General features: G+C 65.1%; 47 protein-coding genes and 2 pseudogenes (2 of these 49 cut by a window edge). 18 read left to right on the forward strand and 31 right to left on the reverse strand.

From position 1 onward, the window contains the following. The 7 genes from PSEEN_RS23720 to PSEEN_RS26815 form a co-directional block, all read left to right on the forward strand. Positions 1–160: the final stretch of a putative nucleotidyltransferase substrate binding domain-containing protein gene (locus PSEEN_RS23720; RefSeq protein ID WP_011536117.1), read on the forward strand. Its footprint begins 1,778 nt before the window's first position; 160 of the gene's 1,938 nt are visible here — the last part of the coding sequence; its start codon lies beyond the left edge, outside the window; the stop codon is at positions 158–160. Continuing rightward, positions 157–867 (forward strand): 3'-5' exonuclease, encoded by a 711-nt coding sequence (locus PSEEN_RS23725; RefSeq protein WP_011536118.1) that lies wholly within the window; start codon positions 157–159, stop codon positions 865–867. Before PSEEN_RS23720 ends, PSEEN_RS23725 begins: the two co-directional genes overlap by 4 nt. A 220-nt stretch (positions 868–1,087) precedes the next feature. Continuing rightward, the gene (locus PSEEN_RS23730; protein WP_011536119.1) at positions 1,088–1,606 is read left to right on the forward strand and encodes an RNA polymerase sigma factor; all 519 of its coding nucleotides are present in this window, start codon (positions 1,088–1,090) and stop codon (positions 1,604–1,606) included. Continuing rightward, on the forward strand, positions 1,603–2,559 hold the full coding sequence (locus PSEEN_RS23735) for a FecR domain-containing protein (RefSeq protein ID WP_011536120.1): 957 nt from the start codon (positions 1,603–1,605) through the stop codon (positions 2,557–2,559). The genes PSEEN_RS23730 and PSEEN_RS23735 overlap by 4 nt, the downstream gene beginning before the upstream one ends. 198 nt (positions 2,560–2,757) lie before the next feature. Further along, positions 2,758–5,190 carry a TonB-dependent siderophore receptor gene (locus tag PSEEN_RS23740; RefSeq protein WP_011536121.1) on the forward strand — a complete coding sequence of 811 codons (2,433 nt, stop codon included), beginning with the start codon at positions 2,758–2,760 and terminating at the stop codon, positions 5,188–5,190. A gap of 130 nt (positions 5,191–5,320) precedes the next feature. Next, complete coding sequence (locus tag PSEEN_RS23745) at positions 5,321–6,433, forward strand: PepSY-associated TM helix domain-containing protein (RefSeq protein ID WP_011536122.1); 1,113 nt, start codon at positions 5,321–5,323, stop codon at positions 6,431–6,433. Then, complete coding sequence (locus PSEEN_RS26815) at positions 6,430–6,606, forward strand: hypothetical protein (protein WP_011536123.1); 177 nt, start codon at positions 6,430–6,432, stop codon at positions 6,604–6,606. The genes PSEEN_RS23745 and PSEEN_RS26815 overlap by 4 nt, the downstream gene beginning before the upstream one ends. A gap of 92 nt (positions 6,607–6,698) precedes the next feature. On the opposite strand, the gene PSEEN_RS23750 is transcribed toward PSEEN_RS26815, so the two are convergent. From PSEEN_RS23750 to glnE, 8 genes are all read right to left on the reverse strand, one after another. Next, positions 6,699–8,141, reverse strand: a complete 1,443-nt coding sequence (locus tag PSEEN_RS23750) for a lipopolysaccharide kinase InaA family protein (protein WP_011536124.1) — start codon at positions 8,139–8,141, stop codon at positions 6,699–6,701. Further along, the gene (locus PSEEN_RS23755; RefSeq protein ID WP_011536125.1) at positions 8,141–8,893 is read right to left on the reverse strand and encodes a lipopolysaccharide kinase InaA family protein; all 753 of its coding nucleotides are present in this window, start codon (positions 8,891–8,893) and stop codon (positions 8,141–8,143) included. Before PSEEN_RS23755 ends, PSEEN_RS23750 begins: the two co-directional genes overlap by 1 nt. Next, entirely contained in the window at positions 8,890–9,624 is a 735-nt protein-coding gene (locus tag PSEEN_RS23760; protein ID WP_011536126.1) for a lipopolysaccharide kinase InaA family protein, read from the reverse strand. The genes PSEEN_RS23755 and PSEEN_RS23760 overlap by 4 nt, the downstream gene beginning before the upstream one ends. Then, the gene (rfaP, locus tag PSEEN_RS23765; protein ID WP_011536127.1) at positions 9,624–10,430 is read right to left on the reverse strand and encodes a lipopolysaccharide core heptose(I) kinase RfaP; all 807 of its coding nucleotides are present in this window, start codon (positions 10,428–10,430) and stop codon (positions 9,624–9,626) included. The genes PSEEN_RS23760 and rfaP overlap by 1 nt, the downstream gene beginning before the upstream one ends. Then, on the reverse strand, positions 10,427–11,548 hold the full coding sequence (locus tag PSEEN_RS23770) for a glycosyltransferase family 4 protein (protein WP_011536128.1): 1,122 nt from the start codon (positions 11,546–11,548) through the stop codon (positions 10,427–10,429). The genes rfaP and PSEEN_RS23770 overlap by 4 nt, the downstream gene beginning before the upstream one ends. After that, positions 11,548–12,606 carry a lipopolysaccharide heptosyltransferase I gene (gene waaC / locus PSEEN_RS23775; protein ID WP_011536129.1) on the reverse strand — a complete coding sequence of 353 codons (1,059 nt, stop codon included), beginning with the start codon at positions 12,604–12,606 and terminating at the stop codon, positions 11,548–11,550. Before waaC ends, PSEEN_RS23770 begins: the two co-directional genes overlap by 1 nt. Beyond that, entirely contained in the window at positions 12,607–13,656 is a 1,050-nt protein-coding gene (gene waaF, locus PSEEN_RS23780) for a lipopolysaccharide heptosyltransferase II (protein ID WP_011536130.1), read from the reverse strand. Between the two features lie 225 nt (positions 13,657–13,881). Next, positions 13,882–16,815: a bifunctional [glutamate--ammonia ligase]-adenylyl-L-tyrosine phosphorylase/[glutamate--ammonia-ligase] adenylyltransferase gene (gene glnE / locus PSEEN_RS23785; RefSeq protein ID WP_011536131.1), complete on the reverse strand. Its 2,934-nt coding sequence runs from the start codon at positions 16,813–16,815 to the stop codon at positions 13,882–13,884. Positions 16,816–17,198: 383 nt separating this feature from the next. On the opposite strand from glnE, the gene aceE reads away from it, so the two are divergent. The 5 genes from aceE to PSEEN_RS23810 all read left to right on the forward strand — a co-directional run bounded on the left by aceE (position 17,199) and on the right by PSEEN_RS23810 (position 25,909). After that, on the forward strand, positions 17,199–19,844 hold the full coding sequence (gene aceE, locus PSEEN_RS23790) for a pyruvate dehydrogenase (acetyl-transferring), homodimeric type (RefSeq protein WP_011536132.1): 2,646 nt from the start codon (positions 17,199–17,201) through the stop codon (positions 19,842–19,844). Between the two features lie 13 nt (positions 19,845–19,857). After that, complete coding sequence (aceF, locus tag PSEEN_RS23795; protein ID WP_011536133.1) at positions 19,858–21,489, forward strand: dihydrolipoyllysine-residue acetyltransferase; 1,632 nt, start codon at positions 19,858–19,860, stop codon at positions 21,487–21,489. 308 nt (positions 21,490–21,797) lie between these two features. Next, positions 21,798–24,491: a putative bifunctional diguanylate cyclase/phosphodiesterase gene (locus PSEEN_RS23800; protein WP_011536134.1), complete on the forward strand. Its 2,694-nt coding sequence runs from the start codon at positions 21,798–21,800 to the stop codon at positions 24,489–24,491. A gap of 131 nt (positions 24,492–24,622) precedes the next feature. Next, positions 24,623–25,291 carry a peptide-methionine (S)-S-oxide reductase MsrA gene (msrA, locus tag PSEEN_RS23805; protein WP_011536135.1) on the forward strand — a complete coding sequence of 223 codons (669 nt, stop codon included), beginning with the start codon at positions 24,623–24,625 and terminating at the stop codon, positions 25,289–25,291. Between the two features lie 3 nt (positions 25,292–25,294). Next, complete coding sequence (locus tag PSEEN_RS23810; RefSeq protein WP_011536136.1) at positions 25,295–25,909, forward strand: glutathione S-transferase; 615 nt, start codon at positions 25,295–25,297, stop codon at positions 25,907–25,909. A gap of 160 nt (positions 25,910–26,069) precedes the next feature. On the opposite strand, the gene creD is transcribed toward PSEEN_RS23810, so the two are convergent. From creD to rloA2, 4 genes are all read right to left on the reverse strand, one after another. Beyond that, positions 26,070–27,398, reverse strand: coding sequence for a cell envelope integrity protein CreD (gene creD / locus PSEEN_RS23815; RefSeq protein ID WP_011536137.1), 1,329 nt, complete (start codon positions 27,396–27,398; stop codon positions 26,070–26,072). 215 nt (positions 27,399–27,613) lie between these two features. After that, entirely contained in the window at positions 27,614–29,047 is a 1,434-nt protein-coding gene (gene creC / locus PSEEN_RS23820; protein WP_011536138.1) for a two-component system sensor histidine kinase CreC, read from the reverse strand. Beyond that, a complete protein-coding gene (gene creB / locus PSEEN_RS23825; protein WP_011536139.1) occupies positions 29,047–29,727 on the reverse strand; it encodes a two-component system response regulator CreB in 681 nt (226 codons plus the stop codon). Before creB ends, creC begins: the two co-directional genes overlap by 1 nt. Positions 29,728–29,874: 147 nt before the next feature. Continuing rightward, positions 29,875–30,375: a retropepsin-like aspartic peptidase RloA2 gene (rloA2, locus tag PSEEN_RS23830; protein ID WP_011536140.1), complete on the reverse strand. Its 501-nt coding sequence runs from the start codon at positions 30,373–30,375 to the stop codon at positions 29,875–29,877. Between the two features lie 182 nt (positions 30,376–30,557). Here rloA2 and PSEEN_RS23835 point away from each other — a divergent pair, with 182 nt between their 5' ends. Next, positions 30,558–31,445, forward strand: coding sequence for an acyltransferase (locus PSEEN_RS23835; RefSeq protein ID WP_011536141.1), 888 nt, complete (start codon positions 30,558–30,560; stop codon positions 31,443–31,445). Between the two features lie 98 nt (positions 31,446–31,543). On the opposite strand, the gene PSEEN_RS23840 is transcribed toward PSEEN_RS23835, so the two are convergent. From PSEEN_RS23840 to PSEEN_RS23875, 8 genes are all read right to left on the reverse strand, one after another. Next, complete coding sequence (locus PSEEN_RS23840; protein WP_011536142.1) at positions 31,544–32,113, reverse strand: DUF2780 domain-containing protein; 570 nt, start codon at positions 32,111–32,113, stop codon at positions 31,544–31,546. Between the two features lie 156 nt (positions 32,114–32,269). Next, positions 32,270–33,469, reverse strand: a complete 1,200-nt coding sequence (fdhA, locus tag PSEEN_RS23845; protein ID WP_011536143.1) for a formaldehyde dehydrogenase, glutathione-independent — start codon at positions 33,467–33,469, stop codon at positions 32,270–32,272. 253 nt (positions 33,470–33,722) lie between these two features. After that, positions 33,723–34,580 (reverse strand): formyltetrahydrofolate deformylase, encoded by an 858-nt coding sequence (purU, locus tag PSEEN_RS23850; protein WP_011536144.1) that lies wholly within the window; start codon positions 34,578–34,580, stop codon positions 33,723–33,725. 12 nt (positions 34,581–34,592) lie between these two features. Next, entirely contained in the window at positions 34,593–35,225 is a 633-nt protein-coding gene (locus PSEEN_RS23855) for a sarcosine oxidase subunit gamma (protein WP_011536145.1), read from the reverse strand. 171 nt (positions 35,226–35,396) lie between these two features. Next, entirely contained in the window at positions 35,397–38,414 is a 3,018-nt protein-coding gene (locus PSEEN_RS23860; RefSeq protein WP_011536146.1) for a sarcosine oxidase subunit alpha, read from the reverse strand. After that, positions 38,411–38,746 (reverse strand): sarcosine oxidase subunit delta, encoded by a 336-nt coding sequence (locus PSEEN_RS23865; RefSeq protein ID WP_011536147.1) that lies wholly within the window; start codon positions 38,744–38,746, stop codon positions 38,411–38,413. The genes PSEEN_RS23860 and PSEEN_RS23865 overlap by 4 nt, the downstream gene beginning before the upstream one ends. A gap of 16 nt (positions 38,747–38,762) precedes the next feature. Beyond that, a complete protein-coding gene (locus PSEEN_RS23870) occupies positions 38,763–40,013 on the reverse strand; it encodes a sarcosine oxidase subunit beta family protein (RefSeq protein WP_011536148.1) in 1,251 nt (416 codons plus the stop codon). A gap of 15 nt (positions 40,014–40,028) precedes the next feature. Further along, entirely contained in the window at positions 40,029–41,282 is a 1,254-nt protein-coding gene (locus PSEEN_RS23875) for a serine hydroxymethyltransferase (protein ID WP_011536149.1), read from the reverse strand. Between the two features lie 317 nt (positions 41,283–41,599). Between PSEEN_RS23875 and PSEEN_RS23880 the strand changes: the two genes are divergently transcribed. Then, positions 41,600–42,640, forward strand: a complete 1,041-nt coding sequence (locus tag PSEEN_RS23880) for a threonine aldolase family protein (RefSeq protein ID WP_011536150.1) — start codon at positions 41,600–41,602, stop codon at positions 42,638–42,640. 58 nt (positions 42,641–42,698) lie between these two features. Here the strand turns inward: PSEEN_RS23880 and PSEEN_RS27455 are convergent, their stop codons facing one another. The 4 genes and pseudogenes from PSEEN_RS27455 to PSEEN_RS23895 form a co-directional block, all read right to left on the reverse strand. Beyond that, on the reverse strand, positions 42,699–43,436 hold the full coding sequence (locus PSEEN_RS27455) for a methyl-accepting chemotaxis protein (RefSeq protein WP_420806635.1): 738 nt from the start codon (positions 43,434–43,436) through the stop codon (positions 42,699–42,701). Positions 43,437–43,562: 126 nt separating this feature from the next. Beyond that, a pseudogene (locus PSEEN_RS27460) lies at positions 43,563–44,636 on the reverse strand (HAMP domain-containing protein); the annotation flags it as partial. Positions 44,637–44,820: 184 nt separating this feature from the next. Continuing rightward, positions 44,821–45,123, reverse strand: coding sequence for a cell division protein ZapA (locus tag PSEEN_RS23890; RefSeq protein ID WP_011536152.1), 303 nt, complete (start codon positions 45,121–45,123; stop codon positions 44,821–44,823). Further along, a complete protein-coding gene (locus PSEEN_RS23895) occupies positions 45,120–45,350 on the reverse strand; it encodes a hypothetical protein (protein ID WP_011536153.1) in 231 nt (76 codons plus the stop codon). Before PSEEN_RS23895 ends, PSEEN_RS23890 begins: the two co-directional genes overlap by 4 nt. A 292-nt stretch (positions 45,351–45,642) precedes the next feature. Here PSEEN_RS23895 and PSEEN_RS27465 point away from each other — a divergent pair. Then, positions 45,643–46,398 (forward strand): annotated as a pseudogene (locus PSEEN_RS27465) (MCP four helix bundle domain-containing protein); the annotation flags it as partial. Then, positions 46,390–47,253 carry a methyl-accepting chemotaxis protein gene (locus PSEEN_RS27470; RefSeq protein WP_420806636.1) on the forward strand — a complete coding sequence of 288 codons (864 nt, stop codon included), beginning with the start codon at positions 46,390–46,392 and terminating at the stop codon, positions 47,251–47,253. The pseudogene PSEEN_RS27465 and the gene PSEEN_RS27470, both read left to right, overlap by 9 nt. Before the next feature lie 59 nt (positions 47,254–47,312). Here PSEEN_RS27470 and gbcB read toward each other — a convergent pair whose 3' ends face one another. After that, complete coding sequence (gbcB, locus tag PSEEN_RS23905; protein ID WP_011536155.1) at positions 47,313–48,413, reverse strand: glycine-betaine demethylase subunit GbcB; 1,101 nt, start codon at positions 48,411–48,413, stop codon at positions 47,313–47,315. Between the two features lie 298 nt (positions 48,414–48,711). Between gbcB and gbcA the strand changes: the two genes are divergently transcribed. Both gbcA and PSEEN_RS23915 read left to right on the forward strand, forming a co-directional pair. Continuing rightward, entirely contained in the window at positions 48,712–50,004 is a 1,293-nt protein-coding gene (gene gbcA, locus PSEEN_RS23910; protein ID WP_011536156.1) for a glycine-betaine demethylase subunit GbcA, read from the forward strand. Positions 50,005–50,199: 195 nt separating this feature from the next. Further along, a complete protein-coding gene (locus PSEEN_RS23915; protein WP_011536157.1) occupies positions 50,200–50,655 on the forward strand; it encodes an REP-associated tyrosine transposase in 456 nt (151 codons plus the stop codon). A 134-nt stretch (positions 50,656–50,789) separates the two neighbouring features. Here the strand turns inward: PSEEN_RS23915 and PSEEN_RS26775 are convergent, their stop codons facing one another. The 6 genes from PSEEN_RS26775 to PSEEN_RS23940 all read right to left on the reverse strand — a co-directional run. Next, positions 50,790–51,122, reverse strand: coding sequence for a hypothetical protein (locus tag PSEEN_RS26775; RefSeq protein WP_011536158.1), 333 nt, complete (start codon positions 51,120–51,122; stop codon positions 50,790–50,792). A 105-nt stretch (positions 51,123–51,227) separates the two neighbouring features. Then, on the reverse strand, positions 51,228–51,998 hold the full coding sequence (gene etfB / locus PSEEN_RS23920; RefSeq protein ID WP_011536159.1) for an electron transfer flavoprotein subunit beta: 771 nt from the start codon (positions 51,996–51,998) through the stop codon (positions 51,228–51,230). An 11-nt stretch (positions 51,999–52,009) separates the two neighbouring features. Beyond that, positions 52,010–53,242, reverse strand: a complete 1,233-nt coding sequence (gene etfA / locus PSEEN_RS23925) for an electron transfer flavoprotein subunit alpha (RefSeq protein WP_011536160.1) — start codon at positions 53,240–53,242, stop codon at positions 52,010–52,012. Continuing rightward, a complete protein-coding gene (gene dgcB / locus PSEEN_RS23930) occupies positions 53,242–55,194 on the reverse strand; it encodes a dimethylglycine demethylation protein DgcB (RefSeq protein WP_011536161.1) in 1,953 nt (650 codons plus the stop codon). The genes etfA and dgcB overlap by 1 nt, the downstream gene beginning before the upstream one ends. Before the next feature lie 177 nt (positions 55,195–55,371). Further along, entirely contained in the window at positions 55,372–57,432 is a 2,061-nt protein-coding gene (gene dgcA / locus PSEEN_RS23935) for a dimethylglycine demethylation protein DgcA (RefSeq protein WP_011536162.1), read from the reverse strand. Between the two features lie 15 nt (positions 57,433–57,447). Then, on the reverse strand, positions 57,448–57,671 hold the 3' portion of the coding sequence (locus PSEEN_RS23940; protein ID WP_011536163.1) for a DUF5943 domain-containing protein. 307 nt of this gene lie beyond the right edge of the window; only the last 224 of its 531 coding nucleotides appear in the window; the start codon falls outside the window, past its right edge; the stop codon is at positions 57,448–57,450.

Consider the following 57,671-nt stretch of genomic DNA (forward strand, 5'->3'; position numbering starts at 1 on the left):
CCGCATGCAGCAGCACCAGCGCCAGAGCCGCGACAACCTGCCCTATTCCAACCGCCTCGACCCGGACAGCCTCAACCACCTGGACCGGCGCATCCTGCGCGAATCCCTGCGCCAGGCCCAGCGCCTGCAAAGCAGCCTGGCCCTGCGGTACCAGCTGTGAACCTGTTCGCCTGGTTGCGCCCGGCGGTACCGCACCTGGACGACCGCCTGCGTCAGCGTCTGGCGCAGTTGCCCAGGCCCGCGCCACCGGCGGTGTGCTCGCTGCGCGAACAGCGCTGGGTGGTGCTGGACCTGGAGACCAGCGGCCTGAACCTCAACCGCGACCAGGTGCTGTCGATCGGCGCGGTGGCCATCGAGGATGGCGCCATCGACCTGGGGCGCCCGTTCGAGCGCACGCTGCACCGGCCCACTCAGAAGACCAATGCCAGCGTATTGATCCACCGCCTCGGCCCCAGTGCCCTGGCGGCGGGATGCGACCCGGCCGAGGCGTTGCTCGACCTGCTGGCGTTCATCGGCGACAGCCCGGTACTGGCGTTCCACGCCCCGTTCGACCAGCGCATGCTGGCCCGAGCCCTGAAGGACAGCCTGGGCCTGCGCCTGCAGCATGTGTTCCTCGACGTCGCGGAACTGGCGCCGATGCTCAACCCCGACACGGTGTTGCGCGAAGCCGGGCTGGATGACTGGATCGCCCGCTTCGGCCTGGAGGTGCAGGCCCGTCACCATGCCAGTGCCGATGCCCAAGTCACGGCGGAGCTGGCGTTGATCCTGTTCAGCCAGGCCCGCCGCCAGCAGTTGGACAGTCCGCTGCAGCTGGAGCAGCGGCTCAAGCAGTGGCGTCGGCGCAAGGTACATAACCACGGCTTCTGAATTGACATCGGCCCGTTCGCCGGCAACGCCAGCTCAGCGCACCGATCCCAAACCTTGCGCCGCTCCTTGTAGGAGCCGGCATTGCCGGCGAACCGCCAGCAGCCCTGGAAACCCAACGTGATGGCAATCCGATAAGCGTCAATTGCGCCCCGCCCCCCGCCTCTGCCACAATCGCGAATAATTATCGTTAGTTAACGCATTCTTTCCCGGGGGACGCTTCTTGACGTCTGCGCAGAGTCCACATGCCGATCTGGTCGGGGCGCTGTACCGCGACCATCGCGGCTGGCTACTCGCCTGGCTGCAGCGCAGCACCGCCTGCCGCCAGCGCGCCGAGGACCTCAGCCAGGACACCTTCGTGCGCCTGCTCGGCCGCGAACGCCTGGACACCCCTCGCGAACCCCGGGCGTTCCTGGCTGCCGTCGCCAAGGGGCTGCTGTTCGACCATTTCCGCCGCGCGGCCCTGGAACAGGCCTACCTTGCGGAGCTTTCTCTGTTGCCAGAGACTGAGCACCCCTCCCCGGAACTGCAACACTTGATCCTCGAAGACCTCAAGGCCATCGACCGCCTGCTCGGCAAGCTGTCGAGCAAAGCCCGCGCCGCCTTCCTGTACAACCGCCTGGACGGCCTGGGCCATGCCGAGATCGCCGAGCGCCTGGGCGTTTCGGTGTCGCGTGTGCGCCAGTACATCGCCCAAGGCCTGCGCCAGTGCTATGTCGCCTTGTACGGGGAACCGACATGAACACGGCCCCGGTATCCGGCAAGGTGCTGGAAGCGGCTATCGCCTGGAAGCTGTGCCTGGACGAAGACAGCGGTACCCCGGACGAACGCAACGAATTCATGCGCTGGCATGCGGCCCATGAGGAGCATGCCCGCGCCTGGCAGCAACTGGGCGCCCTCGACCAACGCGTCAGCGCCGCCGCCGGCCCGGTGCGCCACACCTTGCTGCAATCGCGTGCTAGCCTGCGCCAGCGCCTCGGCGGGCTGGGTGCGGGCCTGGCCGGGATGCTGGTGCTTGGCGGGTTGCTGGCTTGGGCCGGGGTCCCCACCCTCGCACCGGGCTACTGGCTGGCCGACCAGCGCACCGCCACCGGTGAAATGCGCACCCTGCGCCTTGAAGACGGCACCTTGCTCAGCCTGAACACCCACACCGCGGTGGATATCGACTTCCACGGCGAGCAGCGGCTGATCGTGCTGCACCAGGGCGAAATCTCCGTGGAGACCGGTCACGCCGACAGCCGTCCGCTGCTGGTACGTACCGAGGACGGGCGCCTGCGCCCGCTGGGCACGCGCTTCCTGGTCAAGCGCGAAGCAGGTGGCACGCGCCTGGAGGTGCTGCAAGCCTCGGTGGCCGCCAAACCGCAGAACAGTGGCGACGAACAGGTCCTGCGCGAAGGCCAGCAGGTATTGATGAGCGCCGATGGCCTTGGCCGCGTCGACCCGGTGACCGCCGGCAGCGACGCCTGGACCCGCGGCATGCTGGTGGTCGACAACGTGCGCCTGGCCGACCTGGTGGCCACCCTTGGACAATACCGCAGCGGCCACCTGGGCGTGGCCGACGAGGTCGCCGACCTGCGTGTGAGCGGCAGCTTCCCGCTGACCGACACCGACTTGGCCCTGGCCTCGCTGCAGCCGGCGTTGCCAGTGAAGATCGAACGGCACACGCCGTGGTGGGTGACCGTCACCGCCAAATAAAGGCTGGCGCCAACCCTGTAGAAGCCAGCCTTGCTGGCGAACGGGCCCGCCTCGGTTCAGCGTCGGGCCTGTTCGCCGGCAAGCCGGCTCCTACAGAGGCCCCCACCGCCTCTGAAAATTTTTCAAAAGCCCCCTGTCACTTTCCCACTCTCGCTCGGCAAGGAAGCAGTCAGCACTATTTCGTCGAGGAGCCGCTGCATGTCCCGTGCCGTTGATGCTTTGCTTCGCCCCAGCCTGATGGCCCTGGCCATTGGCCTGGCCGCCCCCTTGGCCAGCCCCGCCCTGTTCGCCGCCGAACAGTCCGCCATGCGTGCCTACAACCTGCCCAGCGCGCCGCTGGCCAGCACCCTGAACCAGATCGCCAGCCAGGCCGGTATCGCCCTGGCCCTGGACCCGGCATTGGTCAGTGGCCGCGCCTCGGCGCCGGTCAACGGCGAGTACAACGGCGTCGGCGCACTTCAGGCAGCCCTGCGCGGCACCGGCCTGCAATTGCAACAGAGCAGCGCAGGCAGCTACAGCCTGGTCGCGGCGCCGGAAGACAGCCTGACCCTGCCGGAAACCAGCGTGAACGCCGCCAGTGACAGCGAGAGCGCCTGGGGCCCGGTGGAGGGCTACGTGGCCAAGCGTACCGCCGCCGGCACCAAGACCGACACCGCGCTGGTCGAAGTGCCGCGCTCCATCTCCGTCGCCACCCGCCAGCAGATGAGCGATCGCGGCGTGCACAGCCTCGACGATGCCGTGCGCTACATGCCGGGAATCGTCTCCGCCAGCTATGGCAGCGACACCCGCTACGACTGGATGCGCGTGCGCGGCTTCGAGCCGACCCAGTTCCTCGATGGCCTGCCACTGCCGCGCGGCGTGTACGCAAACCCGAAGGCCGAGACCTGGAACCTGGACCGCCTAGCGCTGCTACGCGGCCCGGCGTCGTCGATCTATGGCCAGACCCCGCCCGGCGGCCTGCTGGACATGGTCAGCCGTCGCCCACAGGCTGAAAGCGCCCATGAAATCGAGCTGCAGTACGGCAGCGACAACCATCGCCAGATCAATTTCGCCAGCACCGGCAAGATCGACGACCAGGGACAGTTTCTCTACAGCGTCAGTGGCGTGGTGCGCGATGGCGGCACCCAGATCGACCACATCGACGACAAACGCTACAACATCGCCCCCAGCCTGACCTGGAACATCGACGAAGACACCTCGCTGACCTTCCTCACCCAGTTCACCCGCGACGATACCGGGGCCACCAGCCAGTTCCGCCCTATCCAGGGCACCAAGATCGACATGCCATTCGGCAAGATCTCTCACCACAAGAACCTCGGTGACCCGGACTACGAGTTCTACGATCGCACCTACTACGCCCTGGGCTACGCATTCGAGCATCGCTTCAACGATGTCTGGCAGTTCCGCCAGAACCTGCGCTATACCAAGTCGGACCTATCGTTCCAGACCATCACACCCGGCGCCTACTATTCGCCCGGTGGCCCGGTGCAGGATGATGGCACCGTCAATCGCATGTCCACCAACGTCGACGAAGACATCAGCCAGTTCGCGGTCGACAACAACTTCCAGGCCGACTTCGCCACCGGCGCCATCAGCCACACCGTGCTGATCGGCCTGGACCACCAGCGCACCAATCACAACTACCTGGCGATCTACGGCTTCGACGTTCCACCCACCAACGCCATCAACCCGGTGTATGGCGTGCCGATCACCCGCCCGGACCGCTCCTCGGCCTTCTACGACTACAACCAGAAGACCGTCCAGACCGGTCTCTACATCCAGGACCAGATGGCCCTCGACAACTGGCGCCTGACCCTGGGCGGACGCCAGGACTGGGTGCACACCGGCACCAAGTTCTTCAACAAGGACGATGCCACCAACACCCAGCGTGACAGCAAGTTCAGCGGCAACGCGGCGATCAGCTACGTCTTCGACTCCGGCTTCGTGCCGTACCTGTCCTATGCCGAGTCGTTCCAGCCGGCCAGCAGCGCGGACGCGGACCCGCTGAAGACATTCAAGCCAACCGAGGGTAAGCAGTGGGAGCTGGGTATCAAGTACCAGCCACCGGGCTCCAACACCCTGCTGTCCGCTGCGGTGTATGACCTCACACAGAAGAACATACAGGTCACCAACAATGAGGGCGGCGTGAGCGTCACCAGCCAGACCGGTGAAGTGAAGGTTCGCGGCCTGGAGCTGGAAGCCGTTTCCGACGTGACTGAAAACCTGAAGGTGATAGCCGCGTACACCTTGGCCAAGTCCGAAGTACAGGACGGTCAGTACAAGGGCAATCGCCTGCAGCTGATGCCGAACCAGCAAGCCTCGCTGTGGACCGACTACACCTGGCACAGTGGCGTGCTCGACGGCTTCGGGATCGGCCTGGGCGCGCGCTACACCGGCAACACCTACGGCAACCAGGAGAACACCTGGCTGGGCAAGGCCAACGCCTACACCGTGTTCGACGCGGCCGTGCACTACGACCTGGGCCGCCTGGACAACAGCCTCAAGGGCGCCTCGGTGGCAATCAATGCCACCAACCTGTTGAACAAGGACTACCTCTCCACCTGCGACGGGTACTACTGCTACTACGGCGACCAGCGCAGCGTCGTCGCCAGCGCCACGTACAAGTTCTGAGTGACCGGGGCCGCCCTGCGGCCCGTTCGCCGGCAAGCCGGCTCCTACACCGACATCCCTGTAGGAGCCGGCTTGCCGGCCAACGGCTGCGCAGCAGCCCCAGCCATAATCAGACGTAAATGGAACCGTGATGAAAAGCCAAACCATCCGCCGCTGGTCGGCGATTCACACCTGGAGCAGCCTGGTCTGCACGCTGTTCCTGCTGCTATTGGCCGTCACCGGCCTGCCGCTGATCTTCCACCACGAACTGGAGCACCTGCTCGGCGAAGCCCCCGAGCTGCGCGAGATGCCCGCCGACACCCCGCACCTCGACCTGCAGCAACTGGTGCTAAAGGCCGAGCAGCACCGCCCGGGCGAGGCGCTGCAGTACTTCGGCTACGAGGATGACGAGCGCAACGGCGTGGTGGCGATCATGGCCGCCACCGCCGGCACCGAGCCCGACCTGTCGCACACCTTCATGCTCGATGCGCGCACCGGCGAAGCCGTGGCCATGCCGGCCGCCAACGGCGGCTTCATCATGCTCATGCTGCGCCTGCACGTGGACATGCTTGCCGGGCTGCCCGGCAAGCTGTTGCTGGCGTTCATGGGGGTATTGTTCGTCGTTGCGATCATTTCCGGCACGGTGCTCTATGCGCCGTTCATGCGCCGCCTGGCCTTCGCCACGGTGCGCCACGACAAGTCCCGGCGCCTGCGCTGGCTCGACCTGCACAACCTGATCGGCGTGGTCACCCTGACCTGGGCCCTGGTGGTCGGCGTCACCGGGGTGATCAGCGCGCTGTCCGACCTGGTCATCGCTGCCTGGCGCAACGACAGCCTGGCCGCCATGATCGCCCCCTACCGCGACGCACCGGCGCTCACCCAGCGCGCACCGGCCGATCGGCTGCTGGAGATCGCCGCCGGGGCCGCGCCGGGCATGCGCCCGGACTTCATCGCCTTCCCCGGTACGCGCTTTTCCAGCGAGCATCACTATGCGGTGTTCATGAAAGGCAACACCCACCTGACCTCGCACCTGCTCACGCCGGTGTTGATCGACGCCAGTACCCTCGAAGTCACTGCTGTCGGCGATCGCCCGTGGTACATGGACGCCATGAGCCTGTCATCGCCCTTGCATTTCGGTGACTACGGCGGGCGCCCGATGCAGATCCTCTGGGCGGTATTGGATGTGCTGACCATCATCGTGCTGGGCAGCGGGCTGTACCTGTGGTGGGGCAAGCAGCGCAAGCCACGGGAGGCCCGCCCATGAGCCACCGTTCGCAATCGACCCGGCGGATCTTCGCCTGGCCGGCATTGATCGCCCTGCTCAGTGGCGCGGGGCTGTTCGCTGCGTTGCTGGGCGATGGCATCTGGGACAGCCTGGCCTGGCTGGGCCTCGGCCTTTCGGCCGGCCTGGGGCTGAGCGGCTTCTGGCGGCGCTGACCGTTCCCCTGCGGGAGCCATCCTTGCCGGGGCGCCCGTTCGCCAGCAAGGCGCAGCCTTGCCTGGGCGCCCATACGCCATGCGCAACGGCGTCAGTCGGCCAGGCGCGGCAGCACTTGGTCGAGCCGCTGGTGCAGCGCGCTGCCCTTCGGCCAGTTGCGCAACAACCGCGCCCGGTCGCGGGCGTAGGCAGGGGCGAAGCTGAGCTGAGTGGCGTGCTGACACATGGCATCGAGGTCGATCAGCGACCACTGCCCGTCCTGCCAGAACAGGTTGTGGCCTTTAAAATCACCATGACTGATGCGCTCACGGATCAGCTGCTGCATCAACCGCACCAGCGCATCGACCTGCTCGTCCGGCGCCTCGCCGCTTTCGACGAAGGGCGCGAAACACGCAGTCAGGTCCGGGCCATCGGCATATTCGGTCACCAGGTACGCGCGGCTGCGCAGCCCCATCACCCGCTGCTCCAGCACCGCCAACGGGCGCGGGGTGGCGATGTCGAGAAACGCCAGGCGATGCCCTTCGATCCACGAATGCCAGGCCCGGCTCGGGCGCCAGAAGCGCTTGAACCAGTGGGCGGTGTTCTTGATGTTGTAGCGCTTGAGCACCAGGGTGCGGCCCGCCACTTCGATGCGCGCCACGCTGGCGGCGCCACCAGTCTTGTACAGGTGGCCTTGGTCGATCAGCGTGTCAGCCTGCTCGAGCACCGGCTGCATCGCCGCCACCTCGCCACGGCGGATCGCCTGCAGGCCCGAAAGCCTGCGCTGGACGCTGAACAGCGTGCACTCGCGCCCAGCCTTGTCGAGGTAATCCTTGAGCCGCCAGCTGCGCACCTTGTCCACCTGCTGGAGCAAAGCTTCCAGGGGCAGCGCATGTTCGGCGTTGGCCAGCAAGTAATGCACCAGCGCCTCTTCGATGAACGGCTCCAGGCGTTTGGGCAACTGGGCGAACAACACCCCGAGGTTTTCCAGCACGCGCTGGCGCGACAGCTGCTGGCCAGGCGTCTCGGCCTTGATGCCGCCACCATCGATCAAGTACAGCCGGCCGCCCTGGCGCAGCAGGTTGTCCAGGTGCAGGTCTTCCTGCCACAAGCCCTTGGCGTGCATCTGCGCCACTGCGGTCAGCGCCTCGCCGAGCACCAGATGCTGCTCGTCGGCGAGCATCGGCAAGTGCTCCACCTTGGCCCAGGCATCGCCCAGGCTCTCGGCATCTTCCAGGAATTCGAACAACAACCAGCCGCCCTCGCCTTCTTTCAGGCCATCAGCCAGCAAACGTGGCGTGGTCAGGCCCTGGTCGGCCAGCAAGCGGGCGCCATCGAGCTCGCGCTGGAAATGGCGGGCGGCATTGCCGCCGACCAGCAGTTTGGCCAGCACCTTGGTACCGCGCCAGATCCCGGCGCCGACATAACGCTGGCCAGGTAGCACACGCAGCAGGCTGAGCAGCTGCAGGTCGGCTACGCCCGCGGCGTCGGCGAGGGTGACGGTCAGGGGCAACGTCGGGGTGCGCCCGGCGTCCTTGAGTTCGGACAATCGCATCAGCGGGCCTCTTTGTGTCGACGGCGTAGCATCAGGCGCTGCAGCCAGGTGTCGACCTGCGCGCTGTCCGCCGGCAGGGCCAGGTAGGCGCCGAGCAGCGTGCGTACGTCCGCCTCGCTCCAGGCACCTGCGCGGCGCAGCAGGGGCTCAAGATCCTTGAGCCGGTCACGCATGCCGAGCAGCAGCGGGCGGGTCTTCTCCAGGTCGATCAGTTGTGCCTGCCAGCCTTCGCGGCGCTCGCGCAGGAAAATGTGCTTGGGGTAGAAGCAGCCATGCACCTGCCCCGCCGCGTGCAGGGTACGCGCCAGCTCACCGCAGGCCTGAAGAACCTGCTGGCGCTGGCTCTGTTCAAGTTGCGGCCATTCGGCCAGCAGGCTGTCCAGATCGCGCCATTCGTCCAGGGCACGGGTCATGAGGATGGCGCGGTGCTGCCCAGCCTGCTTGCGCTCGCCGTAGAACACCGCCTGCAGCGCCGGGATACCCAGCTTCTGGTAGCGGCTGATATTGCGGAACTCGCGGGCGAAGGTCGGTTCGCCGAAAGGGCGGTGCAGGGTGCGCGTGAGGTAGTCGCTCTGGCGCTTGAGGTAGTAGCCCTTGCCCTCCAGCTCCAGGCGGAACACGCTGCTCCAGCCGCCACGGCCGGTGTTGGGTTCGTCCACAGCCTCGAGCTGCAGCGCCCAGAGCGCCTCGAAATCGCCCAGGCCGTGGCGCTTGAGCAATGCCTGGTCGGCACTGGCCAGGTAATCGGTCATTCCCTTCCCTCGAAAAAGCCCACCACTTGGCGAATGCGCCGCTTGTCCCGGGCGTTCAGGCGATCGTGCCTGCGGTACTGCAGGTAGAAACGCAGGCGCTGGGTCGCCGACAGGTGGTATTTGGCGACCTTGTCCAGGCACGCCAGGTCCTTGATCAGCCGGTGGCGCAGCATGAAGCCGCGCCAGAAATCGCCGGTGGGGCAGTCGATGAAGAACAGCGTGCCCTCGTCGTCCACCAGCAGGTTGCGCCACTTCAGGTCGTTGTGGGCGAAATGGTGATCATGCATCACCCGGGTATGCCGTGCCAGTTGGCGGCTGAGGTGGTCGACCCAGGCGCGATCGCGCAGGCGCGGGTCGTCGCGCTCAGCCAGGGCCGAAAGGTCTTCGGTGCGCGGCAGCTCACGGGTGATCATCGCCCCGCGGCCGAAAGCCAGGCCATTGCGCTCCAGGCCCCAGGCCACCACCTCGGCGGTGGGGATGCCCCATTTGGCGAACTGCTTGAGGTTCTGCCATTCAGCCTTGATCCGTGGCCGGCCCAGGTAACGGCGCATGTGCTTGCCGGCGCCGGTGTAACGTTTGACGTAGTAGTTGACCCCGTCACGCTCGATGCGGATGACCTCGCTGAGCGGGTCGCGGGTCAGGCGCTCGCCCTGCAGGGCGAACACCGCGTCGAGACTGCCGAAGTCCGCCGCCAGGTGCTTGTAACCCGGCGCCAGTGTCCAACCCGCCATCAGAGTGCGTCCCCATAGCGTTGCTTGCGATCGTAGAGTTTCTGCGCCTTGCGTTCGAGCCAGGCGAGCAGTGCGGCCTCCTCCTTGAGCACCTGGCGCAGTGGGCGCTGGAAGTAGCCACGCAGGAAGCGCAGCTTGTCACGGCGGGTGAGGCCGATGTCCAGTGCCGAGAAATACAGGGCAGCCAGGTCCTTGTCGCGCCAGCGACGGGTAATCTTCGCCCGGGTCTGGGCGCGGTGCAGGTCGATCACCGACAGTTTGAAGTCTTCCGGCGTCACCGGTCGGTCGGTGTGCAGCAGGAAGTGGCAGATGTAGCAGTCGCGGTGGTTGACCCCGGCGCGGTGCATGCCGCCGGTCATCTTCGCCACTTCGGCGATCAAGGCATGCTTGAGACGTGGCGCCGGCGGCTGCTTGACCCAGTCGATGCTGAAGTCTTCCAGGCTGACGGTCGGCGCCAGCTCCTCGGTAACGATGAACGAGTGCTGGGTGGCCGGGTTGCCGCCGCGCTCGCCGTAGGCCACGGCGGTCATGGTCGGCACGCCTGCCTCATGCAGCCGCTGGATCGCCTGCCACTCCTGGCCGGCGCCCAGCACCGGCAGCTTGGCGCTGAACAGGTTCTTGAAGATCTCGCCCCAACCGATGCCACGGTGGATCTTGACGAAGAAGCCCGCGCCGTCGACTTCGGTGCGCAGGGTGCGGCGACCTTCCAGCTCGCGGTACACCTCGCCCTGCAACTGCTCTACGGCCTGGAATGCATCACGGCCAGCCCACAGGCGCTTGAACGGCTCTGCCAGTATCAGCTTCATGCGGGCTCCTGGAGAATCACGTCGGCAGCGTGCTGCGGCATGCTGTACAGGTCGGCGCTGTCGGCGAAGGCCACGCCATTGCGCGACCAGGCGGCGCGCTGCGGGCCATCTTCGAGCATGCGTTGCAGGTAGCGATTGAGCTGCTCCTGCTCGAATGGCTCGTCGAGTACCAGGCCGCTGTCGGCCTCGGCGATGTAGTGGGCGTAGCCGCACACCTTCGATACCAGAACCGGCAGGCCGGCGACCAGCGCCTCCAGCAGCACGGTGCCGGTGTTCTCGTTGTACGCGGGGTGAATCAGCAGGTCGGCGCCCAGCAGGAAGCGCGGGATGTCGCTGCGCCCCTTGAGGAACTGCACCTGGTCACCCAGGCCGAGCGCCGTGCTCTGCACCTGGAACAGCTTGGGGTCGTCCTGGCCGATAACCATCAGTTTCGTGCGCTTGCGCAGGGCCGACGGCAGCGCGGCCAGGGCCTTGAGGCTGCGGTCCACCCCCTTGGTCTTGAAGCCCGAGCCAATCTGCACCAGCAACAGCTCGTCATCGGCCAGGCCGAATTCCTTGCGGAACTCGGCACGGATGGCGTCGGCATCGGCCGGGCGGCGGCGGTCGTGAGAGATACCTGGCGGCAGCAGGTGGAAGCGCGCCTCCGGGGTGCCGTAGTGCTTGATGAACAGCGGCTGCTGCACCTCGGAGATCATCAGGACCTCGGTGCGGGCATCCTTGGCGAACACCGCCCGTTCGTACTCGGCGAAATGGCGGTAGCGGCCCCAACGGCGGTACAGGCCACCGCGCAGGGTCTGGGCCTTGTCCTCGAAGCAGCCGTCGGCGGCGTAGTACACGTCCAGCCCAGGCATCTTGTTGAAGCCGACCAGGCGGTCGACCGGGCGCTTTGCCAAGTCCGCTTCCATCCAGGCGCTGAGCTTTTCGTTGCGGCGGTGGTTGAACAGCGCCTTGACCGGCGCCACCAGCACCTCGAAGCCCGGCGGGATGTCACCTTCCCAGATCAGCGTGTACACGCGGATCTGGTGACCTCGCTGCTGGCACTCGAGGGCAATGCGCATGAAGTCGCGCTGCAGCCCGCCGAAAGGGAAATACTTGTAGAGCACAAAAGCCAGTTGCATCAACGAACATCCTCAGCCAGCAGCAGCGCGCTCAAGCGGCCCGCCACATGCTCGGGATTCAGGCGAGTGAAGCACAGCGGCCACTCGCGTTTGAGATCGAACCGGCGCAGGTCCTCGGCGCTCGGTTTGTAGGTGCACTTCTTCTGCAGGCACGGGGCGCAGGGGAAGTTGCTCGCCTGGTGGATCTGGGCGCGTCCGTAGGCGCCCGTCAAACCAGGGTTGGTAGGGCCGAACAGCGAGATGGTCGGCACATCCAGCGCCGCGGCCAGGTGGCCGAGGCCGGTGTCCACGGCCACGCAGGCCTTGGCCGCCGCCAGCACACGGGCGACGCCCACCAGGTTCAACTTGGGGAGCACCTGGCAGTTGTTCAAGCCCTGGGCGATGCGCTCGGCACGGGCCTTCTCCGCCGGATTGCCCCAGGGCAGCATCACCTGCAGCTTGCGCCGGCCCATGCGCTCGGCCAGCTCGCGCCAGTAAGCTTCCGGCCAATGTTTGGTGGCCCAGGTGGTGCCGTGCAGGAACACCACATACGGCGCGGCGGGCGGCAGTTGCAGGCGGTTGAGATCAAGGCCGTAGTCACCCAGCCCTTCGGGCAGGTCATAGGCCAGGGCCAGGGCGAACAGTTGGCGCACACGCTCCACGGCGTGCTGGCCAACGGCGACCGACAAGCGCCGGTCGTAGAAGCGGCTGGCCCAGCCTTCGCGGGCCGAGTAACGGTCCAGGCCGGCCACCGGCGCCTTGACGTAGCGGGTCAGCCAAGCCGACTTGACCAAGCCCTGGGCATCAATCACCAGGTCGTACTTGTGCTCGCGCAAGCGTTGCTTGAACGCCTTCCACTCGCCGCTCTTGAGGGTCTGCCAGATGTTCTTGCGCCAGCGGCGGATCGCCACCGGGATCACCCGGTCGACTGCTGGGTGCCAGCTCGGGATCTCGGCGAAGCCTTCTTCCACCACCCAGTCGAAACGAATGCCGGGAATGGCGTGGGCCGCATCGGTCAGCGCCGGCAGGGTGTGGATGACATCGCCCAGCGACGACGTCTTGATGATCAGGACCCGCACTCAGTCGACCTCGGCCACGGTATCGATCAGGTTCGGCCCGCCCAGGCTGTGCAGGGCTGCGATGACCTTTTCAGGCTCCAGCAGGCGCAGGCAGTTGTAGTGGCCGAAACGGCAGGTACGGTCGAAGCAGGGGCTGCACTCGATGCCCGTGCGCACGATCTCGACCTGGTCAGCCAACGGCGGGGTGAAGCCGGGTGAAGTGGAGCCGTACACCGCCACCAACGGGCGGTTCAGCGCAGCGGCCACGTGCATCAGGCCGGAGTCGTTGGAAACCACCGCGTTGGCGCAGGACATCAAGTCGATGGCCTCGGCCAGCGAGGTTTCGCCGGCCAGGTTATACGATTCTTCCCGGAAACCCGGGATCAGGCGGTCGCGAATCTGCTCGCCCACGGCGTGGTCGTTCTTCGAACCGAACAGCCACACCTGCCAGCCCTGGCGGATCATCGCATCGGCCACTTGCGCGTAGTGCTCGGCCGGCCAGCGCTTGGCTTCGCCGAACTCGGCGCCGGGGCATAGGGCAAGCACCGGGCGGTCCATTTCCAGCTTGAACTTGGCCAGGGCCGCTTCGCGGCTCTGGGCTTCGATCTGCAGGGACGGACGCGGATACGGCTTGGGCAGCTCGGCGTCCGGCGCGTAGGCCAGGGCCATGAAGCGCTCGATCATCAGCGGGTAGCGCGCCTTGTCCAGCTTGCGCACGTCGTTGAGCAGCAGGTAGCGCATCTCGCCGCGCCAGCCGGTGCGTTTGGGGATGCCGGCGAAGTACGGCACCAGCGCCGACTTGAGCGAGTTGGGCAACAGGATCGCCTGGTCGTACTGGCCGGCCAGCGACTTGCCGATGCGCCGGCGCGTGGCCAGCTCCAGCGCGCCGTGGCCGAGCGGGAAGCTCAAGGCCTGGCGCACCTCGGGCATGCGCTCGAGGATCGGCCGGCTCCACTCGGGGGCCAGCACGTCGATCACACAATCGGGGTGCTGCTGTTTGAGGCACTGGAACAGGGTCTGCGCCATCACCATGTCGCCGACCCAGCTGGGGCCAATGATCAGTATTCTCATGCGTTATCCAGAAACATTCGGGGAGGCTGCAGGCTGCGTTAAACCTGGCCTCCCCTCTTTATATTCAGGCTATGTGGCGGACAGTGTACCACCGGTGGTGGAACATGGACCTTTGGGGCTGCTGCGCAGCCCTTTCGCGACGCAAGGCCGCTCCCACGCAGACCACGCCATACCTGTGGGAGCGGCCTTGTGCCGCGAAAGGGCCGCAAAGCGGCCCCGTCAATCTCAGGTCAAACCTAGCTGCCCCCAGATCCGCCGCACCTCGCGGCGCTCGTCGACGAACTGCGCCGCGTCAATCACCCCGGCCTGCTTCTGCAGGGCCTGGCGGTGCGAGGCCGAGCGGAACGCCTTGTACACCTCGCGCAGCAGCACGGCGTCAGTGGCGGGCATCAACCCGGCCTGCTCAAGCTCTTCGAGGATGCGGATGTTATCGGTCCAGCGCAGCAAGGCCGGGTGGTCGTGGGACCAGGCCAAAGCGGCGTATTGCACCATAAATTCGATATCGACGATACCGCCGGCATCCTGCTTGATATCGAACGCCACGCCCGCGTCGAAGGCATTGGCCGCGGTACCGGCGGCGGTCGCCTTGGTGCCGAGGTTGTCGCGCATCTTGGCGCGCATGTCGCTGACTTCGCTGCGCAATTTGTCCAAGTCGCGGGCCTGGCCCAGCACCTTGGCGCGCACGCCCTCGAACGCCGTCGCCACCTGCGGGCAACCCACCAGCACCCGTGCTCGCACCAGGGCCTGGTGCTCCCAGGTCCAGGCTTCGTTCTGCTGGTAGCGCTCGAACGCGCCCAGCGAACTGACCAGCAGCCCCGAGGCGCCGGACGGGCGCAGGCGCATGTCTACATCATAGAGCTGGCCGGAGTTGGTCTGGGTGGTCAGCAGGTGGATGATGCGCTGGCCCAGGCGGGTGAAGAACTGCGCGCCGTCGATGGGCTTGGCACCGTCAGTCTCGGCATTAGGGTCGCCATCGTGGATGAACACCAGGTCCAGGTCCGAGCCATGGCCCAGTTCGAGGCCACCAACCTTGCCATAACCCACGATGATGAAACCCGGGTCGCACAGGCTACCGTCACTGCGCCTGGGCTGGCCATGACGGGCCGCCGTCTGGCGCCAGGCCAGGGCCAGCACCTGGTCGAGGATCGCCTCGGCGAGCCAGGTGAGGTAGTCGCTCACCTTCATCAGCGGCAGGTTGCCGGTGATCTCCGAAGCGGCCACCCGCAGGCTATGGGCCAGCTTGAAGTGGCGCAGGGCCTCCATCTGTTGTTCCAGGTCGTCCTCGGGAATGCGCGTCAGGCGTTCACGCAGTTCGGCGGCCAACTCTGGTGCCAGCGGCGGGCTGAACAGCCGGCCTTCGTTGAGCAGCTCGTCGAGCAGCAGCGGGTAGCGGGCGATCTGCTCGGCGATCCACGGGCTGGCCGCGCACAGGGTCAGCAAGCGGCGCAGCGCGCCCGGGTTTTCCGTCAGCAGCACAAGATAAGCAGAACGTCGCGCCACGGCCTCGACCAGCGGCAGCACTCGCTCCAGCACCAGGTCAGGGTTGTCATGCTCCACCGTCTGGGCCAGCAAACGTGGAATAAAGGCATCCAGGCGTTCACGGCCAATGCGCTGCATCGAACGCAACGAAGGGCTGACGCGCAAGGCGGTCAGGCGCCGCAACGCCTCGGCGGGCTGCTTGAAACCTGCCTCTTCCAATTGACGGCAGGCGGCCTCTTCATCCTGGGCCTGCTCCCAGAGCGGCGACCACTCGCCGCCCACCACCAGCTCGCCCTCGGCGTCGTCTTCGTCCGGGTCGGCGATCACCTGGCGGAAATGCCAGTCGACGCGGCCACGCCAGTGCATCAACTGTTCATGGAAGCTGGCCCAGTCGGCAAAGCCGAGCATATAGGCGATGCGCGCGCGGTCGGTCTCATCATCCGGCAGCATTTGCGTCTGACGGTCGGCAATGGCCTGGATAGCGTGCTCGGTGTAACGCAGGAACTCATAGCCTTCACGCAGCTCGGCGACCACCGCCGGTGGCAGGTAGCCCTGCCCTTCGAGCGTTGCCAGCACCTTGAGCAACGGCCGTTGCTGCAGGCTCAGGTCGCGACCACCGTGGATCAGCTGGAAGGCCTGGGCGATGAACTCCACTTCGCGAATGCCACCGGCCCCCAGCTTGATGTTCTCGGCCATGCCCTTGCGCCGCACCTCCTGCTGGATCAGCTGCTTCATGGTGCGCAGCGCCTCGATGGCGGAGAAGTCCAGGTAGCGACGGTAGACGAACGGCCGCAGCATTTCCTGCAATTGGGCGCCGGCGGCCTGGTCGCCGGCCACGACCCGGGCCTTGATCATCGCGTAGCGCTCCCAGTCGCGCCCCTGGTCCTGGTAGTACTGCTCCAGGGCATTGAAGCTGAGCACCAACGCACCGGCCGAACCATAAGGGCGCAGGCGCATGTCGACGCGGAACACGAAGCCATCGACGGTGACCGGGTCGAGCGCCTTGATCAGACGCTGGCCCAGGCGGGTGAAGAACTCCTGGTTGTCCAGCGAGCGTTTTACGCCCTCGGTTTCGCCGCCCTCGGGGAAAGCGAAGATCAGGTCGATGTCGGACGACAGGTTGAGCTCCACCGCCCCCAGCTTGCCCATGCCCAGCACCACCATGTGCTGCGGCTCGCCGCTGCGGTTGCCGATGGGCGTGCCGAACTGCTGGCAGTGGCGCGGGTACAGCCATTGATAAGCTTCGTCGATGGCGGCGTCGGCCAGGTCGGACAGGTCGCGGCAGGTTTCCCCCAGCGCCGCCTGGCGGGTGATGTCGCGCCAGATAATGCGCAACTGCTGGCGGTTGCGTTCGCGGCGCAGGTTGCGCGCCAGCTCGTCCTCGGTCTGCGCGGCCTGGGCGGCGGCATTGACCTGCCCGCGCAACTCGCCGGGTGCGAACGGGCGATCCATCAGGCCACTGCCGAGCAACTCGAACAGCATGGCCGGCTCGCGCTGGGCCTGGGTCAGGACGAAATCGCTGGCGCCAGCCACCTGGTCGAACTGCTGTCGATGCTCGGCGCTGCAGCTGTCCAGATTCAGGTCGGGATGGGCGGCCAGGGCATCGCGCAGAAACTGTTGGTTGCGGGTGACCAGCGGTTGGAGTGCGGCGGGCAGATCGAGCGGCAAAGGCAGGCGCATGGTCTATCCTTGATCGGCGTGAAAGTGAGGGGCGTGGGCGCTCAAAAGGAGGCCCGGCCACGGTTGGACTGTCATACAAAAGTTGGAAATAGCCGATAAAGCCGAAAATTTGGCAAAAAGCATCAAGAACCACCTGATCGCGACACGCCACCAACCAACATGAACGTTTATCCTCACAACCCGGGATGCGACAAACCGTCGCATTTGTGTAGTTTTACTACTACCCCGTAGGTGCAAAAGCATGAAATGCGAAAGCATTTGTAGTAAAACTACACCGCGCCGGATGACTGTCCGGTAATCCAAGAATTCACGACGTCTGCCCATAAGGCCAGTCGCAAACTCAGGCCATCGATTCTGGTGGCCTTTCCGCCCTGGAGCAAGCCATGCAAGACCTCGATCCAATCGAAACCCAGGAATGGCTGGATGCCCTGGAGTCGGTCCTCGACAAAGAAGGCGAAGACCGCGCTCATTACCTGATGACCCGTATGGGCGAGCTGGCCACCCGTAGTGGCTCCCAGCTGCCGTATGCCATCACCACGCCGTACCGCAACACCATCCCTGTCACCCACGAAGCACGCATGCCTGGCGACCTGTTCATGGAACGCCGCATCCGCTCGATGGTGCGTTGGAACGCCCTGGCCATGGTCATGCGCACCAACCTGAAAGACTCGGACCTGGGTGGCCACATCTCGAGCTTCGCCTCCAGCGCCACGCTGTACGACATCGGCTTCAACTACTTCTTCCAGGCCCCGACCGACGAACACGGCGGCGACCTGATCTTCTTCCAGGGCCACGCTTCGCCAGGCGTCTACGCCCGCGCCTTCATGGAAGGCCGCATCAACGAAGACCAGATGAACAACTTCCGCCAGGAAGTGGACGGCAACGGCCTGTCTTCGTACCCGCACCCGTGGCTGATGCCTGACTTCTGGCAGTTCCCGACCGTATCGATGGGCCTGGGCCCGATCCAGGCGATCTACCAGGCACGCTTCATGAAGTACCTGGAAGCCCGTGGCTTCATCCCGGCCGGCAAGCAGAAGGTCTGGTGCTTCATGGGCGACGGCGAGTGCGACGAGCCGGAATCCCTGGGCGCGATCGCCCTGGCCGGCCGCGAGAAGCTGGACAACCTGATCTTCGTCATCAACTGCAACCTGCAGCGCCTCGACGGCCCGGTTCGCGGCAACGGCAAGATTATCCAGGAACTCGAAGGCGTGTTCCGCGGCGGTGGCTGGAACGTCAACAAGGTGGTCTGGGGCCGCTTCTGGGACCCACTGCTGGCCAAGGACACCAACGGTGCCCTGCAGCGCCGCATGGACGAAGTCATCGACGGCGAGTACCAGAACTACAAAGCCAAAGACGGCGCGTACGTTCGTGAAAACTTCTTCAATACTCCAGAGCTCAAGGCCATGGTCGAAGACCTGTCCGACGACGAGATCTGGAAGCTCAACCGTGGCGGCCACGACCCCTACAAGGTCTACGCGGCGTACCACCAGGCTGTTAACCACAAAGAGCAGCCGACCGTCATCCTGGCCAAGACCATCAAGGGTTACGGTACCGGTGCTGGCGAAGCCAAGAACACCGCGCACAATACAAAGAAAGTCGACGTCGACAGCCTGCGTCACTTCCGTGACCGCTTCGACATCCCGGTCAAGGATGCCGACCTTGAGAACCTGCCGTTCTTCAAGCCGGAAGAAGGCTCCGCCGAGGCCAAGTACCTGGCCGAGCGCCGTGCGGCCCTGGGCGGTTTCGTACCGCAGCGCCGTGCCAAGAGCTTCAGCGTCCCCACCCCGCCACTGGAAACGCTGAAAGCGATCCTGGACGGTTCGGGCGACCGCGAAATCTCCACCACCATGGCCTTCGTGCGCATCCTGGCGCAGCTGGTCAAGGACAAGGACATCGGCCAGCGCATCGTCCCGATCATCCCGGACGAAGCCCGTACCTTCGGTATGGAAGGCATGTTCCGCCAGCTGGGCATCTACTCGTCGGTCGGCCAGCTCTACGAGCCTGTTGATAAAGACCAGGTGATGTTCTACCGCGAAGACAAGAAGGGCCAGATCCTCGAAGAAGGCATCAACGAGGCCGGCGCCATGTCGTCGTTCATCGCTGCCGGTACTTCGTACAGCTGCCACAACCAGCCGATGCTGCCGTTCTACATCTTCTACTCGATGTTCGGCTTCCAGCGTATCGGCGACCTGGCCTGGGCCGCTGGCGACAGCCGCACCCGTGGCTTCCTGATCGGCGGTACCGCCGGCCGTACCACCCTCAACGGTGAAGGCCTGCAGCACGAAGACGGTCACAGCCACATGATGGCGGGCACCATCCCGAACTGCCGCACCTATGATCCGACCTACGGCTACGAGCTGGCGGTGATCATCCAGGACGGCATGAAGAAGATGACCGAAGAGCAACAGGACATCTTCTACTACATCACCGTGATGAACGAGTCGTACCAGCAACCCGCCATGCCGGCCGGTGTCGAGGACGGCATCATCAAGGGCATGTACCTGCTCGAGGAAGACACCCGCGAAGCCGCGCACCACGTACAGCTGATGGGCTCCGGCACCATCCTGCGCGAAGTCCGGGAAGCTGCGAAGATCCTGCGTGAAGAGTTCAACGTCGGCGCCGACGTGTGGAGCGTCACCAGCTTCAACGAACTGCGTCGCGACGGCCTGGCCGTGGAGCGTGCCAACCGCCTCAAGCCTGGCCAGAAGCCTCAGCAGACCTACGTCGAAGAGTGCCTTGCCGGCCGCAAGGGCCCGGTCATCGCCTCCACCGACTACATGAAGCTGTTCGCCGAGCAGATTCGCCAGTGGGTCCCGAGCAAAGAGTTCAAGGTCCTGGGTACCGACGGTTACGGTCGCAGCGACAGCCGCAAGAAGCTGCGTCACTTCTTCGAAGTCGACCGCCACTTCGTGGTGCTGGCTGCCCTGGAAGCCCTGGCTGACCGTGGCGAGATCGAACCCAAGGTTGTGGCTGACGCCATCGTCAAGTTCGGCATCGACCCGGACAAGCGCAACCCACTGGACTGCTGAGGAGTATTTTTAAGTGAGCGAACTCATTCGCGTACCTGACATCGGCAGCGGTGAAGGTGAAATCATCGAGCTGTTCGTCAAGGTCGGTGACCGTATCGAAGCAGACCAGAGCCTGCTGACCCTGGAGTCCGACAAGGCCTCCATGGAAATCCCGGCCCCCAAGGCCGGCGTGGTCAAGGAGCTGAAGGTCAAGCTGGGCGACCGCCTGAAAGAAGGCGACGAGCTGCTGGTCCTGGAAGTCGAGGGCGCCGCTGCGGCGCCTGAGGCTCCGGCCGCTGCCGCCCCGGCTCCGGCTGCTGCCCCAGCACCGGCTGCCGAAGCGGCCCCTGCGCCTGCCGCAGCCCCGGCTGCCGCCAGCGTGCAAGACATCCACGTGCCGGATATCGGTTCGTCGGGCAAGGCCAAGATCATCGAAGTGCTGGTCAAGGTCGGCGACACCGTCGAAGCCGACCAGTCGCTGATCACCCTGGAGTCCGACAAGGCTTCCATGGAGATCCCGTCGCCTAGCGCCGGCGTGATCGAAGCCGTGCTGTGCAAGCTGGAAGACGAAGTGGGCACCGGTGACCTGATCTTCAAGATCAAGGCCGCTGGCGCCGCCCCTGCCGCAGCGCCGGCTCCGGCCGCTTCTGCTCCGGCTGCCGCTCCTGCCCAAGCCGCTGCGCCTGCCGCTGCTCCGGCGCCTGCTGCCGCCCCTGCTCCGGCCGCCACCGCGCCGGCAGCCGGCAGCAATGCCAAGGTTCATGCTGGCCCTGCCGTTCGTCAGCTGGCCCGTGAATTCGGCGTCGACCTGGGTGCCGTCGCGGCCACTGGCCCGCACGGTCGTATCCTCAAGGAAGACGTGCAGGTCTACGTCAAGGCCATGATGCAGAAGGCCAAGGAAGCCCCGGCCGCCGGTGCTACCGGTGGTGCTGGCATCCCGCCGATCCCGGCCGTGGACTTCAGCAAGTTCGGTGAAGTGGAAGAGGTCGCCCTGACCCGCCTGATGCAGGTCGGCGCCGCCAACCTGCACCGCAGCTGGCTGAACGTGCCGCACGTCACCCAGTTCGACTCCGCCGACATCACCGAGCTGGAAGCCTTCCGCGTCGCGCAGAAAGCTGTCGCGGAGAAGGCCGGCGTCAAGCTGACCGTGCTGCCGCTGCTGCTCAAGGCCTGCGCCTTCCTGCTCAAGGAACTGCCGGACTTCAACAGCTCGCTGGCACCAAGCGGCAAGGCGATCATCCGCAAGAAGTACGTGCACATCGGCTTCGCCGTGGACACCCCGGATGGCCTGCTGGTCCCTGTGATCAAGAACGTCGACCAGAAGAGCCTGCTGCAACTGGCTGCCGAAGCCGCCGCGCTGGCCGAGAAAGCCCGCACCAAGAAGCTCTCGGCCGACGACATGCAGGGCGCCTGCTTCACCATCTCCAGCCTCGGCCACATTGGCGGCACCGGCTTCACGCCGATCGTCAACGCGCCTGAGGTGGCGATCCTGGGCGTATCGAAAGCGACCATGCAGCCGGTCTGGGATGGCAAGGCCTTCCAGCCGAAGCTGATGCTGCCGCTGTCGCTGTCCTACGATCACCGCGTGATCAACGGCGCCGCCGCCGCGCGCTTCACCAAGCGCCTGGGCGACGTGCTGGCGGATATCCGCACGATGCTGCTGTAAACCGCTGTTTTCCTGCCCCTCCCTCGAGGGGCAGGTACCCTTTCGAGCTGCCACGCTCGTACCTCAACCCCGTCACTTTGGCGGGGCTTTTTTTTGCCTGAATGAACACCACCGCCCTGTAGGAGCCAGCCTTGCTGGCGAACCTCACACTTGTTCGCCAGCAAGGCTGGCTCCTACAGATTTCATGCAACCGGCCGACAACCTGTTCACAGCATCCCCCATGGCCGCTTGCCAGCCCATGGGACATGATGCAACCTTGCCCGATGCGCCGCTCTCCAGGCAGCGCCCCCTGTTCAAGCGAGTCTTCGATGAAAAGCCAACCCGATGCCGCCAGCCGTGTGGCGGCCGAGGTCGTCACGCAGCTCCCCGTGCCCTCGCGGCTCGGCATGCTGCGTTTCGAACGGCTCAACGAAGCCAGCTGGGCCATGCTCTACCTCGACCCCGCCTGCGACCGCCAGTTCGGCCTGCCAGCCGCCGAACTCTGCGCCCTGATCGGCTCGCCCTATGCCAGCCTCATGGAGCCGGAGGCACGCTACAAACTGCACGACGAGATCCAGCGGCAACTGGCCCTGCGCGGGCACTACCGGGTGCGCTACACCCTGCACGCCTGCCCGCAGGCGCTGCGCCTGCTGGAAGTGGGCGAGAGCTACAAGCAGCACAACCGCCAACTGCTGCGCGGCTACCTGACGGTGATGGACGACCAGCAAGACGAGCTGGCGGAACTCGACACCGACGACCTCGAATCGCGCAACAACCGCCTGCAACTGGCCCTGCAACTGAACCAGCGCGCCCAGCAAGAGCAGCTCGAGCACCTGGAGCGGGTACGTGCCCAGCAGGACCTGATCCTACGCCTGGCCCGCCAGCGCTACAGCGTCGGCAACTCGCTGCTCGAGGCCGCCGAGCTGATCACCCGCAGCGCCTGCGAGATCTACAAGGTCGACTGCGCCAGCATCTGGTACCTGAACGACCAGCGCTTGGAACCGATCAGCGCCTGGTACCGCAGCGAGCAGCAGCATCGCTTGCCGGAGGCGATCGACGCCAGCCGCTTCCCCGACTACCTCGACGCCCTGCACGCCAGCCGCGCCATCGACGCCCACAACGCCAGCCATGACCCGCGCACCCGCGAAATGGCCGAGTCGCTGTACAGCACCGACGACAACGCAATGCTCGACGCCAGCATCCGCATCGACGGCCAGGTGGTCGGCGTGCTGTGCCTGGAGCAGACCGGCCAGCCACGGGCCTGGCAGACCGACGAGATTGCCTTCGCCGGCGAGCTGGCCGACCAGTTCGCCCAAGTCATCAACAACCACAACCGGCGCACCGCCGCCAGCGCCCTGCACCTGTTCCAGCGGGCCGTGGAACAGAGCGCCAGCGCCTTCCTGCTGGTCAACCGTGACGGTGTGGTGGAGTACGTCAACCCAAGCTTCACCGCGATCACCCAGTACAGCACCGAAGAAGTCCAGGGCCATCACCTGGGCGAGCTGCCGGCCCTGGAAAACCTGAGCGAACTGCTGTTCGACTCGCCCTCGAGCCTGGCCATGGGCAACAGCTGGCAGGGCGAGTTCAAGAGCCGGCGCAAGAACCTCGAGCCCTACTGGGGCCAGCTGTCGATCTCCAAGGTGTACGGCGACAACCGCGAGCTGACCCACTACATCGGCATCTACGAAGACGTCACCCAGAGCAAGCTGGCCCAGCAGCGCATCGAGCGCCTGGCCTACACCGACAACCTGACCAACCTCGGCAACCGCCCGGCGTTCATCCGCAACCTCGACGAGCGCTTCGCCCGCGACAGCAACACGCCGATCTGCCTGCTGCTGGTGGACATCGACAACTTCAAGCGGATCAACGACAGCCTCGGCCACCAGACCGGCGACAAGCTGCTGATCAGCCTGGCCCGGCGCCTGCGCAACAGCCTGAGCAGCGGCGGCAGCCTGGCGCGCTTCGCCAGCAACGAGTTCGCCGTGCTGCTCGACGACACCAGCCTGGAAGACGGCCAGGGCGTCGCCCAGCAACTGCTGCGCACCCTCGACAAGCCCATGTTCGTCGACAACCAGTTGATCAACGTCACCGCCTCCGTGGGCCTGGCCTGCGCGCCGCTGCACGGCAGCGACCCGGCCACCCTGATGAAGAACGCGGGCCTGGCCCTGCACAAGGCCAAGGCCAACGGCAAGCACCAGGTGCAGGTGTTCACCGAAGTGCTCAACGCCGAGGCCAGCTACAAGCTGTTCGTCGAGAACAACCTGCGCCGCGCCCTGACCCAGAATGAGCTGGAAGTGTTCTACCAACCGAAACTGTGCCTGCGCAGCGGTCGCCTGCTCGGGTTGGAGGCGCTGCTGCGCTGGAACCACCCCGAGCGCGGCATGATCCGCCCCGACCAGTTCATCAGCGTGGCCGAGGAAACCGGCCTGATCATCCCCATCGGCAAATGGGTGGTGCGCCAGGCCTGCCGCAAGAGCCAGGAGCTGCGCGGGGCCGGCATGGGCAACCTGCACGTAGCGATCAACCTGTCGCCCAAGCAGTTCTCCGACCCTGAACTGGTCGGCTCGATTGGCAGCATCCTCAAGGAAGAAGCCCTGCCGCCGCACCTGCTGGAGCTGGAACTGACCGAAGGCTTGCTGCTCGAAGCCACCGAGGACACCCACCGCCAGCTCGACGAGCTCAAGGCCCTGGGCCTGACGCTGGCGATGGACGACTTCGGCACCGGCTACTCGTCGCTGAGCTACCTGAAGAAATTCCCGATCGACATCATCAAGATCGACCGCAGCTTCATCAACGAGATCCCCGACAACCAGGACGACATGGAGATCACCTCGGCGGTGGTGGCCATGGCCCACAACCTCAAGCTGAAGGTGGTGGCGGAAGGGATCGAAACCCCCGAGCAGTTGGCCTTCCTGCGCCGGCACCGTTGCGACGTCGGCCAAGGCTACCTGTTCGACCGGCCGATCCCCGGGCGCGAGCTGGCCGAGAAGCTGCGCCGCTATCCGCGCGGGCCGATGGACTGACAGCGGCATAAAGCTCGGGCACTATAGAGACCATTCGGGCCCGTTCGCCGGCAAGCCGGCTCCTACGTAGGAGCCGGCTTGCCGGCGAACGGGCCAACCCCCATCCCACTGGAAAACACAGAGGAACGGTCATGGTCCTGCGTTCGGAAATCCTGGTGAACAAAAACGTCCTGCCCACCGCGGAACAGGCCCTGCCTGGCCGCGAAACCCCGATGGCCCTGCCCGAGTTCCACTACGTGTTCGAAGGCACCCCACTGCTCGGCCCGTTCTTCGAAGGCGACATCGACTTCGCCATCTTCGCCCTGGGTTGCTTCTGGGGCGCCGAGCGCCGCTTCTGGCAGCGCGAGGGTGTGGTCAGCACCGTGGTTGGCTACGCCGGCGGCTTCACTCCCAACCCCACCTACGAAGAAGTCTGCTCGGGCCTGACCGGCCACACCGAAGTGGTGCTGGTGGTGTTCGACAAGAACAAGGTCAGCTACCACGACCTGCTAACGATGTTCTGGGAGCTGCACAACCCCACCCAGGGCATGCGCCAAGGCAACGATGTCGGCACCCAGTACCGCTCGGCGATCTACTGCACCTCGCCGCAACAGCTCGAGGAAGCCAAGACCAGCCGCGACGCCTTCCAGGCCGAGCTGAGTAAAGCCGGCTTCGGCGAGATCACCACCGAGATCGCCCAGGCACCGACCGTGTACTTCGCCGAGGCCTACCACCAGCAGTACCTGGCCAAGAACCCGGACGGTTACTGCGGCATCGGTGGCACCGGTGTGTGCCTGCCGCCCAGCCTGCAAGGTAACTGAGCCATGATCCTGTTCCATTCGCCGCTGTCGCCGTTCGTGCGCAAGGTGATGGTGGTGCTGCACGAGACCGAGCAGCTCGACCGCGTCACCGTGCAAGGCGTCAACATCAGCCCGGTGAGCGGCGACGACCAGCTCAACCAGGGCAACCCGATCGGCAAGATCCCGGCCCTGCGCCTGGACGACGGCAGCGTGCTGCACGATAGCCGGGTGATCTGCGAGTACCTCGACAGCCAGCACGTCGGCAACCCGCTGATCCCCCGCGAGGGTTCGGTGCGCTGGCGCCGGCTGACGTTGGCCTCGCAGGCCGATGCGATCATGGATGCGGCGGTGGCTTCGCGCTACGAAACCTTCTTGCGCCCGGCGGACAAGCAGTGGGACGGCTGGGTCCAGGCGCAAGCCGAGAAGATCCGTCGCAGCCTGATGAACCTGGAGCAGGTCCATCTTGCCGAACTGGCTTCGGGGTTCGATATCGCGGCGATTGGCGTGGCGTGTGCGCTCGGGTACCTGGACCTGCGCCAGCCCGACTTCGGCTGGCGCGAGCGTCAACCGGGGCTGGCAGCGTGGTATGCCGAGGTGAGTCAGCGCCCGTCGATGGTGGCCACAGCCCCATCGCCCTGAACGACACCACCGTCCTGTAGGAGCCAGCCTTGCTGGCGAAGGGGCCCCTGAGATCCCCAGGCAAGGCTGCGCCTTGCATCGCCAGCAAGGCTGGCTCCTACAGTGGCGAACAGTTGGCCGATTCGAGCGGCCAACCACCGCCCGATATCCTTGTCCTCCCTCATATCCCTCTCCCCACCCGCGACCAGTCCAGCCGACGGGTCAGCACCATGAACACACCCAGCAGCCCGAAGCACAGCAGCGAGCCCATCAGCAACGCATAGTCCTCGGCACTGAGCAGTCCGTAGAGCATCGCGTACAACGCCGCCAGCCCCGCCGCGAAGCCAACCCCGCGCCCCAGGCTGCGCAATACGTGCACCAGGTAGAAGCCGATCAGCAGCACGCAACCCGACGCCGACAGCCCATAGGCCAGGCCGAAGCCCAGGTGCTCCGACAGCGACAACAGCAGCAGGTAGAAGAACGCCAGGGCCACGCCCACCAGGATGTACTGCACCGGGTGCACGCTGAGGTTCTTCAGTACCTCGAACAGGAAGAAGCCGGCAAAGGTCAGGGCGATGAACAGCAGCGCATACTTGATCGCCCGCTCGCTCTTGAGGTACTGGTCCACCGGGTCGACGAAGCTGACGCCGAAGGCACGCTCGTTGAAGTCGCCGCACTTGCCGACGGTTGCGCAAAGGCGCACGACCTCTTCCAGGTTGGTGGCGAAGAACGACGTCTGCCAGTGGGCGCTGAAGCCCTTTTCATCGATGGCGCGGCGGCTAGGCAGGTAGCTGCCGACGAAGCTCGGGTGCGGCCAGTTGGCGCGCATGTCCACGGTGGTGCTGCGACCAACCGGCAGCACCGCCAGCTGGCTGGTGCCCAGCAGGGCCAGGTCGAAGGCGTAGTCGAACTCGCGGGCCTTCTGGTCACTGAACTGCGGCAGCGGCACGTGCACGCCACCGGACAACCAGTCGACTCCGCTGCCAGCCTCGAACGGCAGGCGCTGGTCATCCAGGGTCAGTTCCAGGCTGTTCTCGATGCCGCGAATGTCGCTGATGCCGACCATCAGGAACGGCTTGTCGAAACGGTAGTCGTCGTAGTCCTTCTCGATGCCCCAGCGCTCGGGCAGCTTGAAGCGGCCACTGATCTGGCTCTTGGCGTGGAACAGGCGCGCCTGGTAGATGCCGCGGGCGCGCAGCTCGGTATCGACGCCCACGTCCATCGCGAAGGTTTCCGGCAGGAAGTAGAGATTGCCGTGCATCGTGGTGGTCTCCTGGACGCTCGTGCCGTCCTTGTTGATCCAGCGCCGCTCGTACTTGCGGTAGGGCACTACCAGCAGCGGCCCACTGACCACCTGGCCGAAGCTCGAACTGGCGGCGATCTCGTCGAGCACGTTGTTGCGCAGTTGCTGCCGTTCGTCGATCAGGCCGCCGATCATCAGCAGGGGAATAAGCAGCAGCAGGATCAAGGTGCCGATCAGGCCGAGCTTGAAACCTAGGGTCTTGTTCATGGGGAGGGCTCCGTTTGCGATGGGGGCAGTGTCTGCCCGCCGCGTGGAGCCCTCAGGGAGGGAATGTGGAGATTGTGTGGAGATTGGCCACGGTCTGCCACACAACATCGCCGCCTGTAGGAGCGGCTTCAGCCGCGATGCAGACGACGCGATGTCTGGCACCCGCTTTGCGGGTGATCGCGGCTAAAGCCGCTCCTACAGAGATATACGTCGATTCAGATGACCCGCCGCGCCGGTAGCCACAGACGCACCCGTACCCCACCTTCGACGTTGTCCACCGCCAGCGCCCCACCGTGCAGCTGCATCACCTCGTCGACGAAGTTCAGCCCCAGCCCGGTGCTCTTGCGGCCCGTCCCGGGCCTGGGCAGCGAATAGAACCGTTCGCTGACCCGCCCCAGGGCGTACTCGGGGATCGCCTGCCCCTGGTTGAACAGGCTCAGCGCCACCCGCTCGCCTGCCCGTTCCAGCTCGAACAGCAAGGCGCCACCCGGCGGGGTGAAGTCCAGCGCGTTGTCCAGCAGGTTGGCCAGCGCCTGGCGCATCAGGAACGGATCACACCATAGCCGGGCGGCCACCGGCACGCGCTGGCGCACCTGCAGGCCCGCCCCTTCGATCCGCGCCGCATGGGCCAGCAGCAGTTCATCGACCAATGCCGCCAGCGCCACCTGCTGCTCGTCTTCCAGCGCCTGCATCTGCTCGACCCGCGCCAGATTGAGCAGCCGCTCGATCATCTGCTGCAAGCGCTCGCTCTCGCGCTCGATATTGCCGGCGAAACGCGCCCGCTGCTCCTGCGGCATGTCGCCTTGCAGCAGCTCGGAGGCGCCACGGATCGCCGCCAGCGGGCTCTTCAGCTCATGGGTGAGGGTGTGCACGTAGCGCTCCACATAAGCCTTGCCTTCAAGCTGCGTGCGCATGCGCTCCACCGCCGTGGCCAGTTGCAACAACTCGCCGCCCTTGTAGTGCGGCAAGGCAGCGCGCTCGCCCTCGCTGACGGCCTGGGCGTACTGGGTGAGCCGGCGCAACGAACGGGCCAGCCACCACGACAGCGCCGCCCCCACCAGCAGCCCCAGTACGATCAGCCCCAGCCCGAGCGTCAGCAGGTGCTGCTCGGAACGGTCGATGTACGGCTGCAGCGAACTGTTGGGCTTGGCCACCGTCACCACGCCGATGATCCGGCCCTGATCGAGGATCGGCGCCGCCACGTGCATCACCGAGGTGCTTTCGTCGTCCGGGTCGCTGCGGGTGGAGCGTGCGCCGTACTGGCCGCGCAAGGTCAGGTAGACATCGTTCCAGCGCGAGTAATCCTTGCCCAGGTCCTGGCCGCTGGAGTCGAGCAGGACGATGCCCTTGGCGTCGGTGACGTAGATCCGGTGGCTGACCTGGTTCTTCGCCAGCCCCCAGATCTGCGCGCTGGGGCGCCGCTCGCCGTACAAGGCAAGCACCTGGGGCAGGCGGCTCTGGCCGAGGGTGCCGGCCTTGACGTCGTCGTGGAGGATTTCCGCCAGCAGGTTGGCGGTATCCACCAGGGTTTCCTCGGACGACTGGCGCACCACCGGGCGGATCTGTTCGCGCACGGTGTTGAGCAGGAAGTAGCCCGCCAGCCCGACGAACAGGAAGTACACCAGGAAGATGCGGATCCCCAGGCGCATCAGGCGTGCTCCGGGCTGTAGCTGTAGCCCAGGCCACGGTGGGTCTGGATCGGCTCGGCCTCGCTGGCGACCAGGCGCAGCTTGGCCCGCAGGCTCTTGATGTGGCTGTCGATGGTGCGCTCGTAGCCCACGTCCGAAGCCACGCCCAGGCCGTCGAGCAGTTGCTCGCGGCTGAACACCCGCCGGGGTTGCTCGAGCAGGCATTGCAGCAGGCGGAATTCGTGGCGGGTCAGCGCCAGTGGCTGGCCACGGTAGACGATGCGCATGGCCAGGGTGTCGAGCTGGAACGGCGCAACTTCGGCGACAGGCTCGGGCCGCGGTGCCATACGCTTGAGGATCGCCCGCACCCGCGCGGCGACTTCTCGCGGGCTGAAGGGCTTGACCACATAGTCGTCGGCGCCGATCTCAAGCCCCAGCACCCGGTCGATCTCGGCATCGCGGGCACTGAGGAACATCACCGGCACCTCGCTGAAGCGGCGCAATTGGCGGCAGGTCTCGAAGCCGCTGATGTCGGGCAGGCCGATGTCGAGGATCACCAGGTCGGCCGGGCGCAGGCGCTGCTGTTCGACCGCGGCGCTGCCCAGCGACACCCATTCGGTGCTGTGGCCGTCGGCCTGCAGGGCGTAGACCAGGGTGTCGGCGATGGCGGATTCGTCTTCGACGATGAGGATGTGGGGCATGGCGTCCGGCCTTGCTAGGTTGAAGGCTGGACTGTGAAGCATATCCGGACGCCGGTGCAATCCCTGTAGGAGCGGCTTCAGCCGCGATAGCGACGGTCATGTGAATTGGGCTGGCGCCATCGCGGCTGAAGCCGCTCCTACAAGCGCTTAACAGCCTGGATTGCCCGCCGTGAACTTCTCGCGCGGATCCACCGCCGCCTTGAACTTGCGCAGGGCCTTGGAGCCGATCAGCAGCGGGTAACGGAAATTGCTGCGGTCGACCAGGTTGACCTCCACGGTGCGCTTGACGTCGCCCAGGCACATCTCCAGCTCGATCACCGGCCGGTGCGAGAGGTCCGGCGCATCGCCTTCTTCTTCCTCTTCGGCGCGGTTCTTGATCTTGCTGATGCGCGCCACTTCATGCTCGTAGACCTTGTCGCCGGCACCCTCGGTCGCCAGGCGGAAGCGCACCCACTCGTTGCCGTCACGGGTGAACATCTCGATATCCTTGGCCGACAGCGAGGCGGTCCAGGCACCGGTGTCCATCTTGGCTTTCAGGGTCTGGCCGATCTCCGGCAGCTTGATGTTCTCGTATCGGCCATACAAGGTCGGTTCGGCGGCCATGACCGGCAGCGCCAGGAGGGACAACAGGGCAAGCAGGGATTTCACAGGGCAGGCTTCCTTGAGAGGGGTCAGTGCTTAGACTGCGCAAGCAGGATAGGTTCGTTGTCACAGGCTAAACAACATAATGTGAAACATTTGTACCAATTAATGGACGTACGACGTTTGGCTAAGGCCCTTCCCCTGCTTATCATTGCCGACCGTTTACCTCACACCACAAGAGTCCCCATATGCGTCGCCTGCTGACCGGCACCCTCACCCTCACCCTGCTGCTGCTCAACACCCTGGTGATGATCGGCCCGCTGCTGGTGTTCGCCCTGCTCAAGCTGGTGCTGCCCGGCCGTGGCCGTGACTATGCGTCGGCCGCAGTGATGTGGGTCGCCGAAACCTGGTCGGAAGTCGACAAGGTCATCTTCGCCCTGTGCATTCCCACGCAGTGGGACATCCGCGGGGTGGACACGCTGCGCAACGACACCTCGTACCTGTGCGTCAGCAACCACCAGACCTGGGTCGATATCCCCGCGCTGATCGAAAGCCTCAACCGCCGGGTGCCGTTCTTCAAGTTCTTCCTCAAGAAGGAACTGATCTGGGTACCGCTGCTGGGCCTGGCCTGGTGGGGCCTGGACTACCCGTTCATGAAGCGCTACAGCAAGGCTTTCCTCGACAAGCACCCCGAGCTCAAAGGCAAGGACCTGGAAATCACCAAGGCCGCCTGCGAGCTGTTCAAGCGCCAGCCGGTGACCGTGGTCAACTATCTGGAAGGCACCCGCTTCACCGAGGCCAAGCGCGAACAGCAGCAATCACCCTATCGTCATCTGCTCAAGCCCAAGGCGGGCGGCGTGGCCTTCGTGCTGGCGGCGCTGGGCGAACAGCTCGACGCCCTGCTCGACGTGACCATCGTCTACCCCGGCAACAAGGCGCCAGGGTTCTGGGACCTGCTCAACGGCAGCATCAGCCGGGTGATCATCGACATTCGCGTGCGCGAGCTGGACCCGGCGCTGTGCGAGGGCGATTACGAGAACGACCCGGCGTTTCGCCAGACTGTACAGGCCTGGGTGAACCAACTGTGGGTGGAGAAGGACCAGCGAATCGAGGAACTGCGCGCCGAGATGCGCTGACAGGAACGTTCGCCGGCAACCCTTTGTAGGAGCCAGCCTTGCTGGCGAACTCAGGCACCTCGGTTCGCCAGCAAGGCTGGCTCCTACAAAGGTACGTGTCAGACCGAAGGTGCGACGGCGGCCGGGGTGGCCCACAGGTTGCCCAGGTTTTGCAGCAGCGAGCTGGCAATACCCTGTTGCCCCAGGTACTGAAGGATCAACGGCGCGAACTGGCCAATCATCCCGGTCTCCATGCCCAGCGCCTTGAACACAGTGTCGAGGTCGTTGCGGTTCTGCACCTCGCCGCCCAAGGCATTGCTCAGGGCGGAGGAGCTCTTGTCATTGCCCAGCAACTGGCCCAGGCCACTCAGCCCGCCCAGGGCAGTGTTGCCCGACAGCAGGTCCAGGCCCGGCACAGCCTTGGCCAGTTGCCCATAGTCGTCGCCGCTGAGATTGTTGCGCGCCAGCCCCAGCATCGCTCCCGCCCCGCCAATAGCCTGCTCAGGGGTGATCTTCAGCTCGCTGCCCAGGCTGTTGAGCAGGTTGGCCTGGGTCGCCGGTGCCTGTACCTGGCCCTGTTGATGCGGACTTTGCGCTGCGGACACCGCATTGGCGACATCGCCGAGGTTGAGGGCAAACGCCGGGCTTGCGGCCAGGGTCATCAGGGTTGCCAGGGTGAATGCTTTCATCGGGAGGGACCTCGTCGGCCGGGATGGCCGGGAAACGAGGGGTTGGACTGGGTTAGCGAAGGTTTGTTCCAGCCCGGCCATCGGTGTTCATCCCGACGGGCCGGCCTGCGGAGCGTGGGGCCACCACCGATCCGGTGGCGCCCCCACTGCCAGCCATCACGCCGCGCTGAAGGTCTTGTGCGGGTCGATCACGAATTTCTTCGGCACACCCGCATCGAACTCGCCATACCCTTCAGGTGCCTGGTCCAGGCTGATCACCTGCACCCCCACCACTTCGGCGATATTGATGCGGTCCCACATGATCGCCTGCATCAGCTGACGGTTGTACTTCATGGTCGGGGTCTGCCCGGTGTGGAAGCTGTGCGACTTGGCCCAGCCCAGGCCGAAGCGGATGCTCAGCGCGCCGATCTTGGCGGCGGCATCCACCGCGCCTGGGTCTTCGGTCACGTACAGGCCCGGAATACCGATCTTGCCGGCCACGCGGGTCACCTGCATCAGCGAGTTGAGCACGGTGGCCGGGGCTTCGTGCTTGGCGCCTTCATGGCCATGGCCGCGGGCCTCGAAGCCAACAGCGTCGACGGCGCAGTCCACTTCCGGCTCGCCGAGGATATCGATGATCTGCTCGTGCAGTGGGGTGTCCTTGGACAGATCGACCACTTCGAAACCTTGCGACTTGGCGTGGGCCAGGCGGGCCGGGTTGAGGTCGCCGACGATGACGCAGGCCGCGCCCAGCAGGCGTGCGGAAGCGGCAGCGGCCAGGCCGACCGGGCCGGCACCCGCGACGTACACGGTGCTGCCCGGGCCAACACCTGCGGTGACGGCACCGTGGTAACCGGTGGGGAGGATGTCGGACAGGCAGGTCAGGTCGCGGATCTTCTCCATGGCCTTGTCACGGTCGGGTAGTTTCAGCAGGTTGAAGTCGGCGTAGGGCACCAGCACGTACTCGGCCTGGCCACCGGTCCAGTCGCCCATGTCGACATAACCGTAGGCGCCGCCGGCGCGGGCCGGGTTGACGGTGAGGCAGACGCCGGTGTGCATCTCTTTGCACGAGCGGCAGCGGCCACAGGCGACGTTGAAGGGTACCGACACCAGATCGCCGATTTTCAGGCGTTCGACGTCACGGCCCATTTCGACGATTTCACCGGTGATTTCGTGGCCCAGGACCAGGCCGACCTGGGCGGTGGTGCGGCCGCGGACCATGTGCTGGTCGGAGCCGCAGATGTTGGTGGAGACCACCTTGAGGATGACCCCGTGCTCGATTTTCTTGCCGCGCGGGTCCTGCATTTTGGGGTAGTCGATCTTCTGCACCTCGACCTTGCCCGCGCCGAGATACACCACTCCACGGTTACCAGACATGCTTCTTACCTCGCTAGATTTGTAGTTATGCAGCGGTGGTGGAAAGCGCCGCCTTTCCGTGGGCGGCCTGTGTTACTGGAATGATGGGGATTGTGGGCTGGATGGGGGATGGGGCGGTGACTGGATGCGACAGGGGGATATCTGATTGCGCCGAGACACCGCCACCCTGTAGGAGCCAGCTTGCTGGCGAACGGCAGCACCGGGGTGGCGTGGCTGTTCGCCAGCAAGCTGGCTCCTACAGGGGGCGGGTGGATCAGAGAACGACGGTGCGATTGGCGTTGAGGAACACCCGACGCTCGATGTGATAGCCCACCGCCCGCGCCAGAGTCAGGCATTCGATGTCGCGGCCCTTGGCGATCAGGTCTTCGGGATAATGGGCGTGATCGACCACCTCGACACCCTGGGCGATGATCGGCCCTTCGTCCAGGTCGTTGTTGATGTAGTGCGCCGTGGCACCAACCATCTTCACGCCCTTGTTGTACGCCTGGTGATACGGCTTGGCGCCCTTGAACCCGGGCAACAGCGAGTGATGGATGTTGATCGCCCAGCCATCCAGCCGCCGACACAGTTCAGGCGAAAGCACCTGCATGTAGCGGGCAAGAATGACCAGCTCGGCACCGGTTTCCTCGATCACCTGCAGCACCTTGCGCTCCTGCCCGGGCTTGTCATTGGGGTCGAGGGCGAAGTGGTAGTAGGGAATCTTGTGCCAGTGCGCCAAGGGCTCGAGGTCGGGGTGGTTGGACACCACCGCGACCACGTCCATGGCCAGCTGGCCGATGCGCTGGCGGTACAGCAGATCGTTCAGGCAGTGGTCGGCCTTGGACACCATGATCACTACCTTGGGGCGGTGATTTGGCGCGGTCAGTTCGAAGGCCATGCCGAACGCTTCGCTGCGCTCGGCCAACCCCGCGCGGAAGGCGTTCTCGTCGAAACCGTCCGGGGCGCGGAACTCCACGCGAATGAAGAACCGCCCCGACAGCCGATCATCGAACGAATGGTGCTCGGTAACGTAGCAGCGCTGCTCGTAGAGATGACGCGTCACCACATCGACCGTGCCGAGCATGCTCGGGCAGTCGGCAGTGAGAATCCAGGTGTCCGGTGCCCGACTCATGCTCTGTACTCCTTACGCTTCGATGGCCAGGCCGTACTCGGCCGACGCGTCCTGCAGCCACAGCCACCAGTAGTCGGAGAAGCTGCGGCGGATCACCAGTTCCCAGGTGTCCTCGGCGGTGCGACGGATCACCAGTTGCGATTTGGCGAACACGGTGCCGACGGCCTTGCCGACCGGGAAGTTGTTCGGGTGTACATCATAGCTGGTGGATTTCATCAGCACGTCGCGCACATTGGGGCCGCGCAGTTCAAGCAGGGTCTGCCCGCCGCTGACGTTGACCACCTGGATGTGCTGGCCGTCGAGGGCGTCGCGCAGTTTCTGCTCGACGGCGAACTCCTGGCCGCCGGGAACGATCAGCAGCCACTCGTCCGGGCCCATCCACTGCAACGACATTTCGTTGTTGGCGACCACGGTCAGGGCCACCGGCAGTTCCAGGCCCAGGGCCTTGTGCACGCCGCCGGCGAAGGCCTGGTCGTGGCCATTGCCACGAATGGTCAGGTGGCCGAGGAGTTTCTTCTCGCGCAGGGTCACGCCTGCGTTCTTGCGGCCCTTGCCGACCAGGCTGGCTAGGTCGGCGTGGTGCAAGGGCGACTGGGCCTTGGCGTCGGTGCCGGGGTTTTGCTGGAAGACGTTGATAGCGCTCATTTCTCACCTGCCTTGAATTCTGTGGGTCACAACCGGTGTTCGGGTCGGCGGCACATCCTGTAGGAGCGGGTTTACCCGCGAATGCGATGGTGGTTTCACCGCCCTATTCGCGGGTAAACCCGCTCCTACAGGGACCTCATTGCCAGCCAGACACCGTTTGCCTTCCGGGCCTTAGACGTTCTGCCGCTCGCCTTTCGGGTCGAAGAACACCGAAGACACGATCTCGGCCTCGATCACGCTGCCATCGGCCTGGGGCGAATACACCCGCTCGCCCAGGCGCTTGAGGCCGCCCTTGACCACGCCCATGGCGAACGAATAACCCAGGGAGTTGGCCGCGTAGCTGGAGGTGACGTGGCCGACCATGTCCATCGGGATCGGCTGCTTCGGATCGAACACCAGCTGGGCGCCTTCCGGCAGCCACACGTTCGGGTCCACAGGCTTGAGGCCCACCAGCTGCTTGCGGTTCTCGCGCACGGTGTCCTCGCGGTTCATGCCCCGCAGGCCGATCCACGAGAACGGCTTGTTGCGGCCCACGCACCAGCTCATGTTGAGGTCGTCCGGGGTCATCGAACCGTCGGTGTCCTGGCCGACGATGATGAAGCCCTTCTCGGCGCGCAGCACGTGCATGGTCTCGGTGCCATACGGCGTGAGGTTGTATTTCTTGCCCGCCTCGACGATCTGCTCCAGTACACCCATGGCGTAGTTGGCCTGGACGTTGATCTCGTACGACAGCTCGCCAGTGAACGAGATGCGGAACACCCGCGCCGGCACGCCGCCGACCAGGCCTTCCTTCCAGCTCATGAACGGGAAGCCTTCCTTGTCCAGGTCGATGTCGCTGACGTCGGCCAGCAGCTTGCGGCTGTTGGGGCCGGACAGGGTCATGGTCGCCCAGTGGTCGGTGACCGAGGTGAAGTACACCTTCATGTCCGGCCACTCGGTCTGGTGGTACAGCTCCAGCCATTGCAGCACGCGGGCGGCGCCGCCGGTGGTGGTGGTCATGATGAAGTGGTTGTCGCCGACGCAGGCGGTCACGCCGTCGTCGAAGACCATGCCGTCTTCCTTGCACATCAGGCCGTAGCGGGCCTTGCCCACGTCGAGCTTGGTCCAGGCGTTGGTGTAGATGCGGTTGAGGAACTCGCGCGCGTCCGGGCCCTGGATGTCGATCTTGCCCAGGGTCGAGGCGTCCAGCAGGCCGACGCTGTCACGCACGGCCTTGCACTCGCGGGCCACGGCGGTGTGGATGTCTTCGCCGGGCTTGGGGAAGTACCACGGGCGCTTCCACTGGCCGACGTCCTCGAACTCGGCGCCGTTCTTGATGTGCCAGGCATGCAGGGCAGTGAAGCGCACCGGCTCGAACAGGTGGCCACAGTGCCGGCCCGCCACCGCGCCGAAGGTCACCGGCGTGTAGTTGGGGCGGAACATGGTGGTGCCCATTTCCGGGATGCCTATGCCGAGCGAGCGGGCGGCGATGGCCAGGCCGTTGATGTTGCCCAGCTTGCCCTGGTCGGTACCGAAGCCCAGGGCGGTGTAGCGCTTGACGTGCTCGACCGACTCGAAGCCCTCGCGGGTGGCCAGTTCGATGGCCGCGGCGGTGACGTCGTTCTGCTGGTCGACGAACTGCTTGGGCGCACGCGCGGTGCCCTTGTCGTGGGGCACCTGGAACAGCGCCACGGTGGCCTCTTCCTTGCGCGCCAGGGTTTTCGGCAGGGTGCCGGCACTGGCCTTGAAACCGGCCTCGGTGGCCGCGCGCACGCCGCCTTCGAAGCCGTCGGCAATCACATCGCCCAGGGCATAGACGCCGTTCACGCCACCGACGCACACACGCTTCTGCGGCGCGTCGCCCGGCACGAAGCCGAGGATGTCTTCACGCCAGACCGGGCGACCGCCCAGGTGCGAAGCCAGGTGAACCACCGGGCTGTAGCCGCCGGAGGTCGCGATCAGGTCGCACTCGAGGGTTTCGCCGGGGCTGGTGACTTTGTGCGCCTGCACATCGATGGCCGCCACGCGGGCGCCAGTAACGTGCTTGCTGCCCTTGGCCTCGATCACGGCGCTGGAGGTGAGGATGCGGATGCCTTTTGCTCGGGCCTCTTCGACCAGCGAGCCACGCGGATTGTGGCGGGCGTCGGCGATGGCGACCACCTGCAGGCCGGCATCGTGCCAGTCCAGCGCGCAACGGTAGGCGTGGTCGTTGTTGGTCGACAGCACCAGCTTGCGGCCCGGCGCCACGCCATAGCGGCGCACATAGGTGGACACGGCGCCGGCCAGCATGTTGCCCGGCAGGTCGTTGTTGCCGTACACCAGCGGACGCTCGTGGGCGCCCGCAGCCAGTACGACGCGATTGGCGCGCACGCGGTGCACGCGCTGGCGCACCTGGCCGATCGGCGCGCGGTCGCCGAGATGGTCGGTGAGGCGCTCGTGGATGGTGAGGAAGTTGTGATCGTGGTAGCCGTTGACCGTGCTGCGCGGCAGCAGGGTGACTTCCGGCAGCGACTCCAGCTCGGCGACGACGGCGTTGACCCACTCGGCGGCCGGTTTGCCGTCCAGCGTCTCGCGGCTGTCGAGCAAGGTGCCGCCGAACTCTTCCTGCTCATCCGCCAGGATGACCCGAGCACCGCTGCGCGCGGCAGCCAGGGCAGCGGCCAGGCCGGCAGGGCCGGCACCGACGATCAGCACGTCGCAGTGCTGGTTCATGTAGTCGTAGCTGTCCGGGTCGTTCTGCAGCGGCGCACGGCCCAGGCCCGCCGCCTTGCGGATGTACTTCTCGTAGGTCATCCAGAACGACTTGGGGTACATGAAGGTCTTGTAGTAGAACCCGGGCGGCATCATGTTGCCACCGACCTTGCCGATGATGCCCATCATGTCGTTGTTGACGTTCGGCCAACCGTTGGTGCTGGTGGCCACCAGGCCTGCGTACAGGGCCTGCTGGGTGGCGCGCACGTTGGGGATCTGGGTGGCTTCGCTGGAGCCGATCTGCAGGATGGCGTTCGGCTCTTCGGTGCCGGCGGCGATGATCCCGCGGGGGCGCGAGTACTTGAAGCTGCGCCCGACGATGTCGACGCCGTTGGCCAGCAGCGCGGCGGCCAGCGTGTCGCCGGCATAGCCCTGGTAGGTCTTGCCGTTGAAGCTGAAGTTCAGCACCTTGCTGCGGTCGATACGGCCGCCGCTGGCGAGGCGATAGGTCTGGCTCATACTTTTTCCCCTTGGCCCTTGGCGGTCGCTGGCGCGGTGCTCTGTTTCGAGGTGGCGGTGACCTGCGGCTTCTCGCCGATCTTGTAGGTTTCCAGGATCTCGTAGGTCACGGTGTCGCGGGTGACGTTGAAGTACTGGCGGCAGCCGGCGACGTGGTCCCACAGCTCGTGGTGGATACCGCGTGGGTTGTCACGGAAGAACATGTAGGTGCCCCACTCCTCGTCGGAGCAGGCATTGGGGTCCAGCGGGCGGGCGATGTGCGCCTGGCCCGATGCGTGGAACTCTTCCTCGGAGCGCAGCTCGCCGCAGTGGGGACAGAAGATTTGCAACATGACGGTTGTCTCCGGGTCAGTGGGCGACGGCAGCGGCGCCGTGTTCGTCGATCAGCGCGCCGTTGTAGAAACGGTCGATGGAGAAAGGCGCGGCCAGCGGGTGCATCTCGCCCTTGGCCAGGCTCGCGGCGAAGACGTTGCCCGAACCCGGGGTGGCCTTGAAGCCGCCGGTGCCCCAGCCGCAGTTGAAGAACATGTTCTTCACCGGGGTCTTGGAGATGATCGGGCAGGCGTCGGGGGTGGTGTCGACGATGCCGCCCCACTGGCGGTTCATGCGCACCCGGGAGAGGATCGGGAACATCTCGACGATCGCCTGCAGGGTGTGCTCGATGATCGGGTAGGAGCCACGCTGGCCGTAGCCGACCCAACCGTCGATACCGGCGCCGATCACCAGGTCGCCCTTGTCGGACTGGCTGATGTAGCCGTGCACGGCGTTGGACATGATCACGCTGTCGATGATTGGCTTGATCGGCTCCGATACCAGTGCCTGCAACGGGTGCGATTCCAGCGGCAGGCGGAAGCCGGCCAGCTTGGCCATGTGGCCGGAGTTGCCGGCAGTGACCACGCCGACGCGCTTGGCGCCGATGAAGCCTTTGTTGGTTTCAACGCCAATCACGGCGCCGTTCTCTTTACGGAAGCCGATCACTTCGGTCTGTTGGATCAGGTCCACGCCCAGGGCGTCGGCGGCGCGGGCGAAGCCCCAGGCCACGGCGTCGTGACGGGCCACGCCGCCACGCCGTTGCACGGTGGCGCCGAGGATCGGGTAGCGGGTGTTCTTCGAGCAGTCGAGGTACGGGATCTCAGCCGCGACCTGCTCGGTACGGATCAGCTCGCCGTCCACGCCGTTGAGGCGGTTGGCGTTGACCCGGCGCTCGGAGTCACGGATGTCCTGCAGGGTGTGGCACAGGTTGTACACGCCGCGCTGGGAGAACATCACGTTGTAGTTGATGTCTTGCGAGAGCCCTTCCCACAGCTTCATGGCGTGCTCGTACAGGTGCGCCGACTCGTCCCACAGGTAGTTGGAGCGCACGATGGTGGTGTTGCGGGCGGTGTTGCCGCCGCCCAGGTAGCCCTTCTCGACCACCGCCACGTTGGTGATGCCGTGCTCTTTCGCCAGGTAGTAGGCCGTGGCCAGGCCATGGCCGCCACCGCCGACGATGACCACGTCGTAGACCTTTTTCGGGGTCGGCGTGCGCCACATGCGCTGCCAGTTCTCGTGGTGGCTGAGGGAGTGCTTGAAGAGGCCGAAGCCTGAATAACGTTGCATGGTGTTCTGCTCCACTCAGCGGTAGACCGGGAAGTCGGCGCACAGGGCGGCGACGTTCTTGGCCACATCGGCCTCGACATCGGCGTCGCCCAGGTTGTCCAGCACATCGCAGATCCAGCCGGCCAGCGCCACGCACTGGGCGACCTTGAAACCACGGGTGGTGACGGCCGGGGTGCCGATGCGCAGGCCCGAGGTGACGAACGGCGACTGCGGGTCGTTGGGCACGGCGTTCTTGTTGACGGTGATATGGGCGCGGCCGAGGGCGGCGTCAGCGTCCTTGCCGGTCAGGCCCTGGCGGATCAGGCTGACCAGGAACAGGTGGTTGTCGGTGCCGCCGGAGACCACGTCGTAGCCGCGCTCGATGAACACCTGGGCCATGGCCTGGGCGTTCTCGATGACCTGCTTCTGGTAGGCCTTGAAGCCGGGTTCCAGCGCTTCCTTGAAGCACACCGCCTTGGCGGCGATCACGTGCATCAGCGGGCCGCCCTGGGCGCCGGGGAACACCGCAGCATTGAGCTTTTTCTCGATCTCTTCGTTGGACTTGGCCAGGATCAGGCCGCCACGCGGGCCGCGCAGGGTCTTGTGGGTGGTGGTGGTGACCACGTCGGCGAAGGGGATCGGGTTCGGGTACAGGCCGGCGGCGACCAGGCCGGCGACGTGGGCCATGTCGACGAACAGCAGCGCGCCGACTTTATCGGCGATCTGGCGGAAGCGTGGGAAATCGAGGGTCTTCGAGTAGGCCGAGAAACCGGCGACGATCATCTTCGGCTTGTGCTCGACGGCCAGGCGCTCGACTTCGTCGTAGTCGATCAGGCCGGTGGTGGTGTCGATGCCGTACTGCACGGCGTTGTACAGCTTGCCCGAGGACGACACTTTCGCGCCGTGGGTCAGGTGGCCGCCGTGGGCCAGGCTCATGCCCAGGATGGTGTCGCCGGCCTGCAGCAGGGCCAGATAGACGGCGCTGTTGGCCGAAGAGCCGGAGTGTGGCTGAACGTTGGCGTAGTCGGCGCCGAACAGCTGCTTGGCGCGCTCGATGGCCAGGGCTTCCACCTTGTCGACGTGCTCGCAACCACCGTAGTAGCGCTTGCCCGGATAGCCCTCGGCGTACTTGTTGGTCAGGCCGCTGCCCTGGGCCTGCATCACGCGCTTGCTGGTGTAGTTCTCCGAGGCGATCAGCTCGATGTGATCTTCCTGGCGCTGTTCCTCGGCATTCATCGCCGCCAGCAGTGCGTCGTCATAACCCTGGATCTGGTCTTGCTTGCTGAACATCGTGTATCTCCCGGCAGCGATCGTTTCTTGTCTGGTGAGGGTTTTCCCACCCTTTGCAGCGATGGTATGACCGGGCACGGCGGCACAGATGCCTGCGCGCGCCTTGCAATGGCGCGTTTACGACATTCACCTGCAAGCGTCGCGTCGGCCTGTAGGAGCCAGCCTTGCTGGCGAATCGACCTAACTGCCATGGGCAAGGCTGCGCCTTGCATCGCCAGCAAGGCTGGCGCCTACCGGGAAGCATCGTGGCCTGTATAGGCAACCGCCAAATCGATGGTTTAGAGTGCGTGCCTGCGTCGTACAAAAGGACAGGCGTCATGACCGACAACAATCAACAATTCGCCAGCGACAACTACTCCGGCATCTGCCCCGAAGCCTGGGCGGCCATGGAAAAGGCCAACCACGGCCACCAACGCGCCTATGGCGACGACCAGTGGACCGAACGCGCCTCGGAATACTTCCGCAAGCTGTTCGAGACCGACTGCGAGGTGTTCTTCGCCTTCAACGGCACCGCCGCCAACTCCCTGGCCCTGGCCTCGCTGTGCCAGAGCTACCACAGCGTGATCTGCTCCGAGACCGCCCACGTCGAGACCGACGAATGCGGCGCGCCGGAGTTCTTCTCCAACGGCTCCAAGCTGCTGACCGCCGCCAGCGTCAACGGCAAGCTGACGCCTGAATCGATCCGCGAAGTGGCGCTCAAGCGCCAGGACATCCACTACCCCAAGCCCCGCGTGGTGACCATCACCCAGGCCACCGAAGTAGGTACCGTGTATCGCCCTGAAGAGCTCAAGGCGATCAGCGCCACCTGCAAGGAGCTGGGCCTGAACTTGCACATGGACGGCGCGCGCTTCACCAACGCCTGTTCGTTCCTCGGCTGCTCGCCGGCCGAGCTGACCTGGAAGGCCGGGGTCGATGTGCTGTGCTTCGGTGGCACCAAGAACGGCATGGCGGTGGGCGAAGCGATCCTGTTCTTCAATCGCGACTTGGCCGACGATTTCGACTACCGCTGCAAGCAGGCCGGGCAGCTGGCGTCGAAAATGCGCTTCTTGTCGGCACCGTGGGTGGGGCTGCTGGAAGACGGCGCCTGGCTGCGCCATGGCAAGCATGCCAACCACTGCGCGCAATTGCTGGCGTCGTTGGTGAGTGACTTGCCGGGTGTGGAACTGATGTTCCCGGTGGAAGCCAACGGGGTGTTCCTGCAGATGCCGGAGCATGCGCTGGAGGCCCTGCGTAACAAGGGCTGGCGCTTCTACACCTTCATCGGTAGCGGCGGCGCGCGGTTCATGTGTTCTTGGGATACACAGGAATCGCGGGTGCGTGAGCTGGCGGCGGATATCCGCGCGATCTTCGGCGCCTGACCGACAGCATTCGCCGGCAAGCCGGCTCCTACGGGAGCTGGCTTGCCGGCAAAGCGATCTAGAGCCTGAAGCCGCCCATCTGCCGCGCCAGGTCATCGGCCAACCCACGCAACGCCTGGCACTCCTCGCGACACCCCTGCACTTCACTGGCCGTCTGTCGCGCCAGGTCGGAAATCCCCTGCACGTTGCGGTTGATCTCCTCGGTCACCGCCGACTGTTCCTCGGTCGCCGTCGCCACCTGGTGGTTCATGTCGCTGATGCGTTCGACCTGGTCGGTGATCGCCCCCAGCGAGGTGCCCGTACGCTGGCTTGATTCGACACCGCTACCGGTCGCCTGCTGCCCCGCCTGCATCGACGCCACGGCGGTGCCCGCGCCCTGCTTGAGACGGTGAATCATCTGCTGCACCTCGTCGGTGGACACCTGGGTGCGCCGCGCCAGGGTGCGCACTTCGTCGGCGACCACGGCGAAACCACGCCCCATCTCGCCCGCCCGAGCAGCCTCGATGGCAGCATTGAGCGCCAGCAGGTTGGTCTGTTCGGAAATACTGCGGATCACCGCCAAAACTTCATCGATCGAGGCGACTTCGTCGGCCAGTTGCGTGACCGCCTCGGCGGCACGGCCGATCTCGCCGGACATGCCCTCGATACCGTGGATCGAACGACGTACCACCTCCCGCGCCTGCAACGCCTCGTCGCGCGCCGACTGGGAAGCCTGCGCGGCGGCGCCGGCATTCTGGGCGATGTCCTGCACGGTCAGGCCCATTTCATGAACGGCAGTGGCGACCATCTCGGTCATTTCCTGCTGCCGCCCGGAGCGATCAGCGGTGTTATCCACAACCTGGGTGACCTGCTCTACCGACAGGTGCAGGCGCTCGGTGGTGCGCAGCACTTCGCCGATCAGGCCGCGTTGGCTGTCGAGGAAACGGTTGAAGCCCCGCGCCAGGTCACCCAGTTCATCCTGGCGCGAGTCGTCGAGGCGATGGCTGAGGTCGCCTCCACCACTGCCGATCTGCACCAACGCCGCGGTGACCTGGCGAATCGGCCGCACCAGCCCGCGCGCCAGCAGCACCACCAGCAACAGCGACACCAGGGCAACCGCACCGCCGATCAGGCTGGTCAGCCAGACGGCGTGATGCATCTGGGCATAGATCTCGGCCTCCGGCACCTCGGCGACCAGGGTCCAGTTCAGATCGCGCAGGGGCAGGCCCAGTGCCAGATAACGCTCACCGTCACGGTTGAAGCGGGTGCTGCGCAATCCAGCGGCGCCGCTCATCACAGCCTTGGCCGCTTCCGCGTCCAGTTGCTCGGCCAGTTGGCGCTTGCCGCTGAACTGCTGGTCGGGATGCACCTGGATCAGGCCATCGTTGCGCACCAGGAACACCTTGCCATGCTCGCCGAAGCTGAAATCATGGATTAGCTTCGACAGTTCAGTCATGCGCAGGCCCATGCCGGCCACGCCGACCAGCTGGCCAGCCTTTTCCACCCGGTAGTCGATGAACAGCGCCAGTTCACCCGTGGAACCGTCGATGTCGATGTTGATCAGGCGCTCGGCGCCACTGTCGATGTAGCCGTAGAACCACTTGTCCTTGGGGTTGGCGCGGCTGAGGGTGCGGTCCAGGCCCTTCTCGTTGTAGTAGTGGCCGGTGCTGGTGGAGGCGAACAGGGTGGTGAAAGCCTTGTTGCGCTGCTTGGCGGCCTCGAGGTATTCGATGAAGCGTGGCAGCTCGGCGGGGTTTTCCCCGGCCGCCAGCCAGTCACGCAGCAGGGTGTTGCCGGCGATGTCCGCCGCCGCCACCAGCGGCTGGCCGAGCATACGCTCGATATCGTTGCGAATCGCCTCGACACTGGCCGGCAGCGCCGTGTCGACCAGGTAGCGCTCGGTGAGGCGGTTGACCGCCACCGTGTAGATCGCCACCACCACCAGGATGCTCGCCAGCAGGGCGCCGCCCATGCTCGCGATCAGTTGCCACTGGATACTCCGCCGCCAGATGCGCATGCCAATCTTCCCCGCCAATTATTGTTTTTGGGAAAGTGTATACACTCAAGTATCCGATCAATCCACAGATATTGAACAATACAAATACCCCCTGTAGGAGCCGGCTTGCCGGCGAACGCGTCGGTGACTTCACCGCATGGTTCGCCGGCAAGCCGGCTCCTACAGGGGGTTGCGCAATCTGTTGTTATTGGTCGCCGATGGTCCGGCTGATGGCGTCGACGGTGGCGTCGATCTGCGCCTGGGTGCGCTCGAGGGTGCGGTCGTGCTCGCGCTGCAACTCGATCTGCTTGGAGCACAGGTTCAGGGCGGCCAGCACCAGCAGCTTGTCACCAATCAGGGTCGGGAACTGGCGCTTGGTTTCGGCCAGGGCGACATTGAGCATGCGCACGGCCTGGTTCAGGGTGTCTTCCTGGCCCTCGGGGGCCTTCAGCGAATAGTCGTTGCCGAGGATCGACACGACATTGATCGGCTGTTCTGGCCGTCTCATGCGTTCACGACACCCGCGCTGGCGCGCTCGACCAGGGCCTGGATGCGTGCGGCGGTGGCGCCGTGCTTCTCTTCCTGTTCCATCAGCGACAACTGCAGGCTGTCGTTCTCTTCCTTGGCCTGGGCCAGTTCCTGGCTGAGGCTGGCGTTCTGCTCGGCCAGTTGCGCGTTCTTGTGCATCAGGTCGCTGACCAGTTGCTCGAGTTGATTCAGGGAAGTTTCCAACATGCGTCTATCTCGGGTTGTTGCAAAGGGCGCACACGATAAGGAAAAACCTGCGCCCCCGCCATTAAATATCGGATTCAAAAGGTTTTTGCCAGGTTCAGGTTGACCCGGGATCCGCCCCCTTGTTCCAACCTGGATCAACCGCTGGTCAGGAAAATAGTTAGCTGCCTCACAATTTCTGCATTTCGGACTCAAGACTGGCCAGTCACGACCGATAGGCAGGCAGGTCTTCTTCCGTCGCATGGATCGCGGCACCTCTTCTGCCTTGGGAACTGCCTCCATGTCCTTACGCAATATGAATATCGCGCCGCGCGCGCTGCTCGGGTTCGCCGTGATCGGCCTGCTGATGCTGGGCCTCGGCGTCTTCTCGCTGATCCAGATGGGCAACATCCGCCAGGCCGGCGTGACCATCGAGGAAGTCAGCGTACCCAGCATCAAGACCCTCGACGAGCTGACCGCGCTCAACCTGCGCCTGCGCACCCTGTCCTATCGCCTGCTGCTCAATCGCGAACCGGCCACCCAGCAGGACACCCTGCGCCTGCTGGACGAGCGCAACGCGCAGATCGACAAGGCCCGCCGCGCCTACGAGCCGCTGGTGACCGCCGCCGACGAGAAGGCCGCCTTCGACCAGTACGGCCTGCTGCTCAACCAGTACCGCCAGCTCGAGGCACGCATGCGCACGCTGAGCCAGGCCGGCGACCTGGACGCCCTGCGCGACCTGCTCAACCGCGACCTGCTGGACAACTCCGAGCAGATCAACAAGATCATGGACACCCTGGTGCGCATCAACACCGACCAGACCAGCGCCACCAACGACCAGGCCGCCGCCCAGTACAGCGGCGCCTTCGGCCTGGTGATCAGCCTGCTGGTGGCCGCCACGGTGCTGACCCTGCTGTTCGCCTTCCTGCTCACCCGCAGCATCGTCAAGCCCATCGACGAAGCGCTGAAGTCCGCCGAGCAGATCGCCGAGGGCGACCTCACCCACCACATCGACGCCGAAGGCACCGACGAGGCCGCGCGCCTGCTCAAGGCCATGGCCAAGATGCAGGACAAGCTGCGCGACACCCTGCAGCTGATCGCCGGCTCCGCCACCCAGCTGGCCTCGGCCGCCGAAGAGCTCAACAGCGTCACCGACGAGAGCGCCCGTGGTCTGCAGCAGCAGAACAACGAGATCGAGCAGGCCGCCACCGCCGTCACCGAAATGACCAGCGCGGTCGAGGAAGTGGCGCGCAACGCGGTGAGCACCTCGGAAGCCTCCAGCGAAGCCAGCCGTTCGGCCGGCGATGGTCGTGACCTGGTGATGGAGACCGTGGGTGCCATCGAGCGCATGAGCGGCGACGTGCAGGCCACCGCCAAGCTGATCACCCACCTGGCCGAGCAATCGCGCGATATCGGCAAGGTCCTCGACGTGATCCGTGGCCTGGCCGACCAGACCAACCTGCTGGCGCTCAACGCCGCCATCGAGGCCGCCCGTGCCGGTGAGGCTGGCCGTGGCTTCGCCGTGGTCGCCGACGAAGTACGCGCCCTGGCGCATCGCACCCAGCAGTCCACCAGCGAGATCGAGCGGATGATCGGCAGCATCCAGGGTGGCACCGAGCAGGCCGTGGACTCGATGCGCACCAGCACCGAGCGCGCCGAGTCGACCCTGAACATCGCCCGTGGCGCGGGCCTGGCGCTGGACACCATCGCCGGCGCGGTGGCGCAGATCAACGAGCGCAACCTGGTGATCGCCAGCGCCGCCGAAGAGCAGGCTCAGGTGGCCCGCGAGGTGGACCGCAACCTGGTGAACATCAACGACCTGTCGGTGCAGAGCGCCACCGGGGCGAACCAGACCAGCGCGGCGAGCGCCGAGCTGTCGCGCCTGGCGGTGGACCTGAGCAGCCTGGTGGCCCGCTTCCGCACCTGAAAGCATTCGCCGGCAAGCCGGCTCCTACACCCGTAGGAGCCGGCTTGCCGGCGAATGGCTCAATACTCGATCCGCACATCCCCTTTCGGCACGCTGCAGCACGACAAGATGTAGCCCTCAGCTTCATCCTCCTCGGTGATCCCGCCGTTGTGCTCCATCTCCACCTCACCACCCAGCTTGAGCACCTTGCAGGTGCCGCAGATGCCCATCCCGCAAGCCTTGGGAATCATCAGCCCGACCTTGGCCGCCGCCGCATGCACGGTCTCGCCCGGGGCCACGCGGATGCTCTTGTCGCTGCCGACGAACTCCACCAGGTTGAGATCGGCCACATCCAATTCCGGTGCATCAGCGGCCTGCTCGGCGTGCTCCACCGCATCGGCCTTGGCCTCTGGCGGCGTCGCGCCGAACGATTCCTCGTGGTAGTTCTTCATGTCGAAACCGACGGCTTCGAGCATGCGCTTGACCGCGCTCATGTAGGGCGTCGGGCCGCAGCAGAAGATGGTGCGCTCCAGGTAGTCTGGGGCGATCAGCTCCATCAACCGCTGGTTCAGGTAGCCGCGGTAACCCGCCCACGGCTCGCCCAGCCCGTGTTTCTCGCAAATGATGTGCAGGCTGAAGTTGGGGATGCGCGAAGCCATCTGTTCCAGCTCGCGGTGGTAGATGATGTCCTTCGGTGAACGGGCGCTGTGCACGAACACCATGTCGACGTTGGCGTTGGTGTCGTAGAACCAGCGCGCCATGGACATGACCGGCGTGATACCCACGCCGCCAGAGAGGTACAGGACCTTGGGCGCCGGGAAGTCGATGGCGTTGAACAGCCCCACCGGCCCGTGCACCGGCAGTTCGGCGCCTTCGTGCATGGTGTCGTGGAGGAAGTTCGACACCAGCCCGCCCGGCACGCGCTTGACGGTGATGGAGAAGCTGTAGGGTACCGAGGGCGAGCTGGAGATGGTGTACGAACGCATCACCGGCTTGCCTTCGATCTCCAGCTCCAGCGTCACGAACTGCCCGGGCTTGAAGAAGAACATGATCGGCTGGTCGGCCATGAAGCAGAAGGTGCGCACGTCCCAGGTCTCCTGGATGACCTTGACGCAGCGCACGATGTGGCGGCCATTGGCCCAGGTCTGGGTGGTGACCGGATTGAGGAAGGTATCGGACATGTTCATCTCCAGCAGCCGACTGTCGGCCATTCTTATGGCTCCGATAATGCGCAAGCCGGGGGCTGTGTACATTCCCATCCGCGACATCGGCGTGCTTATCGCGACCAGCCCCGCGCTACAAGGGTTGGCGCGTCGGAATTCGATTCGGCCATGTCGCCCGTGGACATGGCCGTTTCCCGGCTCGAACGCACACTCCGGCAAAAGAACAGGTTGTTTATCCACAGCAGCCTTGCGGCATAAAAACAACGAAACGATTAGCCACCTTTCGCCGGCCGACCACGGCCCTGAGGACCACACGATGGACGTCACCGCAACCCTGAGCCTGGGCGATCCACTGGAACCTGCACGCAAGGCCACCGCCGAGATGCTGCAGACCCGCGAGCGCACCTACTCGCTGCCGCAACCGTTCTACAGCGACGAACGCCTGTTCCAGATCGACATGCAGGAGATCTTCCACAAGGAGTGGCTGATCGCCGGCCTGGTGTGCGAGATCCCGGCCAAGGGCAACTACATCACCCTGCAGATCGGCAAGAACCCGATCATCGTGGTGCGTGGCGCGGAAGGTAAGGTGCATGCCTTCCACAACGTCTGCCGCCACCGCGGCTCGCGCCTGTGCGTCAGTGAAAAGGGCAAGGTGGCCAAGCTGGTGTGCCCGTACCACCAGTGGACCTACGAGCTCGACGGCCGCCTGCTGTTCGCCGGCACCGAGATGGGCGCCGACTTCGACATGAACCAGTACGGCCTCAAGCCTGTGAACGTGAAGGTGGCCGGTGGCTACATCTTCATCAGCCTGGCCGAGAACCCGCCGGCCATCGACGAGTTCCTGGCAACGCTCGACCACTACATGGAACCGTACGACATGGAGAACACCAAGGTGGCGGTGCAGACCACCTTGATGGAAAAGGCCAACTGGAAGCTGGTGCTGGAGAACAACCGCGAGTGCTACCACTGCAACGGCTCGCACCCCGAGTTGCTGAAGACGCTGCTGGAGTGGGACGACACCAACGACCCGCGTGCCAGCCAGGAATTCAAGGACCACGTGGCCGCCTCGGCCGCCGCCTGGGAAGCCGAGAAGATCCCGTACCTGCACAAGAGCCATGGCCTGCGTAACCGCATCGTGCGCATGCCGCTGCTCAAGGGCACCGTGTCGATGACCATGGACGGCAAGCAGGCCTGCCAGAAGCTGATGGGCCGCATCAAGAACCCGGACCTCGGCTCGATGCGCATCCTGCACCTGCCGCATTCGTGGAACCACTGCATGGGCGACCACATGATCGTGTTCACCGTGTGGCCGATCAGCGCCCAGGAGACCATGGTCACCACCAAGTGGCTGGTGCACAAGGATGCGGTGGAGGGGGTCGACTACAACCCCGAGGACATGCGCAAGGTCTGGGACGCGACCAACGACCAGGACCGCCGGTTGGCCGAGGAGAACCAGCGGGGGATCAACTCCACCGCCTATCAACCTGGGCCTTATTCGAAGACCTATGAGTTCGGCGTGGTGAACTTCATCGACTGGTACAGCCAGCGTTTGCTGAACAACCTTGGCGCCGAGCCTGCGTCCTACCTCAAGGAGATCAAGGCGCAGTAACCTGCAAACACCCCCCATCCCGTAGGAGCCAGCTTGCTGGCGAACCTGGCGACCCTGTTCGCCAGCAAGCTGGCTCCTACAGTCTTCTCCGCCGCACCCGCAAATTGCGCTGCTGGCGTTACATCCAGCTTCAATATCAATCCACCCTCAAGAAATTCAATTCCTAGACTCTCCCCACCACAGAGGAGATCACGGATGAAAATCGCCCATTCCCACCGCTTGAGAACCGGCCGCTACTCCGAACCAGGCCGCCCATACATCATCACCAGCGTCGTACTCGATCGAGAACCGCTGTTCTCCGACTTCCAACTCGCACGCCTGCTGGTCGCTGAACTGCGCCACGCCCATGACCAGCAATGGGCACGCAGCCTCTGGTGGGTGGTTATGCCCGACCATTTTCACTGGTTGGCGGAACCACAAGAAGTCGACCTCTCCAACCTCGTGCGCAAGGTCAAATCCAGGAGTACCCGCCTGATCAATGCAGCAGCCTCCCGCCAAGGCCGCCTCTGGCAAAAGAACTTCCACGATCACGCCCTGCGCCAGGACGAAGACATCCGCACAGCAGCTCGCTACATCGTCAGCAACCCCCTGCGGTCCGGGCTCGTGCGCAGCTTGCGCCACTACCCACACTGGGATGCCGCCTGGCTCTGATCAAAAAACACCCAAACCACCGCAGCCCACGCCCTTCAAGGTGTGCAGATACCCACCAACACTTTATCCACAGCACGGCCAACAGCAATTGTGGAAACTCTGCAAAAAAATACAGACATGGAACTGGTCAATTTTTAATCATTTACGTGTAAGCCAATGAATTCAATGGCTCCAGGGTTATCCAAACAACTTGTCCACACGTTCGCCAACAGACTTTGTGAGCAAGTCGCCGCCTGTGCGAAAACCTGCTGTGGATAACACTGCAACCCTCTGAAAATACTGATTTCCAGGCAGAACCAGGCCCCGTCGATCACTTTTTGATCAAAACCGCCAAAGCCAATGAAATCAAAGCCTGCAGCACATACCAAACATATTATCCACAGACCCGCCAACAGCCATTGTGGGCAATATTCACCCTCCACCCCACCGCGGAAATGAAAAAGCCACGGACGGGCCGTGGCTTTCACTGATCAAAAATCGCTCAACTCTCTGTAAGCCCTATAGACAGAGGCCTGCAGCAATACGCAAACACTTTATCCACAGAACCCCCAACAGATTCTGGGTACAACAGGTCAGCGCAGCACCCCCTCCTCCACCAACAGCTTGAGGATGGCCTCAGCCCCTTCCTGTGGAGAAACATCCTTGAGCACCTTGCCGCCCCCGCCACTGGCCTTGGCCGTGGCAGCCTTCATACGGTCGGCGCCGCTCTTGGCCTTGATCACCTTGAGCCGTTTCGGCCGTGGGCGAGCGGGTTGCAGGGCCTCATCACCCAGCACCGGATCCTCCACCACCGCCACGTTGCGCGCCGCCAACACACCTCGACGCGCCGGGCCAAAAGCACTCTGGCGTGGCTTGGGCGCGGCGTTATCCACAGTCGCCAGCAACGGCAGGCGCACTTTCAAGCGACGCCGCTGACCCCGTGGCAGGGCCTGCAGCACCTGGGCGGTACCGTTCTCGATGGACTCCACCTCGGCCAGCCCGACCACCAATGGCCAACCCAGCCTTTCGGCCAGCAGGAACGGCAGCATGCCCGAACCTTCGCCAGTCTCGGCCTGGCTGCCTGCCAGCACCAGCTGGGCACCGGCATCACGCAGGTAATCACCGAGCACACCCAGTACATCGGCACCGGCAGGCTGTTCCAGGACATCCAGATGCTCAAGCCCCATGCCCAGGTAGGCGCGCAGAGCCTCTTCACGCGGGTCGCCGGCATGCACCACCTGCAAGTTATCCCCAGCCAGCTGCAAACCCAGCTCCACGGCCCGAGCGTCCTGCTCGGCGCGGCGCGCGCGACCGGAACTGGGGTGGGCGCCGATCGAGACCAGGCTGATGACTTTCGTACTCATGCTCGCTGCCCCTATGCCGCGTCGCGCTGGCCGCCGCTGCGGTAGTTATCCACAGCGTCGACCAAGGCTTGAAGAATGGCTGAGCTGTCGCCGATCACCGACAGGTCGGCCCGTTTGATCATGTCGCAGCCCGGGTCCATGTTGATCGCCACCACCTTGTCGCAGGCGCCAATGCCCTGCAGGTGCTGGATGGCGCCAGAGATACCCACAGCCACGTAGACCCGCGCAGTGACCCAGGTGCCGGTGGCGCCGACCTGGCGATTGCGCGGCATGAAGCCATCGTCCACCGCCACCCGCGAGGCGCCTTCGGTAGCGCCCAGGGCTGCCGTGGCCTTGTGGTACAGATCCCAGTCCTTGACGCCGTTACCACCGGAGACGATGAACTCGGCCTCGGCCATGGCGATGGCGGCCGGGTCCACGGCCACCGGGCCAAGGTCCTCGATACGCGACAGGCTGCGCGCCACGCCTGTGGACAACTCCACGGGCAGCGCTTCATGGCGAGTTTCGCTGACCGGCTCGGCACATTCGGCGGCGGCCAGGATCAACCGTGGCAGCTCGCGCTGGATATCTTGCTGCCCGGCACCGGCACGGCCGATGCACTGGCCATCCTTGACCTGCCACACCCGCGTCGCTGGACGTTCGCCCAGGGCTGCGGCGAAACGTCGGCCCAGTTCACCACCACCGGTACGGCTGTCGGGCAGCAACCAGTGGCGTGGGGACAATTGGTTATCCACAGCCCGCAGGCCCTGCACCAGTTGCTCCGGTGCATAACCTTCGAACGCCTCGCCTTCGACAACCAGCAAACGGTCGACACCGGCTGTGGAAAAGTTGTTTTCCTTGTGTTCGCCAAAGACGATGGCCAGCACCGCGCCGTCGCTACCAGCCAGGCTGTGGGCCAGGCCGAGCAGGTCGCGGTCGTGGCTGCCCAGGCGGCCACCGACCATGTCCGGCACCACGGCGATGTAGAAGGCTGGCTCCGCCACCTGGTGCAGCGGCAACTGCACCTCGACGGCAGCCGTGCGCCGCCCACCCACGCCAGTGCCCTGCTGGGCGCCGCTGCGGTCGATGCGCTTGAGGCCGTTGGGGCCGATGAAACCGGCGGCGATCGCGTGCGGGTTCTTGCGGATGACGCCATTGGGGCCCATCCAGCTCGTCTGTTGCGTCTGCATCGCCGCATGCAGCGGGTGCAGACGGTTACGGGCGATCCACTCGGCGCGTGGGTCGCGGCGGACGATGTCGCTCATCAATGCACCTCCGCAGGTTCACGTTTGACGGCTTGCGACTTGGCGGTTGCAGGCGCGTCTTCTTCGATCAACACGTCGGCCACCAGCTCGGCAATGTCCTTGATCTGCGGACGCGGTTCGACCACGCCCTCGAGCATCGCCGTGCACTGTGGACAACCCACCGCCACCAGCTCTGCCTGGGTCTCGCGGATATCGTCCATGCGCATGTCGGGAATGCGCTGCTTGCCGGGGATATCGGTGATCGGCGCACCGCCACCACCGCCGCAGCAACGGGAACGGAAGCCCGAACGCTGCATCTCGCGCACTTCGATGCCCAGTGCCCTGAGCACGTCGCGCGGGGCTTCGTACTCGCCGTTGTAGCGGCCCAGGTAGCACGGGTCGTGGTAGGTGACGCTGCCACCCTTGTGCTGGCCGAGGTTGAGCTTGTTCGCGGCAATCAGTTCGGCGATATAGGTGCTGTGGTGCTGCACCTGGTACTCGCCGCCCAATGCGCCGTACTCGTTCTTCAGCACATGGAAGCTGTGCGGGTCGCAGGTGACGATGCGCTGGAACGGGTACTTGGCCAGGGTCTGGATATTGCGTTTGGCCAGTTGCTGGAAGGTAGCCTCGTCGCCCAGGCGCCGGGCCACGTCGCCACTGTCGCGCTCTTCCAGGCCGAGCACGGCGAAGTCCACGCCCGAGGCCTTGAGCACTTTGACGAACGCGCGCAAGGTGCGCTGGTTACGCATATCGAAGGCACCGTCACCGACCCAGAACAGCACGTCGGTGCGCTTCACGTCGGACAACAGTTTCAGGTTGAGGTCAGCCGCCCAGTTCATCCGCCCGCCCGGGGCAAAGCCGCCGGGGTTGTCGGTGGCGATCAGGTTGTCCAGCACCTCGGCGCCCTTGTTCGGGGTGGCGCCCTTCTCCAGGGTCAGGTGACGGCGCATGTCGACGATGGCATCGACGTGCTCGATCATCATCGGGCACTCCTCCACGCAGGCTCGGCAGGTGGTGCACGACCACAACGTCTCGGCGTCGACCAAGCCGTTGACGATCGGCTGGTGCGGGTGGCCGCCATGCTCACCGACCGGCTTGCCCGGGTAAGGGCTGCCAGCGAACTGTGCATCGGTGCCACCGGCCAGGCCGATGACCATGTCCTGGATGAGCTTCTTCGGGTTCAACGGCTGGCCGGCGGCGAACGCGGGGCACATGGCCTCACACTTGCCGCACTGCACGCAGGCGTCGAAGCCGAGCAGCTGGTTCCAGGTGAAGTCGACCGGTTTTTCCACGCCCAGTGGTGCGTTCGGGTCTTCCAGGTCCAGTGGCTTGAGGCCGGTGGAACGGCCACCGCCGAAGCGCTCGGCGCGGCGGTGCCAGGCCAGGTGCAGGGCGCCGGCGAAGGCGTGCTTCATCGGGCCGCCCCAGGTCATGCCGAAGAACAGCTCGGACACGCCCCAGAGCACGCCAATGCCCAGCACAACGACGAGTACCCAGCCCCCCGTACCTTCCGGCAGGATACCGGCCACCGGCAGCGTGGCGATGAAGAAGCTCGCCGCGAACATCAGCAGGCTCTTGGGCAGGCGCATCCACGGGCCCTTTGACAGCCGCGACGGCGGGTTAAGGCGGCGTTTGAAGACAAAGATCGCACCGGTGAACATGATCACCGTGGCCACCAGCAAGGCGTAGCCAAGGATCTTGCTGTGCAAGCCGAAGCCATGCACCAGGATCGCCAGCAAAGCAGAGAGCACAAAGCCACCGGCCGTGGCCACGTGAGTCTTGGACATGTACTTGTCGCGCTCGACCACATGGTGCAGGTCCACCAGGTAGCGCCGCGGCATGGCCAGCAGGCCGCCGATCAGGTCGACCTTGCTCGGCCGCCCGCGCCGCCACATGCGCACCCGGCGCAGGGCGCCGAGCACCGCCAGGCCAAGGGCAGCGAACAGCAGGATGGGTAGAAGGGTGTTCAACATGGGAGGCTCCCACAACAGCTGGATTCTTGCGCCGCTCCCACGAGCGGCGCGGACCCCTGTAGGAGCGGATTCATCCGCGATAGCGTCGGCAGCGACAACCCATCAGCCTGTGCCGGCCTCATCGCGGATGAATCCGCTCCTACAGGGGGGCCAATCCCGCCTCTAGAGGCGGTGCGATCAGAAGTCCTTGCACAGCCGCAAGGCGTCGTAGATCGCCGCGTGCACGTTGCGCTGGGCCACGCAGTCGCCGATGCGGTACAGCAGGTAACCCTCGCCCGGCTGGCTGAGAATCGGCTGCGGCTTGATGGCGAACAGCGCCTCGACATCGATCTGGCCCTTGTTGCGCGAGCCGTCCTTCAGCGCGTAGTACAGCTGTTCGTCCGGCCGTACACCGTTCTCGATCACCACCTGGTCGACCACCCGCTCTTCCTTGCCGCCGGTGTACTCGTTCTCGAGCACCGCCACCAGCTTGTCGCCCTCGCGGTAGACCTTTTCCAGCATCATGTCGCCGGTCATGATCACTTCCTTCGGGTACAGGCTGCGGTAGTAGGTCGGGAAGGTGGTGCCGCCCATGGCCACGCCCGGCTTGATGTCGTCGGTGACGATCTCCACCTGGGCGCCCTTGTCGGCCAGGAAGTCGGCGGTGGACATGCCGGTGAACTCGCAGATCGTGTCGTACACCAGCACGTTCTTGCCCGGCGCGACCTTGCCGTCGAGCACGTCCCAGCTGCTCACCACCAACCCTTCGGCGGCGCCCCAATGCTCGTTCTGCTCGACGAACGGATGGCCGCCCACCGCCAGCACGATGATGTCCGGGCGCAGGTCCTGGATGGTCGCCACGTCGGCGGCGGTGCCCAGGCGCAGGTCGACCTTCAGGCGGGCGAACTCCAGCTGGTACCAGCGGGTGATGCCGGCGATCTGGTCGCGTTGCGGGGCTTTGGCGGCGATGGTGATCTGCCCGCCAATCTGCTCTTTCTTCTCGAACACGGTGACGTCGTGGCCACGCTCGGCGGCGACGCGGGCCGCCTCCATGCCGGCAGGGCCGGCGCCGACCACCACCACCTTGCGCTTCGGCCCGGTGGATTTCTCGATGATATGCGGCACACCCATGTATTCACGGGAGGTCGCGGCGTTCTGGATGCACAGCACGTCCAGGCCCTGGTACTGGCGGTCGATGCAGTAGTTGGCGCCAACGCACTGCTTGATCTGGTCGACCTGGCCCATCTTGATCTTGGCGATCAGGTGCGGGTCGGCGATGTGCGCGCGGGTCATGCCGACCATGTCGACATAGCCGCCTTCAAGGATGCGCGTGGCCTGGTTCGGGTCCTTGATGTTCTGCGCGTGCAGCACCGGGACCTTGACCACTTCCTTGATGCCGGCCGCCAGGTGCAGGAAAGGCTCCGGCGGGTAGCTCATGTTGGGGATGACGTTGGCCAGGGTGTTGTGGGTGTCGCAGCCCGAGCCGACCACACCGATGAAATCGAGCATGCCGGTGGCGTCGTAGTAGGCGGCGATCTGTTTCATGTCCTCGTGGCTCAAGCCATCGGGGTGGAACTCGTCGCCGCAGATGCGCATGCCCACGCAGAAGTCGTCACCGACTTCCTTGCGCACGGCCTTGAGCACTTCCAGGCCGAACTTCATGCGGCCCTCGAAGGTGCCGCCCCATTCGTCGGTGCGCTTGTTGACCCGTGGGCTCCAGAACTGGTCGATCATGTGCTGGTGCACGGCCGACAGTTCGACGCCGTCCAGGCCGCCCTCCTTCGCCCGGCGCGCCGCTTGCGCATAGTTGCCGATCACCCGCCAGATCTCTTCTGGTTCGATGGTCTTGCAGGTGGCGCGGTGCACCGGTTCGCGGATACCCGACGGCGACATCAGCGTCGGCCAGTTGAAGCCGTCCCAACGTGAGCGACGGCCCATGTGGGTAATCTGGATCATGATCTTGGCGCCATGCTTGTGCATGGCGTCGGCGAGGTTCTGGAAGTGCGGGATGATGCGGTCGGTGGACAGGTTGACCGACGACCACCACTCCTGCGGGCTGTCGATGGCCACCACCGACGAGCCGCCGCAAATCGCCAGGCCGATGCCGCCCTTGGCCTTCTCTTCGTAGTACTTCACGTAGCGGTCGGTGGTCATGCCGCCGTCGGTGGCGTAGACCTCGGCGTGCGCGGTGCTGAGTACGCGGTTGCGGATGGTCAGTTTGCCGATCTGGATCGGCTGGAACATTGCTTCGAATGCCATGACGCTGTCTCCGGCTTACAACGGCTTCGTAACGAACAGGCCGTCTTCGTGGCCTTCTTCCGACCCGCCGTAGACCTGTTCGGCCACGGTGCGGATCGAGCTGCCGCGGGCAGCGAGAATCTGGTCCATGGCCCCGGCGAACCAGCCGGTGAACATGTAGTCGACCTTGCGGCCGCACTTGCCATAGACGTACACGAATGCGGAGTGCTTGAGCTTGACGCTGCAGGTGCCTTTATCCA

Source organism: Pseudomonas entomophila L48 (assembly GCF_000026105.1).
Taxonomy (GTDB): domain Bacteria; phylum Pseudomonadota; class Gammaproteobacteria; order Pseudomonadales; family Pseudomonadaceae; genus Aquipseudomonas; species Aquipseudomonas entomophila.

Excerpts from the sequence above, each read along its gene's own strand:
- PSEEN_RS23735 (WP_011536120.1), top strand. The coding sequence starts at position 1,603 with ATGAACACGGCCCCGGTATCCGGCAAGGTGCTGGAAGCGGCTATCGCC.
- PSEEN_RS23740 (WP_011536121.1), top strand. The coding sequence starts at position 2,758 with ATGTCCCGTGCCGTTGATGCTTTGCTTCGCCCCAGCCTGATGGCCCTG.
- PSEEN_RS23745 (WP_011536122.1), top strand. The coding sequence starts at position 5,321 with ATGAAAAGCCAAACCATCCGCCGCTGGTCGGCGATTCACACCTGGAGC.
- PSEEN_RS26815 (WP_011536123.1), top strand. The coding sequence starts at position 6,430 with ATGAGCCACCGTTCGCAATCGACCCGGCGGATCTTCGCCTGGCCGGCA.
- PSEEN_RS23750 (WP_011536124.1), bottom strand. The coding sequence starts at position 8,141 with ATGCGATTGTCCGAACTCAAGGACGCCGGGCGCACCCCGACGTTGCCC.
- PSEEN_RS23755 (WP_011536125.1), bottom strand. The coding sequence starts at position 8,893 with ATGACCGATTACCTGGCCAGTGCCGACCAGGCATTGCTCAAGCGCCAC.
- PSEEN_RS23760 (WP_011536126.1), bottom strand. The coding sequence starts at position 9,624 with ATGGCGGGTTGGACACTGGCGCCGGGTTACAAGCACCTGGCGGCGGAC.
- rfaP (WP_011536127.1), bottom strand. The coding sequence starts at position 10,430 with ATGAAGCTGATACTGGCAGAGCCGTTCAAGCGCCTGTGGGCTGGCCGT.
- PSEEN_RS23770 (WP_011536128.1), bottom strand. The coding sequence starts at position 11,548 with ATGCAACTGGCTTTTGTGCTCTACAAGTATTTCCCTTTCGGCGGGCTG.
- waaF (WP_011536130.1), bottom strand. The coding sequence starts at position 13,656 with ATGAGAATACTGATCATTGGCCCCAGCTGGGTCGGCGACATGGTGATG.
- glnE (WP_011536131.1), bottom strand. The coding sequence starts at position 16,815 with ATGCGCCTGCCTTTGCCGCTCGATCTGCCCGCCGCACTCCAACCGCTG.
- aceE (WP_011536132.1), top strand. The coding sequence starts at position 17,199 with ATGCAAGACCTCGATCCAATCGAAACCCAGGAATGGCTGGATGCCCTG.
- PSEEN_RS23800 (WP_011536134.1), top strand. The coding sequence starts at position 21,798 with ATGAAAAGCCAACCCGATGCCGCCAGCCGTGTGGCGGCCGAGGTCGTC.
- msrA (WP_011536135.1), top strand. The coding sequence starts at position 24,623 with ATGGTCCTGCGTTCGGAAATCCTGGTGAACAAAAACGTCCTGCCCACC.
- PSEEN_RS23810 (WP_011536136.1), top strand. The coding sequence starts at position 25,295 with ATGATCCTGTTCCATTCGCCGCTGTCGCCGTTCGTGCGCAAGGTGATG.
- creD (WP_011536137.1), bottom strand. The coding sequence starts at position 27,398 with ATGAACAAGACCCTAGGTTTCAAGCTCGGCCTGATCGGCACCTTGATC.
- creC (WP_011536138.1), bottom strand. The coding sequence starts at position 29,047 with ATGCGCCTGGGGATCCGCATCTTCCTGGTGTACTTCCTGTTCGTCGGG.
- creB (WP_011536139.1), bottom strand. The coding sequence starts at position 29,727 with ATGCCCCACATCCTCATCGTCGAAGACGAATCCGCCATCGCCGACACC.
- PSEEN_RS23835 (WP_011536141.1), top strand. The coding sequence starts at position 30,558 with ATGCGTCGCCTGCTGACCGGCACCCTCACCCTCACCCTGCTGCTGCTC.
- PSEEN_RS23840 (WP_011536142.1), bottom strand. The coding sequence starts at position 32,113 with ATGAAAGCATTCACCCTGGCAACCCTGATGACCCTGGCCGCAAGCCCG.
- fdhA (WP_011536143.1), bottom strand. The coding sequence starts at position 33,469 with ATGTCTGGTAACCGTGGAGTGGTGTATCTCGGCGCGGGCAAGGTCGAG.
- purU (WP_011536144.1), bottom strand. The coding sequence starts at position 34,580 with ATGAGTCGGGCACCGGACACCTGGATTCTCACTGCCGACTGCCCGAGC.
- PSEEN_RS23855 (WP_011536145.1), bottom strand. The coding sequence starts at position 35,225 with ATGAGCGCTATCAACGTCTTCCAGCAAAACCCCGGCACCGACGCCAAG.
- PSEEN_RS23860 (WP_011536146.1), bottom strand. The coding sequence starts at position 38,414 with ATGAGCCAGACCTATCGCCTCGCCAGCGGCGGCCGTATCGACCGCAGC.
- PSEEN_RS23865 (WP_011536147.1), bottom strand. The coding sequence starts at position 38,746 with ATGTTGCAAATCTTCTGTCCCCACTGCGGCGAGCTGCGCTCCGAGGAA.
- PSEEN_RS23870 (WP_011536148.1), bottom strand. The coding sequence starts at position 40,013 with ATGCAACGTTATTCAGGCTTCGGCCTCTTCAAGCACTCCCTCAGCCAC.
- PSEEN_RS23875 (WP_011536149.1), bottom strand. The coding sequence starts at position 41,282 with ATGTTCAGCAAGCAAGACCAGATCCAGGGTTATGACGACGCACTGCTG.
- PSEEN_RS23880 (WP_011536150.1), top strand. The coding sequence starts at position 41,600 with ATGACCGACAACAATCAACAATTCGCCAGCGACAACTACTCCGGCATC.
- PSEEN_RS27455 (WP_420806635.1), bottom strand. The coding sequence starts at position 43,436 with ATGACCGAGATGGTCGCCACTGCCGTTCATGAAATGGGCCTGACCGTG.
- PSEEN_RS23890 (WP_011536152.1), bottom strand. The coding sequence starts at position 45,123 with ATGAGACGGCCAGAACAGCCGATCAATGTCGTGTCGATCCTCGGCAAC.
- PSEEN_RS23895 (WP_011536153.1), bottom strand. The coding sequence starts at position 45,350 with ATGTTGGAAACTTCCCTGAATCAACTCGAGCAACTGGTCAGCGACCTG.
- PSEEN_RS27470 (WP_420806636.1), top strand. The coding sequence starts at position 46,390 with ATGCAGGACAAGCTGCGCGACACCCTGCAGCTGATCGCCGGCTCCGCC.
- gbcB (WP_011536155.1), bottom strand. The coding sequence starts at position 48,413 with ATGTCCGATACCTTCCTCAATCCGGTCACCACCCAGACCTGGGCCAAT.
- gbcA (WP_011536156.1), top strand. The coding sequence starts at position 48,712 with ATGGACGTCACCGCAACCCTGAGCCTGGGCGATCCACTGGAACCTGCA.
- PSEEN_RS23915 (WP_011536157.1), top strand. The coding sequence starts at position 50,200 with ATGAAAATCGCCCATTCCCACCGCTTGAGAACCGGCCGCTACTCCGAA.
- etfB (WP_011536159.1), bottom strand. The coding sequence starts at position 51,998 with ATGAGTACGAAAGTCATCAGCCTGGTCTCGATCGGCGCCCACCCCAGT.
- etfA (WP_011536160.1), bottom strand. The coding sequence starts at position 53,242 with ATGAGCGACATCGTCCGCCGCGACCCACGCGCCGAGTGGATCGCCCGT.
- dgcB (WP_011536161.1), bottom strand. The coding sequence starts at position 55,194 with ATGTTGAACACCCTTCTACCCATCCTGCTGTTCGCTGCCCTTGGCCTG.
- dgcA (WP_011536162.1), bottom strand. The coding sequence starts at position 57,432 with ATGGCATTCGAAGCAATGTTCCAGCCGATCCAGATCGGCAAACTGACC.